Origin of the sequence: Paenibacillus sp. Soil750, from assembly GCF_001428045.1 — a bacterium.
In the GTDB taxonomy this organism is placed as follows: Bacteria; Bacillota; Bacilli; order Paenibacillales; family NBRC-103111; genus Paenibacillus_E; species Paenibacillus_E allorhizoplanae.
This window is the reverse complement of record NZ_LMSD01000043.1, coordinates 1-57,671: the sequence shown is the minus strand read 5'-3', so window position 1 is coordinate 57,671 and position 57,671 is coordinate 1. Positions and strand designations below refer to the sequence as shown.

The 57,671-nt window shown below is 43.6% G+C and carries 62 protein-coding genes and 1 pseudogene (1 of these 63 running past the window's edge); 6 read left to right on the top strand and 57 right to left on the bottom strand.

All coding sequences use genetic code 11. From position 1 onward, the window contains the following. The 22 genes from flgG to ASL11_RS33065 form a co-directional block, all read right to left on the bottom strand. Positions 1–591, bottom strand: partial view of a flagellar basal body rod protein FlgG gene (gene flgG, locus ASL11_RS33170; RefSeq protein WP_056624947.1) — the 5' portion only. Its footprint begins 231 nt before the window's first position; only the first 591 of its 822 coding nucleotides appear in the window; the start codon lies at positions 589–591; its stop codon lies off the left edge, out of view. Positions 592–686: 95 nt separating this feature from the next. Further along, positions 687–1,079 carry a TIGR02530 family flagellar biosynthesis protein gene (locus ASL11_RS33165; protein ID WP_056624944.1) on the bottom strand — a complete coding sequence of 131 codons (393 nt, stop codon included), beginning with the start codon at positions 1,077–1,079 and terminating at the stop codon, positions 687–689. Next, the gene (locus ASL11_RS33160; protein ID WP_056624941.1) at positions 1,076–1,519 is read right to left on the bottom strand and encodes a flagellar hook capping FlgD N-terminal domain-containing protein; all 444 of its coding nucleotides are present in this window, start codon (positions 1,517–1,519) and stop codon (positions 1,076–1,078) included. Before ASL11_RS33160 ends, ASL11_RS33165 begins: the two co-directional genes overlap by 4 nt. A gap of 33 nt (positions 1,520–1,552) precedes the next feature. Then, entirely contained in the window at positions 1,553–2,980 is a 1,428-nt protein-coding gene (locus tag ASL11_RS33155) for a flagellar hook-length control protein FliK (RefSeq protein WP_056624937.1), read from the bottom strand. Between the two features lie 33 nt (positions 2,981–3,013). After that, on the bottom strand, positions 3,014–3,931 hold the full coding sequence (locus ASL11_RS33150; RefSeq protein ID WP_056624935.1) for a MotE family protein: 918 nt from the start codon (positions 3,929–3,931) through the stop codon (positions 3,014–3,016). A gap of 23 nt (positions 3,932–3,954) precedes the next feature. Further along, positions 3,955–4,398: a flagellar export protein FliJ gene (fliJ, locus tag ASL11_RS33145; protein WP_056624932.1), complete on the bottom strand. Its 444-nt coding sequence runs from the start codon at positions 4,396–4,398 to the stop codon at positions 3,955–3,957. Positions 4,399–4,407: 9 nt separating this feature from the next. Beyond that, on the bottom strand, positions 4,408–5,736 hold the full coding sequence (fliI, locus tag ASL11_RS33140) for a flagellar protein export ATPase FliI (RefSeq protein WP_056624929.1): 1,329 nt from the start codon (positions 5,734–5,736) through the stop codon (positions 4,408–4,410). Beyond that, complete coding sequence (locus tag ASL11_RS33135; protein WP_235550651.1) at positions 5,736–6,569, bottom strand: FliH/SctL family protein; 834 nt, start codon at positions 6,567–6,569, stop codon at positions 5,736–5,738. Before ASL11_RS33135 ends, fliI begins: the two co-directional genes overlap by 1 nt. Then, a complete protein-coding gene (gene fliG / locus ASL11_RS33130; protein ID WP_056624923.1) occupies positions 6,553–7,569 on the bottom strand; it encodes a flagellar motor switch protein FliG in 1,017 nt (338 codons plus the stop codon). The genes ASL11_RS33135 and fliG overlap by 17 nt, the downstream gene beginning before the upstream one ends. Positions 7,570–7,581: 12 nt before the next feature. Next, a complete protein-coding gene (gene fliF, locus ASL11_RS33125) occupies positions 7,582–9,153 on the bottom strand; it encodes a flagellar basal-body MS-ring/collar protein FliF (RefSeq protein ID WP_056624920.1) in 1,572 nt (523 codons plus the stop codon). 41 nt (positions 9,154–9,194) lie between these two features. Continuing rightward, the gene (gene fliE / locus ASL11_RS33120; protein ID WP_056624917.1) at positions 9,195–9,503 is read right to left on the bottom strand and encodes a flagellar hook-basal body complex protein FliE; all 309 of its coding nucleotides are present in this window, start codon (positions 9,501–9,503) and stop codon (positions 9,195–9,197) included. Between the two features lie 11 nt (positions 9,504–9,514). Continuing rightward, a complete protein-coding gene (gene flgC, locus ASL11_RS33115) occupies positions 9,515–9,964 on the bottom strand; it encodes a flagellar basal body rod protein FlgC (RefSeq protein WP_056624912.1) in 450 nt (149 codons plus the stop codon). 6 nt (positions 9,965–9,970) lie between these two features. Continuing rightward, positions 9,971–10,378: a flagellar basal body rod protein FlgB gene (flgB, locus tag ASL11_RS33110; RefSeq protein ID WP_056624910.1), complete on the bottom strand. Its 408-nt coding sequence runs from the start codon at positions 10,376–10,378 to the stop codon at positions 9,971–9,973. 225 nt (positions 10,379–10,603) lie between these two features. Then, positions 10,604–11,389 (bottom strand): GTP-sensing pleiotropic transcriptional regulator CodY, encoded by a 786-nt coding sequence (gene codY, locus ASL11_RS33105; RefSeq protein ID WP_056624907.1) that lies wholly within the window; start codon positions 11,387–11,389, stop codon positions 10,604–10,606. 36 nt (positions 11,390–11,425) lie between these two features. Next, positions 11,426–12,823, bottom strand: coding sequence for an ATP-dependent protease ATPase subunit HslU (hslU, locus tag ASL11_RS33100; protein WP_056624904.1), 1,398 nt, complete (start codon positions 12,821–12,823; stop codon positions 11,426–11,428). A gap of 86 nt (positions 12,824–12,909) precedes the next feature. Next, positions 12,910–13,464, bottom strand: a complete 555-nt coding sequence (gene hslV, locus ASL11_RS33095) for an ATP-dependent protease subunit HslV (RefSeq protein ID WP_056624901.1) — start codon at positions 13,462–13,464, stop codon at positions 12,910–12,912. Between the two features lie 196 nt (positions 13,465–13,660). Further along, on the bottom strand, positions 13,661–14,977 hold the full coding sequence (gene trmFO / locus ASL11_RS33090) for an FADH(2)-oxidizing methylenetetrahydrofolate--tRNA-(uracil(54)-C(5))-methyltransferase TrmFO (protein ID WP_056624898.1): 1,317 nt from the start codon (positions 14,975–14,977) through the stop codon (positions 13,661–13,663). Between the two features lie 12 nt (positions 14,978–14,989). Next, entirely contained in the window at positions 14,990–17,098 is a 2,109-nt protein-coding gene (gene topA, locus ASL11_RS33085; RefSeq protein WP_056624895.1) for a type I DNA topoisomerase, read from the bottom strand. Between the two features lie 70 nt (positions 17,099–17,168). Next, positions 17,169–18,260: a DNA-processing protein DprA gene (gene dprA, locus ASL11_RS33080; protein WP_056624892.1), complete on the bottom strand. Its 1,092-nt coding sequence runs from the start codon at positions 18,258–18,260 to the stop codon at positions 17,169–17,171. A gap of 115 nt (positions 18,261–18,375) precedes the next feature. Next, positions 18,376–19,308: a succinate--CoA ligase subunit alpha gene (gene sucD / locus ASL11_RS33075; protein WP_056624890.1), complete on the bottom strand. Its 933-nt coding sequence runs from the start codon at positions 19,306–19,308 to the stop codon at positions 18,376–18,378. A gap of 50 nt (positions 19,309–19,358) precedes the next feature. Then, positions 19,359–20,519 carry an ADP-forming succinate--CoA ligase subunit beta gene (gene sucC / locus ASL11_RS33070; RefSeq protein WP_056624886.1) on the bottom strand — a complete coding sequence of 387 codons (1,161 nt, stop codon included), beginning with the start codon at positions 20,517–20,519 and terminating at the stop codon, positions 19,359–19,361. Between the two features lie 292 nt (positions 20,520–20,811). Further along, positions 20,812–21,069, bottom strand: a complete 258-nt coding sequence (locus ASL11_RS33065; RefSeq protein ID WP_056624884.1) for a hypothetical protein — start codon at positions 21,067–21,069, stop codon at positions 20,812–20,814. Positions 21,070–21,262: 193 nt separating this feature from the next. Between ASL11_RS33065 and ASL11_RS33060 the strand changes: the two genes are divergently transcribed. After that, a complete protein-coding gene (locus ASL11_RS33060) occupies positions 21,263–22,834 on the top strand; it encodes a YifB family Mg chelatase-like AAA ATPase (RefSeq protein WP_056624882.1) in 1,572 nt (523 codons plus the stop codon). A 67-nt stretch (positions 22,835–22,901) separates the two neighbouring features. Here the strand turns inward: ASL11_RS33060 and ASL11_RS33055 are convergent, their stop codons facing one another. From ASL11_RS33055 to ASL11_RS32930, 26 genes are all read right to left on the bottom strand, one after another. Further along, positions 22,902–23,279: a YraN family protein gene (locus tag ASL11_RS33055; protein ID WP_056624880.1), complete on the bottom strand. Its 378-nt coding sequence runs from the start codon at positions 23,277–23,279 to the stop codon at positions 22,902–22,904. Continuing rightward, complete coding sequence (locus ASL11_RS33050; protein ID WP_056624877.1) at positions 23,279–23,596, bottom strand: EscU/YscU/HrcU family type III secretion system export apparatus switch protein; 318 nt, start codon at positions 23,594–23,596, stop codon at positions 23,279–23,281. Before ASL11_RS33050 ends, ASL11_RS33055 begins: the two co-directional genes overlap by 1 nt. After that, positions 23,593–25,437: a hypothetical protein gene (locus tag ASL11_RS33045; protein WP_056624872.1), complete on the bottom strand. Its 1,845-nt coding sequence runs from the start codon at positions 25,435–25,437 to the stop codon at positions 23,593–23,595. Before ASL11_RS33045 ends, ASL11_RS33050 begins: the two co-directional genes overlap by 4 nt. Before the next feature lie 74 nt (positions 25,438–25,511). Next, positions 25,512–26,159: a ribonuclease HII gene (locus tag ASL11_RS33040; RefSeq protein WP_063795764.1), complete on the bottom strand. Its 648-nt coding sequence runs from the start codon at positions 26,157–26,159 to the stop codon at positions 25,512–25,514. A 137-nt stretch (positions 26,160–26,296) separates the two neighbouring features. Beyond that, the gene (gene ylqF / locus ASL11_RS33035; protein ID WP_056624869.1) at positions 26,297–27,160 is read right to left on the bottom strand and encodes a ribosome biogenesis GTPase YlqF; all 864 of its coding nucleotides are present in this window, start codon (positions 27,158–27,160) and stop codon (positions 26,297–26,299) included. An 11-nt stretch (positions 27,161–27,171) separates the two neighbouring features. After that, positions 27,172–27,783, bottom strand: coding sequence for a signal peptidase I (lepB, locus tag ASL11_RS33030; protein ID WP_056624856.1), 612 nt, complete (start codon positions 27,781–27,783; stop codon positions 27,172–27,174). A gap of 101 nt (positions 27,784–27,884) precedes the next feature. Then, positions 27,885–28,226 carry a 50S ribosomal protein L19 gene (gene rplS, locus ASL11_RS33025; RefSeq protein ID WP_028558249.1) on the bottom strand — a complete coding sequence of 114 codons (342 nt, stop codon included), beginning with the start codon at positions 28,224–28,226 and terminating at the stop codon, positions 27,885–27,887. A gap of 174 nt (positions 28,227–28,400) precedes the next feature. After that, complete coding sequence (trmD, locus tag ASL11_RS33020; RefSeq protein WP_056624853.1) at positions 28,401–29,153, bottom strand: tRNA (guanosine(37)-N1)-methyltransferase TrmD; 753 nt, start codon at positions 29,151–29,153, stop codon at positions 28,401–28,403. Continuing rightward, entirely contained in the window at positions 29,150–29,665 is a 516-nt protein-coding gene (rimM, locus tag ASL11_RS33015) for a ribosome maturation factor RimM (protein ID WP_056625528.1), read from the bottom strand. Before rimM ends, trmD begins: the two co-directional genes overlap by 4 nt. Before the next feature lie 82 nt (positions 29,666–29,747). Continuing rightward, positions 29,748–29,978, bottom strand: a complete 231-nt coding sequence (locus ASL11_RS33010) for a KH domain-containing protein (RefSeq protein WP_028558246.1) — start codon at positions 29,976–29,978, stop codon at positions 29,748–29,750. Positions 29,979–30,004: 26 nt separating this feature from the next. Continuing rightward, positions 30,005–30,277 (bottom strand): 30S ribosomal protein S16, encoded by a 273-nt coding sequence (rpsP, locus tag ASL11_RS33005; RefSeq protein ID WP_028558245.1) that lies wholly within the window; start codon positions 30,275–30,277, stop codon positions 30,005–30,007. Positions 30,278–30,314: 37 nt separating this feature from the next. Continuing rightward, positions 30,315–31,673, bottom strand: coding sequence for a signal recognition particle protein (gene ffh, locus ASL11_RS33000; protein ID WP_056624850.1), 1,359 nt, complete (start codon positions 31,671–31,673; stop codon positions 30,315–30,317). A 30-nt stretch (positions 31,674–31,703) separates the two neighbouring features. Next, positions 31,704–32,054, bottom strand: a complete 351-nt coding sequence (locus ASL11_RS32995; protein WP_056624847.1) for a putative DNA-binding protein — start codon at positions 32,052–32,054, stop codon at positions 31,704–31,706. A gap of 81 nt (positions 32,055–32,135) precedes the next feature. Beyond that, positions 32,136–33,125 carry a signal recognition particle-docking protein FtsY gene (ftsY, locus tag ASL11_RS32990; protein WP_056624845.1) on the bottom strand — a complete coding sequence of 330 codons (990 nt, stop codon included), beginning with the start codon at positions 33,123–33,125 and terminating at the stop codon, positions 32,136–32,138. A 33-nt stretch (positions 33,126–33,158) separates the two neighbouring features. Further along, positions 33,159–36,734: a chromosome segregation protein SMC gene (smc, locus tag ASL11_RS32985; protein WP_056624843.1), complete on the bottom strand. Its 3,576-nt coding sequence runs from the start codon at positions 36,732–36,734 to the stop codon at positions 33,159–33,161. 94 nt (positions 36,735–36,828) lie between these two features. Next, complete coding sequence (gene rnc, locus ASL11_RS32980; protein ID WP_056624838.1) at positions 36,829–37,530, bottom strand: ribonuclease III; 702 nt, start codon at positions 37,528–37,530, stop codon at positions 36,829–36,831. A 60-nt stretch (positions 37,531–37,590) separates the two neighbouring features. Beyond that, a complete protein-coding gene (gene fabF, locus ASL11_RS32975; RefSeq protein ID WP_056624832.1) occupies positions 37,591–38,826 on the bottom strand; it encodes a beta-ketoacyl-ACP synthase II in 1,236 nt (411 codons plus the stop codon). A gap of 91 nt (positions 38,827–38,917) precedes the next feature. Then, positions 38,918–39,151, bottom strand: coding sequence for an acyl carrier protein (acpP, locus tag ASL11_RS32970; RefSeq protein WP_028558238.1), 234 nt, complete (start codon positions 39,149–39,151; stop codon positions 38,918–38,920). Positions 39,152–39,236: 85 nt separating this feature from the next. After that, positions 39,237–39,977 (bottom strand): 3-oxoacyl-[acyl-carrier-protein] reductase, encoded by a 741-nt coding sequence (gene fabG, locus ASL11_RS32965; RefSeq protein ID WP_056625525.1) that lies wholly within the window; start codon positions 39,975–39,977, stop codon positions 39,237–39,239. After that, on the bottom strand, positions 39,964–40,914 hold the full coding sequence (gene fabD, locus ASL11_RS32960) for an ACP S-malonyltransferase (protein ID WP_056624829.1): 951 nt from the start codon (positions 40,912–40,914) through the stop codon (positions 39,964–39,966). The genes fabG and fabD overlap by 14 nt, the downstream gene beginning before the upstream one ends. Before the next feature lie 69 nt (positions 40,915–40,983). Continuing rightward, positions 40,984–41,970 carry a beta-ketoacyl-ACP synthase III gene (locus ASL11_RS32955; protein ID WP_056624827.1) on the bottom strand — a complete coding sequence of 329 codons (987 nt, stop codon included), beginning with the start codon at positions 41,968–41,970 and terminating at the stop codon, positions 40,984–40,986. Beyond that, positions 41,967–42,971 carry a phosphate acyltransferase PlsX gene (plsX, locus tag ASL11_RS32950; protein ID WP_056624826.1) on the bottom strand — a complete coding sequence of 335 codons (1,005 nt, stop codon included), beginning with the start codon at positions 42,969–42,971 and terminating at the stop codon, positions 41,967–41,969. Before plsX ends, ASL11_RS32955 begins: the two co-directional genes overlap by 4 nt. Continuing rightward, complete coding sequence (gene fapR / locus ASL11_RS32945) at positions 42,955–43,569, bottom strand: transcription factor FapR (protein WP_164483581.1); 615 nt, start codon at positions 43,567–43,569, stop codon at positions 42,955–42,957. Before fapR ends, plsX begins: the two co-directional genes overlap by 17 nt. Before the next feature lie 118 nt (positions 43,570–43,687). Next, on the bottom strand, positions 43,688–43,861 hold the full coding sequence (rpmF, locus tag ASL11_RS32940) for a 50S ribosomal protein L32 (protein ID WP_056624823.1): 174 nt from the start codon (positions 43,859–43,861) through the stop codon (positions 43,688–43,690). A 37-nt stretch (positions 43,862–43,898) separates the two neighbouring features. Continuing rightward, positions 43,899–44,408, bottom strand: coding sequence for a YceD family protein (locus ASL11_RS32935; RefSeq protein ID WP_056624821.1), 510 nt, complete (start codon positions 44,406–44,408; stop codon positions 43,899–43,901). Positions 44,409–44,495: 87 nt separating this feature from the next. After that, a complete protein-coding gene (locus tag ASL11_RS32930) occupies positions 44,496–45,617 on the bottom strand; it encodes a SepM family pheromone-processing serine protease (RefSeq protein WP_056624818.1) in 1,122 nt (373 codons plus the stop codon). Between the two features lie 122 nt (positions 45,618–45,739). Here ASL11_RS32930 and ASL11_RS32925 point away from each other — a divergent pair, with 122 nt between their 5' ends. Beyond that, complete coding sequence (locus ASL11_RS32925) at positions 45,740–47,011, top strand: nucleoside recognition domain-containing protein (protein ID WP_056624815.1); 1,272 nt, start codon at positions 45,740–45,742, stop codon at positions 47,009–47,011. Between the two features lie 36 nt (positions 47,012–47,047). Here ASL11_RS32925 and coaD read toward each other — a convergent pair whose 3' ends face one another. The 5 genes and pseudogenes from coaD to ASL11_RS36865 all read right to left on the bottom strand — a co-directional run bounded on the left by coaD (position 47,048) and on the right by ASL11_RS36865 (position 50,404). Continuing rightward, entirely contained in the window at positions 47,048–47,560 is a 513-nt protein-coding gene (gene coaD / locus ASL11_RS32920; RefSeq protein WP_414813329.1) for a pantetheine-phosphate adenylyltransferase, read from the bottom strand. Positions 47,561–47,565: 5 nt separating this feature from the next. Continuing rightward, a pseudogene (gene rsmD, locus ASL11_RS32915) lies at positions 47,566–48,147 on the bottom strand (16S rRNA (guanine(966)-N(2))-methyltransferase RsmD); the annotation flags it as partial. Positions 48,148–49,068: 921 nt separating this feature from the next. Then, complete coding sequence (locus tag ASL11_RS32910; RefSeq protein ID WP_056624805.1) at positions 49,069–49,260, bottom strand: hypothetical protein; 192 nt, start codon at positions 49,258–49,260, stop codon at positions 49,069–49,071. Between the two features lie 245 nt (positions 49,261–49,505). Then, positions 49,506–49,928 (bottom strand): hypothetical protein, encoded by a 423-nt coding sequence (locus ASL11_RS32905; protein WP_056624804.1) that lies wholly within the window; start codon positions 49,926–49,928, stop codon positions 49,506–49,508. 311 nt (positions 49,929–50,239) lie between these two features. Further along, on the bottom strand, positions 50,240–50,404 hold the full coding sequence (locus ASL11_RS36865; protein ID WP_157257144.1) for a hypothetical protein: 165 nt from the start codon (positions 50,402–50,404) through the stop codon (positions 50,240–50,242). A gap of 163 nt (positions 50,405–50,567) precedes the next feature. Here ASL11_RS36865 and ASL11_RS36860 point away from each other — a divergent pair, with 163 nt between their 5' ends. Continuing rightward, a complete protein-coding gene (locus ASL11_RS36860; RefSeq protein ID WP_157257143.1) occupies positions 50,568–50,741 on the top strand; it encodes a hypothetical protein in 174 nt (57 codons plus the stop codon). An 804-nt stretch (positions 50,742–51,545) separates the two neighbouring features. Here the strand turns inward: ASL11_RS36860 and ASL11_RS32900 are convergent. From ASL11_RS32900 to ASL11_RS32890, 3 genes are all read right to left on the bottom strand, one after another. Further along, positions 51,546–52,088, bottom strand: coding sequence for a hypothetical protein (locus ASL11_RS32900; protein WP_056624789.1), 543 nt, complete (start codon positions 52,086–52,088; stop codon positions 51,546–51,548). Positions 52,089–52,753: 665 nt separating this feature from the next. Then, the gene (locus ASL11_RS32895; RefSeq protein WP_056624784.1) at positions 52,754–54,235 is read right to left on the bottom strand and encodes a copper amine oxidase N-terminal domain-containing protein; all 1,482 of its coding nucleotides are present in this window, start codon (positions 54,233–54,235) and stop codon (positions 52,754–52,756) included. An 18-nt stretch (positions 54,236–54,253) separates the two neighbouring features. Next, entirely contained in the window at positions 54,254–55,003 is a 750-nt protein-coding gene (locus tag ASL11_RS32890) for a hypothetical protein (protein WP_056624781.1), read from the bottom strand. A 169-nt stretch (positions 55,004–55,172) separates the two neighbouring features. Between ASL11_RS32890 and ASL11_RS36855 the strand changes: the two genes are divergently transcribed. Continuing rightward, positions 55,173–55,343, top strand: a complete 171-nt coding sequence (locus tag ASL11_RS36855) for a hypothetical protein (protein ID WP_157257142.1) — start codon at positions 55,173–55,175, stop codon at positions 55,341–55,343. Between the two features lie 82 nt (positions 55,344–55,425). Here the strand turns inward: ASL11_RS36855 and ASL11_RS32885 are convergent, their stop codons facing one another. Continuing rightward, positions 55,426–55,710, bottom strand: coding sequence for a hypothetical protein (locus ASL11_RS32885; RefSeq protein ID WP_056624777.1), 285 nt, complete (start codon positions 55,708–55,710; stop codon positions 55,426–55,428). Positions 55,711–55,854: 144 nt separating this feature from the next. On the opposite strand from ASL11_RS32885, the gene ASL11_RS32880 reads away from it, so the two are divergent. Continuing rightward, a complete protein-coding gene (locus ASL11_RS32880) occupies positions 55,855–56,352 on the top strand; it encodes a GNAT family N-acetyltransferase (RefSeq protein ID WP_056624771.1) in 498 nt (165 codons plus the stop codon). A gap of 120 nt (positions 56,353–56,472) precedes the next feature. Beyond that, positions 56,473–57,540 carry a polysaccharide deacetylase family protein gene (locus ASL11_RS32875; RefSeq protein WP_056624768.1) on the top strand — a complete coding sequence of 356 codons (1,068 nt, stop codon included), beginning with the start codon at positions 56,473–56,475 and terminating at the stop codon, positions 57,538–57,540. Positions 57,541–57,671: the final 131 nt, after the last annotated feature.

The window sequence follows — 57,671 nt, the reverse complement described above, 5'->3', positions numbered from 1 at the left end:
CAGGTTACCACCGATTTTCTCAAGACCAGCTGGATTGATTACTTTCACAACGCCAACTCTTTGCCCTGTATTGATCGTTTCACCATCAGCATTTACGCCAATAATGTCTCCATTTTGAGCAATCGAGAATGATACGATCTCATCTGGAATGACAATGGGACCTGCATTTTCGGCGCCCATAACATGTAGCCCCTCAGAATTCACAAGGTTCCTATTCGGATCCACTGTGAAGTTACCAGCTCTTGTCAAAAAAGGAACATCTACTTGATCGGCAGTTCCAACTGCGAAGAAGCCATCACCATTCACACGTAAATCTGTTACAACATTTGTCGTCATTGCGCTACCAGCTGTATGTACAGTATCTATAGCAGCTATACTAACACCTAAACCAACTTGCTGTGCATTCACGCCACCTCTGTTCTCGTCTGGCGCACTTACGCCTGAAACAGTTTGGCTAAGAATATCTTTAAACATAACACGGCTACCTTTAAATCCGATGGTATTTACGTTAGCGATATTATTTCCAATAACGTCTAACTTCGTTTGAAAACCACGCATACCTGAAACGCCTGAGTACAAAGATCTTAACATGAATAGGCCTCCTAAATCGGATGTAAGTATTAAAAATTGAGTTGCTTCTTTCGATCCACAACCCCAGGCTTCCTAAACGGTCGAGCCCTGTAAACCTATGAAATTATCATGGCGCTATCGATCTGTGTAAACACATGATCATTCATAGCTTGGCCATCTAGAGCAGTCACGACAGTTCGATTGGGTACATTTACGATATAACCATTCCCTGCTAAGATCAGTAGTGCGTCTTTGGCACCTTTGGATGCAGCTTTATCAATCGCCTTGTTCATTTTCTCAATTTGCTCTGGTTTTAGCTGAATGCCGCGTTCTTTTAACCTGACCTCAGCATGATGACTAAACCTTACAAATTGATCTTGAAAAATTTTCTGAAAAGCAGGATTTCCGTTATTCCCAGTAGGTATTACTTGCTGCGATGGTGTTCTTCTCGTTGAAGTGGGAGAAATCGCGCTAGGATAAAGTTGACCTATGGATATTCGCTCTGTCATTCTGTTTCTCCAGCGTTTTCAATTTTCTTTAACTTATCAAGGGAAACTTCCACACCATTCACAGTGGCAAATTGATTCCCATCTTTAAAAGTTATCGAATCTACTACGCCAGACATCTCAGTTGTAACACCTGATGCATCTGTTCCAGTCCAAGAAATTGATTTACCAATTAATCCGGACACGAAGCCTAATGATTGTCTCATCAGTTTCATTTCACTAGCCATATTCGTTAATTGCTCAACAGAAGTAAATTGAGCCATTTGAGCGATAAATTCTTTGTCCTGTAAAGGCTGTGTAGGATCCTGATTCTGAAGTTGTGTAATTAAAATTTTCAGGAAATCATCCTTACCCAAGGTTGTACTATCCTTATCTTTGGTTTTCGTGTTAGTCCCTTTATTAATCAGGTCTGTAACATTGCCAACGATTGGATTTGTAGCCATACGTTCACCTCCAACAATACATTCTACTTCAGTTTAGGCAATGACATCGAAGGAATTACCGTTTGCATGATTGCGAAGCTGTGCAATTTGCTCCATATCTTCTTTAAACTCAATAGCATCTACTTCAATTTCACCCGAGCGATTTTTGGGTTGTCGTTGTGATTGATTAAAGGTTTGCGGTTGACGTTGTTCTTGGAACATGTTTGAAGACATGTTTTGACTTTGCGTAACTTCTAATTTCTCAACTTGTAAGCCCTGTGTAAGTAGCGCTTGACGTAATTGAGGCAACTGGCTTTCTAGCATTTGTTTCCCTGCCAAGGTATCAGCTGCAAACTGAGCAAATAGTTGTCCATCATGCATGGAAATTTTCACATCTACATGTCCTAAATTTTTAGGAAACAAAGATAGTTTAGCCTCAGAGAATCCTTCGGACATCGTAATTTTCATGTTTTTCAATACATGTGTAGTCATCTCTTCTGTGAAATTAGCTGCTGTTAACACCGGTACTGGCGTTTTATCAGCTACAATCGTCACTTGCTGAGATTTCTGTAAATCACCAATCGTAACGATTGAATTTGTTCCCGTAGATGTCTCAAGTGGCAGATCAACGAGTGGTAAAATTGTCGATTCCGATATGTCTTTTGACTGTTCAGCTACAACGAATGGAATATGCTTAATTGCAAATTTCTCTTGTTTTGGCTGAAGCGATTGAAGATTTACGGAAAGACTGTTATCTAGCGATTTGTTTATGTACTTGTTGGAAGCAATTCTACCATTCGATGAAGTGTGTTCCTTAGCTCCAGTGACAGGTAGATTAGACTCAATTGAACTAGAGGATACATCATTGCCAGTTATCTTCTGGGCATTTCCAACTCCTGCTAAAATCTCTGGAAGCAACGGTTGAATAGTACTCGCAAGTTCTGAATTTAAGAAGTTTAGAATCGGATTGTCTGGCTGCTGCTTGGATAAAGCTGACAGTGTTAACAATGTATTCTGCGCTTTCAGACTCATTGAATGTTTCGTTGGCTGTTGCAACATTGCAAGATTTCCAGATGCAAGTGGGTTTGTTGTGTTACTAAGCGCAGCTAACAAATCTTCTGCATCATCAAACCACTTTTTCACCTTAGGATCTTGCAATAATTTATCAGCAAGTTCAGGATTGCTATTCATTGCTTCTATAAGCAATTCTGGCAATGTGCCATCCGACGAAGTCAAATTTGATTCTTGAGCCACTTCAGTTTGAATCGGCATTACCAAACTTTGTAGCATTTGCAACATCATACTCATTGAAAGCTCAGTCTCTGTTGGTTGGCCTTCAACCGTTGGTACATTCTCTTGTGCGGTTTGGTCAGAAAGAAGCGCTGAAAAGCTATCTGTCGTTCCACTTCCTTTAGAACTCGCTTTTCCCGCAGTCGTTGCTCCTGGTTGAGCGACCGGTGCTGAAGTCATTTGTACGTCCATTTTTTTCACCTCCCTTCTTAATTCACCTGCAAGTTAGGGAACAAGCTTTGCTGCAATCGATGCTGCAATTTCCTTATTCGCATCTGAGAGGGCAGACATCACCTTAGAACGTGATGAATTATCCATCCCACTTAAAATGGATAAAACTTTTGCTGGATTTGATTTATTCATCTCTAGCAGAACGTTCGAAGCGCTTTTTGGTGTCATATTGGCAAAAGTTTGTCCAAGATCCGAAGTACTCACCGTGCTAGTTGCTGCCTTGGCATCCTTCGTGTTATTCGTGGCTAGTCTCTCTTGTAAAGCGGCTATCTCTTTGTCACGAACTGGCACGATATCTTTCAAGCCGATGGAAGCAGCTGCTGCTTTTGCAGCATCCATTTTCTCAAGAATCGCTCCTCGATTATCTGCTTTCATCATAGAGAATACCAGTACCATTTCACTTGGGGTCAATGCCTCAATGATAGGTGCAACTTTACTCGGCGTCATTTTGGCGTACATATTGGCAAGCTGTGTGATTTGATTCGTGTATTCTTCTTCCGATTGCGTTTTATCTTTTAACTTTTCCTCAAGTTCGGCAACCTTCGCAACTGCTGCTTTTAGGGATACGTCTTTATTCTCAGTCGTAGAATCCGCTTTTTGCAATGCTGCTGTCAATTCATTAACACGGGCATTCAGCTTCGCTATCTCATCTTCCTTTAGTTTAACACTTTGCTCAGATGATACTGCTTTACCTTCAACTGTCACTGGTGCAGTTTCTTTGGGTGCTGGGACTATTAATCCAACGACAGGCGTGTTGTGCAATGCTTTTTGAATACTACTTTTGATATCATAATCAAAAATTGAAAGCAGCACGAAGAGTAAAACCGCCGTAAACACAAAGGGGATGACAAACCATATCAGAAATCGCTCCAGTGCACTATAAGATGCACCCTCTACGCTTGTATCGGCCATCTCTTCGTCCCTCCTTATCTAGCTTAATACGATAACCGCCTAAAGCGATTTGTAGCCATTTCATCAAGAGCATCCTGCTCTTTTTTAGCGACCATGAATTGGAATTGGTTATGTGCTTTTTCTCTTGCTTTAGTCCATACTTTTTCATCAATCATTTTCACAGACAAATGTTCTTGCTTCTCAGTTACGATATGTTTAGCTTGTTTAACATCCTGATGCTTGCGAGCAATTTGTTTGTCCACATGATTCATATAGCTCTGCATGAGAAGCATGTTCGATATCGACACAGAATGGCTAGTTGCTTGAATCATTTCATTGTGCAAGTTTTCCTTCTGCTCGAACAATCCGTTTAAGCTCGTTTCTTCATTCCTTAACTGCCCCATTGCCTCAGATAAAATCCATTCTGCTTGCGTTCGTTCATTATTCTTCAAATCGACAATTTGCTGGAAAGAATAGCGAAAACTCATCTAGGATCCTCATCCCTTATAAAATTCTTGGATTAAACGTTCTTGAGCTTCTTCGTATGTTAACTTTTCACTTGTTCGTTGTTTCGTGAAATTCCAAATGGCTTCAATGTTATCCATCGCTATATCAATATTTGGATTAGAACCTTTCTGGTACGCCCCGATATTGATTAGATCTTCCGAATCTTTATATATAGAGAGAAGACGCTTAAGTTGATCTGCAGCTTCCATGTGTTCTGACGGTACAATTTCTTTCATAACTCGACTTACACTTGATAAGACATCGATCGCAGGATAGTGGCCCTTGTTTGCAATACTTCGGTTCAGGACGATATGACCATCCAAGATTCCTCGGACCGCATCTGCGATAGGTTCATTCATATCATCACCATCAACAAGCACCGTGTAAAATGCAGTAATGGAACCTTTCGCACCTGTACCTGACCGTTCTAGAAGCCTAGGTAGCATAGCGAATACGGATGGTGTGTATCCCCGAGTAGCTGGAGGTTCACCAACGGCTAGTCCCACCTCACGTTGCGCCATAGCAAATCGTGTTACGGAATCCATCATCATCATGACATTTAAGCCGCGATCTCTAAAATACTCAGCAATACTTGTCGCAATCATAGCGCCTTTAATCCGAATTAATGCGGGTTGGTCGGATGTCGCCACGATAACAACGGATCTCGCCAAACCTTCTGGACCCAGATCACGCTCAATGAAATCCAACACTTCTCTGCCACGCTCTCCAATGAGAGCAATAACATTGACATCGGCAGACGTATTGCGGGCTATCATTCCCATTAAAGTACTTTTCCCAACACCTGAGCCTGCAAAAATACCAACACGTTGACCTTTACCAATTGTCAATAATCCATCTATACAACGGACACCAACAGAAATTGGATTGAGTACACGTGGGCGCGTTAAGGGATTACTCGGTAAATTATTTGTCGAATACTGCGCCATCCTTGAAGGCAGATAGGAGCCATCTAAGGGTTGACCTAAACCGTCTAAAACTTTTCCCAAAAGCTCATGTCCAACCTGAACTGTTAATGGTTTACCTGTGCCAACAACATCACAACCAGGTCCAATGGAATCGAGATCACCAAGCGGCATTAGAATAACTTTGTTGCTTCGAAAACCGACCACTTCCGCTTTTAATGGTTTATTCGATTTATGCGGATAGATATAACATAGATCACCAATGCTGACATCAGGACCTTCAGATTCAACTGTAAGTCCAATAACTTGCGTCACTTTACCGTTTACCCTAATTGGATCAATCGTTTGTAAAACTTCTTTGTATTTATCCACCTTCGGGATCGATGTCTGTGTCATTATGATTCCTCACTTTGTAAGGCCAGTTGCTGGAGCGTTGACTTAATCTCTTTCAACTGAGTATCAATTCTCGCGTCTATGCTTCCGTACGATGAGCGAATTACGCAACCTTGATCTTGTACAGAAGAATCCGGTATAATTTCGAGTTCGGCTTGTGAATCAATCGATGTGATCAATTCTTCTCTAGCATCCTGGATATACGCGAACTGTGAAGGCGCTACACATAAAGTAATAATTCCCTTTTCGCGTCGGCGAGCGAGTATTTTCTGAATGAACTCAATTACCCAATCAGGCTCGAGCGAAAGTTGACGAACAATAATTTTTTCTGCGATGGATGTGCTTAATTCTATTAGAAAAGGTTCTGACTCTTGGATAATTTGTTGCTTCAGCTTATACGATAATTCAAGTATGGATCTCGCTTCAGCTAACATTTCATCGTATTCTTTTCGAAGAGCACTCTCCGCTTGAGCAGCACCTTGACGATAACCTTCATCAAATCCTACTTGCTTCGAAGCATTCGCTAGTTCTACATCTTCAGCTCGCTTACTTTCCCACCAACTCGCAATGTCGGATTCTGTTTCTTGGCGGATTAACGCACATTCTCGCTTTGCCTGTTCAATTTGGTCACTGGCAAAAGCTTCAGCATCATCCAAGATTTGCTTTTTTAATGAGGTTGCATCGTTAATCTCAATTTGCATTTCCGGTGACATGCTATTTTCAACAGCGGGAGTTTCTTGAACAGCCTCTGTTTGAGTGGCAAGCGATTCAAAAATCTTTTTACTTTCCATCGGATAATATGCGAATGATTTAATGACATTAGACAATAATATCATCTCCTCCACCACGTGCGATGATGATTTCACCCGACTCTTCTAAACGACGAATCGTAGCCACGATACGTGTTTGTGCTTCTTCCACATCACGCAATCGAACAGGCCCCATAAATTCCATTTCTTCTTTGAAAGTCTCCGCCATACGCTTGGACATGTTTTTGAATAACACATCACGAACCTCTTCACTCGCAACTTTAAGAGCAAGTTGCAAATCAGCATTTTCAATATCGCGGATAATACGTTGAATTGAACGATTGTCGATATTGACGATATCTTCGAATACGAACATCCGTTTTTTGATTTCTTCAGCAAGTTCTGGATCTTGAATTTCTAATGAGTCGAGAATCGTACGTTCCGTTCCACGATCAACACCATTCAAGATTTGAACGATAGATGCGATACCACCAGCATTTGTGTAATCTTGCGTAACCGTCGAGGACAGCTTCTGTTCTAACACGCGTTCCACCTGTGAAATAACTTCTGGTGATGTACTGTCCATGAGTGCAATCCGTTTAGCAACATCAGCTTGTTTCTCCTGTGGGAGTGAAGACAAAATGATCGATGCTTGTTCAGCTTGCAGATAAGATAATACGAGTGCAATTGTTTGCGAATTCTCATTCTGAATGAAGTTGAGAATTTGCGCTGGGTCTGCTTTCCGAGCAAAGTCAAAAGGTCTTACTTGAAGTGTAGCTGTCAGGCGATTGATGATATCAAGCGCTTTTTGAGAACCTAATGCCTTCTCCAAAATATCCTTGGCATAAGCGATTCCACCTTGAGAGATAAATTCTTGTGCCAAACAAATTTGGTGAAACTCGGAAAGAATTGAATCCTTTTCTAAGGTATCTACTTTACGAACATTCGCTATTTCAAGTGTTAATTGTTCAATTTCTTCTTCACGTAAATGTTTGAAAATTTGTGCTGAAACCTCAGGGCCTAAACTGATCAAAAGAATAGCTGCCTTTTGTCGTCCGGTCAACCCTTGTAAAGCGGCTCTGGCCATACAAGTGCACCTCTATTCGTCTACTAACCAAGTACGCAGCAAGTTAACAAATTCTTCTGGTCGCTTTCTTGCAAGCGTTTCGAGCTGCTTACGCACTTGATTGTCATTCGTTACATTTTCAATATCAATCGTTGGAAGCTCTGCCTTTTGAGAAGCAACATCCATTTCTTGATCAATCAGAAGTTGTTGTGCCGCTTTCTTGCGTCTTCTAATTGCAAACCCAATAAATGCTCCAATGGCTAGTGCCGCTAACGCTAATGCACCATAAGTCAAGTAAGTAGATGTCTTCGCTGCACTCGCATCGGAAGATCTTACAAATGAGTGAGCAAAAACCGTAACTTTTTTCTGCAATTCATCGTCTGTATAAGTAGTCTTATTATCAGCTAGTGCAGTTCTCACAATATTCACTAGCGCATTCTGAATGGCTGTTTTCGTTTCAGCAGTTAAAGAGTTCGGATCATCTCTTACTGGAGGCTCGATGCCAACATTAATACTTACATCCTTCACTACATACGGTGTAGAGATAATGTCATTTGTAATGCGATCCACTTCATAATTGACTGTTTTACTGTTTTTCTCTGATGTTGAGTTCCCATTATTTGCTGTCCCTGGATAACCAGGTACATCCGTTGCGCCGGTACCAGGAACACCACCTGTTTCCGTGCCTTTATTTTGATAAGACTCATTTGCTTCTTGGAGGGAGATTTCAATTCCTTTTTGATCAACTTGGTTCGGTGCCCTTACGAGTTGTTCTTTGGTTTTCTTCTGATCAAAATTCATCGTCGTAAATACACTGACACTCACTTTATCGCGTCCAAACATCGTACCCAACATCGAGTTGATGTTCTTCTGTAAATCATTTCGGAACTGGGTATTAATATCTGTATCTCTCGGCGTGCTATTAGCTTCACCACTAAACTTATACGAGAGTAAATTCTGATCCGAAATAGAAATATTCTCAATCGGTAAATTCTTAATACTATGTGATACTAGATTATAAATCGTATCGACTTTGGGTTGATCTAAGGTATAACCCTGCTTGATTTGTAAAACAACTGATGCTGTTGCTTTCTCCGCCTGTTGCTGTAGGAATGGACCTTCCTCTGGCAGAGATATATTTACTTTAGAGCTTGAAATGGCTTGATTCGCATTAATAAGTTGTTGAAGTTCACCTTGTATCGCGCTCAAGTATTTCACTTTGAATTCATTATCCGTGATACCGAATGAACTACTTCCGCTAAAAACTTCAAAGCCCAGGGAACCGTTCTTATTCAACCCTTGAGACTCAACTGCAAGTTTGACATTGGCTACTTCACTTGTCGGCACTTCTATGCTTTTTCCATCAGCACTCAGATGATAAGGTACTTTCGCTGTATCTAGATAAGATTTGATATTGGCTGCATCACTGGGTTGCAATTCTGTATATGCCAACGAATAATCTGTTTTCGACAAATTAACACTTATAATGGCAGCTGTTAGAATCAATAAGAACACAGTAGCTATAAAAATAATTTTCGTCGTCCGATTATAACGATTCCAGTATTGCTTCACCTTTTCCCAGTACTGGAGCAGGTTCTCGTTCACTCTGTCACCTCATTGACCCAAATTTAGCAGCATCTCTATAGTTACAGCTGCATTCTCATGATTTCTTGGTACGCCTCGAGCACTTTATTTCTGACCTGAACTGTAAGTTCGAGTCCTAATGAAGCTTTCTCCGAGGCAATTGTCAATTGATGTACATCTGAAAGTTCCCCTTTAATGAAGCTTTCGTTCAACTGATCGACTTGCTTTTGCTGTGCACTCAAATTGGTCATCGCCTCGTTCAAAAATGAGCCGAATTTCTTACCTAAATCATCTGCTCCCTCACCCGCGTTATCCTTCGGACTAATAGAACTCATTATATTTATCGGACTGTAACTAATTTTGTCAATCATCACGTATCCTCCTATCTACCAATTTCCAAAGCTTTGGTAATCATCGCTTTACTTGCATTTAATGCTGTTACATTGGCTTCATAAGATCTCGTTGCTGAAATCATATCCACCATCTCTTTGGTAATATCCACGTTCGGCATGTAGACGAATCCATTGGTATCTGCATCAGGATGCGAAGGATTGTACACTTGTTTTAATGGTGATTTGTCTTCAAATATCTTATTCACTCGAACTCCCTCACCAGTTCCATCGGCCATCGCTGAGTTCAGTGATTGGGCGAAACTAGGCTGAGATTTCGTCTCGAATGAAACTAACTTTCTCGTGTAAGGCATCCATTTTCCATCAACAAACCTTGCTCTTGTTGTATCCGCATTGGCGATGTTGGACGAAACAACATCCATACGCAAGCGTTGCGCAGTCAAAGCAGATGCACTAATGTCAAATCCGTTTGTAAGTCTCATCGTTTATTACCTGCCCCCAATGACCGTACGAAGTTTTTTGAAATCGCTATTCATCTGTTGAATCATCGTATTGTATTTAAGTTGATTTTTGGCCATCAATGACATTTCGTAATCCATGTCCACATTGTTTAAGTTGTTGTTTATTGCTGTCGAATTATCTGATTTAATTTCGGTATTTGGTAATGTCGTAGTTTTCCCGATTACAAAATGCCTTGGATCTGTACGAAAGCCATCTATTGAAGGTGTATTCGCATTCATTTGTCCTTGTAAGAGCTCTTCAAATGCAACATCGGAACGTTTAAAGTTAGGAGTATCCACATTGGCAATGTTATTCGCCGCCACTTTTTGCCTTAGCGTCGATGCATCCAGCGAACGCTCCATCATATTCCAACTAGGCTTGTCTAATAAAGACATAAACGATTCCCCTTCACTCTAAATAATATTCATTTACTATTTCAACATTGGCAGAATTGATTCCTTCTTATTTCGACATTATTCTCAATTCTTGATACAAAATAGTTCTATATGTAGAATTTTGTAAACCTTTGACTTATACTCTTTATCATCTAAGATATTACGATAAGTTACAATAAGAAAAAAGCCCTATCTTTTTACCAGATAGGGCTTTAACATTTATTATTATAATTTTGACTTCATCTGTTCAATGCTTTGCATCAGTTGTTCATTTAATATACGGATATAAGTGCCTTTCATTCCTAGTGATCGCGTTTCAATCACGCCAGCACTTTCCAGTTTACGCAGCGCATTTACAATAACAGAACGAGTTATACCCACTCGGTCTGCAATTTTACTCGCCACCAACAATCCTTCCTTGCCGTCCAGTTCCTCAAAAATATGTTCAACAGCTTCCATTTCACTGAAAGACAATGAGCCAATTGCAACTTGAACAACTGCTTTGCTGCGGGCTTCTTCTTCAATCTCTTCCGCGCGCTCTCGCAATATTTCCATTGCAATAACCGTTGAACCATATTCTGCGAGAACCAGATCATCATCAATAAAGTGACCTTCGCTTCGACTTAGAATCAAGGTGCCCAAACGATCGCCACCACCAATAATTGGCACTAAAGTTGTATGCGTCGCTGGAAACATATCCTTCATCTGGTCTGTATAATAAAAATACGGACTGTCTGGCTCCGATGTAGATGAGGTCTCTTCGATTTTTAGCAATAAATTGTTAGATTCAATTGGGAACCTGCGTTCGATTAGAATCGTTTGATTCATTTCAGGAGACACAGGATCATTCGTAACCGCATAGCCTAAAATTTTACCTTTACGGCTAACCACATAAATATTTGCGATGACGACATCTCTTAGTACTTCTGCCATATCCATAAAGCTAACCGCATTGCCCGCTTCTTTTTGGAGCAAACGATTCAGCCTTCTTGTTTTATTTAATAAACTCATGTAACTGCCTCCTACTAACTGCAACCTGCTTATTTCTTATAAGATATACTGACTTAAATCTCTATTTTGAACAATACTGCTTAGTTTCTCACGTACATAAGCTGGATTGATCACTAGTGACTCTAATGTGATTTCAGGTGCTTCAAAAGATAAATCTTCCAACAATTTTTCTAAAATTGTATGTAAACGACGAGCTCCAATATTTTCTGTTTGTTGATTTACTTCAACGGCAATACGAGCAATTTCATGAATAGCTTCCTCTGCAAATTCAATCGTTATACCTTCCGTTTGCAACAAAGCTGTATATTGTTTAGTCAAAGCATTCTTAGGCTCCGTTAAAATCGAAACGAAGTCTTCTAATGTTAAATCGCTTAGTTCGACTCGAATTGGGAATCTGCCCTGCAGTTCTGGAATGAGATCAGATGGCTTGGCAATATGAAAAGCTCCTGCCCCAATAAATAGCACATAATCTGTTTTAACAGAACCATACTTAGTTACAACCGTAGAACCCTCTACAATCGGTAAGATATCTCTTTGAACACCCTCACGCGAAATATCCGGTCCACTTCCACCGCGGCTGCTGCTTGCTATTTTATCAATTTCATCTATAAAAATAATTCCACTTTGCTCCGCGCGGTTGATCGATTCCTGGATCACATCGTCCATATCAATTAATTTCTGTGCTTCTTCTTGTGTTAGAACTTTTCTAGCTTCTTTCACAAGCAGTTTCCGTTTTTTCATCTTTTTGGGCAGCAGACTCCCGAACATTTCTTGCATATTCATCCCTGCTTGTTCATTACCTTGACCACCAAGCATATCAAGCATGGAAGGCGTTGCGTCTTCCACTTCAATTTCTACATGATCGTTTTCTAATTTACCATTGGATAATTGTTCGGCGACTTGAGCTCTTTTAGAAGCCAGATTTGAATCAGGCGGCGTCTCGTCTTGCTCATCTTTATTTTGCCCGCCAAACAACATCTCAAGCGGATTACGCTGTGTTTTGGCACGGGTAGGACTCGGAGCAAGTAAAGTAACTAATCTCTCATTAGCGAGCTTCTCAGCACGATCCTTGACCTTTTCCATACGTTCAGCTTTGACCATACGCACTGATGTCTCAACCAAGTCACGTACCATCGATTCTACATCACGGCCCACATAACCCACTTCAGTGAATTTCGTCGCTTCAACTTTAATAAAAGGCGCGCCAACCAGCTTCGCAAGTCTCCGCGCAATTTCTGTTTTCCCAACACCAGTAGGTCCAATCATGAGGATGTTTTTCGGTACAATTTCATCTCTCATGCTTTCGTCAACCAAATTTCTCCGATATCGATTTCGCAGTGCGATCGCAACGGATTTTTTCGCTTTTTTCTGCCCCACAATGTATCGATCCAGTTCTTGGACAATTTGTTTAGGGGTAAGAGAGCTGTTTGCCATATGTGATACCTCCTTAAATGTAGGCTAAAGTTAATCGATCAATTGAGAGCGTGTGCTAATTCCTCTTAAAAAACATACGTTCTAGTCTATTCAATCTCTTCAACAATAATATTATGGTTGGTAAACACACAAATTTCAGCTGCTGTCGTCAACGCCGCGTGGGCAATTTCTTTCGCACTAAGCTGAGGTGCATGTCGGTGCAGCGCTCTACCTGCCGCGAGTGCAAAGCTCCCGCCAGAACCAATAGCCAAAATGCCATCATCGGGTTCAATGACTTCTCCATTACCGGACAGCAGTAAAAGTCCTGAAGCATCCATGACGATCATCATAGCTTCCAGTCTCCGCAGCACACGATCTTGACGCCAATCCTTCGTTAGCTCAACTGCAGCACGTTGAAGATTTCCATGGTGTTCTTCCAGCTTGCCTTCAAACTTCTCAAAAAGCGTTATCGCATCAGCAACGGAACCGGCGAAACCAGCAATGACTTTCCCTCTATGTAAACGCCGTACTTTTTTGGCCGTGCTCTTCATGATCATACTATTGCCGAATGTCACTTGCCCGTCACCGGCTATAGCTCCCTTACCTTGATGACGAATTGCAAATATCGTTGTCGCATGAAACGTTGCTTGATTGGGTTCCATTTCGATTCACCCCTCTATAAGAATTAATTCCGTAAAGAGACCTCTCCATTGTCTATGGGTCGCAAAAATGAGAGAAACCTCTAGCGAGGTCTAAAGGTTGAGTAGACCGCATCTAGAGGTAAATGTATGATCAAACGAATGAAAAATGCAATAAAACATTAATTTATAGTAACACAGTGGATCATCACATGACAACTTATTCAGCGATTGTTTTCTCAAAATTCTGAATACTCTCTAATGCGCGGTTTGCCAGCTTTTCGTATTTTTCTTTTTTGTTCCGAATACGTTCTGGCAGTGCAGGAAGTAAACCAAAATTAGCATTCATCGGCTGGAAATGTTTGAAGTCTGCAGTTGTAATATACTGTGCCATGCTTCCTAATGTCGTTTCAGCTGGCAAGACAACACAGTCTTGTCCTTTCGCCATTCGACCTGCATTCAGTCCAGCAATCAAGCCAGAAGCAGCCGATTCCACATACCCCTCAACACCTGTCATTTGACCTGCAAAGAATAGATTCTCACGACGTTTGTATTGATAAGTTGGTTCTAGCAGCTTCGGTGAGTTAATGAACGTATTACGATGCATAACGCCATAACGGACGAACTCTGCTTGCTCTAGACCAGGGATAAGCTGAAGGACACGTTTCTGCTCTCCCCACTTCAAATGCGTTTGGAAACCTACCAAGTTATATAAGGTACCTGCTGCATTATCTTGACGAAGCTGCACAACTGCATGTGGCATTTTACCCGTGTGCGGATTGATTAGCCCAACAGGCTTCATAGGTCCGAACAACACAGTTTGTTTACCGCGTTTCGCCATTACTTCTAAAGGCATACAGCCTTCAAAATAAATTTCTTTCTCAAATTCCTTTAATTCTGCTACTTCAGCTGTAATTAGAGCCTCGTAGAACACATTGAACTCTTCTTCCGTCATCGGACAGTTCAAGTATGCCGCTTCCCCTTTATCATAACGAGAAGCCAAGTACACCTTATTCATATCGATTGAATCTTTCTCAACAATAGGTGCTGCAGCATCATAAAAGTATAAATACTCTTCCCCCATTAATGCTTTGAGTTCTGCAGCTAAATCTGGAGATGTCAGTGGCCCCGTGGCAACTACTGTTATTCCCTCAGGGAGTGTTTGAAGTTCTTCGTTACGAACCTCAATCAATGGGTGATTACGTAATGTGTTAGTTACTGCTTGAGAGAATCCATCGCGGTCAACCGCTAAAGCTCCTCCAGCAGGTACTGCATGCTCGTCAGCACAAGCAAGAATGAGAGAGTCCATTCGTCTCATCTCTTCTTTTAGAACACCTACTGCATTCGTTAGACCATTGGAGCGCAGAGAGTTGCTGCATACAAGTTCAGCGAACTGATCCGTTATATGAGCAGGAGTTTTCCTTACATTACGCATTTCATATAAAGTAACAGGCACGCCTTGACGGGCAATTTGCCATGCGGCTTCACTGCCTGCCAATCCTGCGCCGATGACTGTTACTCTTTGATTTTCTGGCAAAATCAGACACCTCTAATCTTTCATATCATCTGTGTGATCGGATTCGTCAACTGCTTCTTCCTTATGATCACATTGTGTACATTGAATCATAACCCCGTTCTTGCTTCGCTTCTCAATCATCATTGAGCTGCACGCTGGGCATGGCCGATTAACTGGTTTATCCCAGGAAACGAAATCACAAGTTGGATATTGGTCACAGCCGTAGAATACGCGACCTTTCTTGCTTCTGCGCTCAACTATTTTACCTGTGTGACAAGTTGGGCAAGTAACGCCGATATCCTTAATGATCGGCTTCGTATTCCGGCAGTCAGGGAAACCTGAACATGCTAGGAATTTACCGAAGCGTCCCATTTTATAAACAAGATGCTTTCCGCATTTCTCACATATTTCATCCGAAACTTCATCTTGAATCTCAATTTCTTTCATTTCTTCTTCTGCAAACTCTAAACGCTTTTCAAAGGAAGTATAGAAAGTATCAAGTACTCGAACCCAATCCTCTTTCCCTTCCTCGACAAAGTCCAACTCTTCTTCCATATGAGCAGTGAACTCAATATCTAGAATTTCCGGGAAAAACTCTTGCATTAATTGGATCACGAGCTCGCCTAGCTCCGTCGGTACGAATTTCTTCTCTTCGATCGCTACGTAGCCACGTTTCTGTATCGTTTCTAGTGTAGGTGCGTAAGTACTTGGTCGCCCGATCCCCATTTCCTCAAGAGCACGAACTAAACGTGCCTCTGTATACCTTGGAGGTGGTTGTGTAAAGTGCTGCTTCGGTTCTACACTTTGTTTCGGCAATGAATCGCCTTTTGATAGAGGAGGCAGCAATTTATCTTCTTCTGTCGTTCCGTCATCGTTGCTTTCTACGTATACTTTCATGAACCCAGCGAATTTCATTTTGGATCCGTTCGCTCTAAACACAGTCTCTCCTGCGTTTAAATCAATCGTCATTGTATCCAAGATTGCGGACGCCATTTGGCTTGCAACAAAGCGATCCCACACGAGCTTGTACAATCGGTACTGATCTTTACTCAAGAACGCTTTCATTTGCTCAGGTTCACGAAGTACAGAAGTTGGTCGAATCCCTTCATGCGCATCCTGTGCATTCGCATTTTTCTTCAAATACTGACGAGGCGTTTCAGGGTAAAAAGTTGGGCCATATTTCGTCATAATAAAGTCTTTGGCTTCTTCTTGGGCAATCGGAGAAATCCGCGTAGAATCCGTACGCATATAGGTAATTAAACCGACGGTACCTTCTTTGCCTAAATCGATACCTTCATATAATTGCTGCGCTACAGACATCGTCTTGGAAGCACGGAAATTCAATTTACGCGCCGCTTCTTGTTGCATAGAGCTTGTAATAAAAGGCGGAGAAGGGTTACGTTGACGTTCTTTCTCTTTCACTTCTTTCACAATAAACGCTTCATTACCCATAGCAGCAAGAATCAAATCGACATCTTCTTGTGAGTGCAGTTCTTTTTTCTCACCATTATGACTATGATACTTAGCCTCAAATACCGTTTTGCCTGCATCAAGAACTGCCGTAATCGACCAGTACTCTTCAGGCTCAAATGCTTTAATTTCATTCTCACGGTCTTGAATTAACTTAACCGCTACTGATTGCACCCGGCCAGCCGACAGCCCTTTCTTCACTTTTTTCCAAAGCAAAGGACTGATTTTGTAACCAACAAGTCGATCCAAAATCCGACGTGCTTGCTGAGCATTCACCAAATCTTGATTAATCTTGCGAGGCGTTTTAAACGCGTCCTTAACGGCTTCCTTCGTAATCTCATTAAACACAACACGACAAAGTTCATCTGGACCCACGTCGAGATAATGAGCTAAATGCCAAGCAATCGCTTCACCTTCGCGATCCGGATCCGCCGCTAGATATATTTTTTTCACTTTTTTGCTTGCGTCTTTGAGTTCTTTAAGGATAGAACCCTTTCCACGAATCGTTATGTATTTAGGCTCAAAGTTACGATCGACTTCTACGCCAATTTGGCTTTTCGGAAGGTCGCGAATATGACCCATCGATGCTTTCACGATGAACTTACTGCCTAAATATTTGCCGATGGTTTTGGCTTTTGCTGGTGACTCTACAATGACTAACGAATCTGCCATGGTTCGTCCTTCCTCCCCTCTTGGTTTCAAGGTAAGTTTACTTGGCGAGAAGCAAAACTTCGTGATTAGCCTATGCTCGAATGTATGTTGAACCCGGAAGCTGTTTAATCGCCTTTTTCAATACCAAAGATAACAGAACTCCATGCAAATGTCCAAACGTAAATTGCGTCTCTTCTAATAGAGTGTCAATTGAGACTGGATCATCTGACAGCTTTCGTACAATTTCGACCTCATCTTCAGTGAAAATGAAAGTCGCTTTTTGCTGTAAAGCAACATTTATTTCATCTACATTTATAATGTGTTTATACTCTTCGACAATCTCTTCCACGCAGGTGACTAATTTCGCGCCATCCTTCAAAAGCTTGTGAACTCCGCTGCTTTGTCGTGAGTTAATTGGACCCGGGACCGCGAAAATATCTCGTGAAGCATCTAATGCACATTCAACTGTGATCAATGATCCACTGTCTTCTGCTGCCTCTACAACCGTAACACCCAATGATAATCCAGCGATAATTCGATTCCTCTGCGGAAACATGCCTGGCCTCATCCCTGTTCCAATTGGGTATTCCGAAATAATCACACCTTCCTGCTCGATGTGGCGAAATAACAAAGCATTCTCTCGTGGATAGATCGCATTGATCGCACACCCAAGCACGGCCACCGTCTTCGCTTTCCCTTGCAGCGCACCAATATGCGCCTTACTGTCTATTCCTCTTGCTAACCCGCTTACAATCCCAAATCCTGCTCTCGAAAGTGAAGCTGCCCACTCTTCAGCAATTTTCTTCCCATACAGCGTAGGTGTTCGGGTACCCACAATACCAAGCAAGCGACCATGTAAGATCGAGGGATCGCCTTTCACATATAAGATCCATGGTGGTTGTGCAATTTCTTGCAGGATTGACGGATAATCCTCATCGAAACGTGTCATGATTCGAATGGCTTGACTTTTATATTGGTGTATCTTTTGTTCAACAAACGCAGGGGTTAATCGTGTCGCAATGGTTTCTGCTATCGTCCTCCGGATTCCACATGAAGCGATCTCACCTGCTGTCAGCCCGGTTAAAACACTTAGTTCAGGGAAACGGCTTAAGAGTTGGTGAATCGTTTTCCACCCTATCCCCTCAAGCTCGTGCAAGCCAATTAAACAGTTGCGATTATCCATTAGTATATACACTCCTTCCATGAATGACAAATCTATGCATCTTACTGAAAATAAAAAAACCTCCCAATTCCCAAATAAGGGAAAAGGAAGGTTGCTTACCTTCGTGAAACGAAGCTTATTTTTTTGTGATAACTTTATCAAGCATACCTTTTTCTTCAAGTACGCTAACAAGTGTTGAACCCATTTCGGATGGTGTAGCCGCTACGCGAATACCGCATCTTTCCATAGTTGCAACTTTCTCTGCCGCCGTACCTTTACCACCAGAAATGATGGCACCAGCATGGCCCATACGTTTTCCTGGAGGAGCTGTTTTACCGCCGATGAAACCAACGACAGGTTTTGTCATGTTTGCCGCAACCCACTCCGCTGCTTCTTCTTCAGCCGTTCCGCCGATTTCACCGATCATGATAACAGCGTACGTATCTGGATCTTCGTTAAAACGTTTAAGGATGTCGATAAACTCGGATCCTTTAACTGGATCTCCACCGATACCAACTGCGGAGGATTGTCCAATTCCACGAGTTGTTAATTGGTGAACAGCCTCGTAAGTCAATGTTCCGGAACGCGAAACAACACCTACGTGACCTGGTGTATGAATGTATCCTGGCATAATGCCGATTTTGCACTCGCCTGGTGTAATAACACCTGGGCAGTTTGGTCCGATAAGAACGGTATTTTTACCTTCTAAGTAACGCTTAACGCGTACCATGTCAAGTACAGGAATACCTTCTGTGATACAGATAACCAATTCAAGCTCAGCTTCAATCGCTTCAATGATGGATTCTGCTGCGAATGCTGGTGGTACATAAATAACGGATGCAGTTGCACCTGTTGCGTTTTTAGCTTCTACAACGGAGTTGAAAACTGGCAGCTTAACAAGCTCACCATTTTCCAAAGTAATATCTACTGTTGTGCCGCCTTTACCAGGAGTTACGCCACCCACCATTTGCGTGCCGTAGTCCAGACCGCCTTTGGTATGAAACAAACCCGTAGCGCCGGTAATCCCTTGAGTAATGACTTTAGTATCTTTATTGACCAAAATACTCATGATCGATTGTTCACATCCCTTATATATTTTCCAAACCGCTCAGGTTTGATTTATTTAACAAGTGCAACGATTTTTTGTGCGCCATCCGCCATGGAATCAGCAGCAACAATGTTCAAGCCGGATTCGTTAAGAAGCTTTTTACCAAGCTCCACGTTAGTTCCTTCAAGACGAACTACGAGTGGACGCGAAAGTCCTAGCTCTCTTGCAGCAGCTACAACACCTTCAGCGATAACGTCACAACGCATGATACCACCGAAAATGTTAACGAAAATCCCTTTCACTTGCTCATCGGAAAGAATGATTTTGAAAGCTTCAGTAACTTTCTCTTTCGTAGCACCGCCCCCTACGTCTAGGAAGTTAGCAGGGTCTCCGCCGTAGTGCTTGATAATGTCCATAGTGGCCATAGCTAGTCCTGCGCCGTTAACCATACAACCGATGTTTCCATCAAGAGCGATGTAGCTTAGGTCATATTTGGAAGCTTGGATTTCTTTCGCATCTTCTTCTTCAAGGTCACGAAGCTCAACGATGTCTTTGTGACGGAAAAGAGCGTTAGAATCAAAGTTTAATTTCGCATCAAGTGCCATAACGTCGCCAGAGCCAGTTACAACCAATGGGTTGATTTCAGCAATGGAAGCGTCTTTCTCAACGAATGCTTTGTAAAGAGCAAGCATGAACTTAACTGCTTTGTTTACAAGCTCATTTGGGATGTTGATTGCATAAGCAAGTCTACGTGCTTGGAAAGATTGAAGTCCGATTGCTGGGTCAACCACTTCTTTGAAAATTTTCTCAGGAGAGTGCTCAGCTACTTCTTCAATTTCTGTACCGCCTTCTTCGGAAGCCATCAAAACGACGCTGCCCGTTGCACGGTCAACAACAACACCTACGTAATATTCTTTCTTAATGTCACAGCCCTCTTCAATCAAAAGGCGTTTAACTTCTTTACCTTCTGGACCTGTTTGGTGAGTGACAAGTACTTTACCTAGAATTTCGCTAGCATATGTACGAACTTCATCGAGGCTTTTGGCTACCTTAACGCCGCCTGCTTTACCGCGACCACCGGCATGAATTTGTGCCTTAACAACGACAACGGATGTTCCAAGTTCTTTTGCTGCTTCAACTGCCTCATCAACAGTAAATGCAACCTTTCCGTTAGGAACGCTGACTCCGTACTGTCTCAGGACTTCTTTGCCTTGATACTCATGGATATTCATTTCCTAAATCCTCCTATCAGTATGGACTTTCTATACGTGCTATACAGGGAAAAGTGTAATTTCCAATTGACGTTGTGCACGAGAAACTATCTTGCTACCGGAATTAGTATCACACTTCTTCGCAAGCCCTAACCATTGTATCACATTATTTTCGACAGTTTCTTTATTTTTTTCGTGAATCCCTTCAAATTTTCCTTTCACACTGAAAAAATTTAACTATCACGTCACAATTAATTACAAATAAAAAAACGTATTTCTCATGTACTGAAAAATACGTCTTGCTTCAAGTTGATTAATAGAACGATGTTGGTGTTGTATTTACCCGAGGTTCTCGCTCTGCTTGCTTAATAAAACGCATCTCATTCGCTGAAAAGTTACAGATTAAGCATTGAATCGTTGGCTCGGGCTCTGGAATGACGCCAGGATCATGGAATTCAGTAATATTCCCGGAAAGTGCATCCTTTAGAAAAGACTGCGAATAGCTCGTGATTACATTAAATTTAATGCGATTCGAACGGCAGTTGGGACAAAAATATGGTTTTTCCTGCATATCATCACCTCATCTTCCAGTATGTGCATGTCGCACATTTTTAAAACGTGATCATCGATCGACAACATTTGCGTAATTTTACCAATTGCGATTATAATAAAAGAAATTAATCGGATCAATGAGGAAGCACCTTTTATCCAATTCGAAACTCAGTTCTTGCGACTGTGAATTTCATGGAGAAGAAGGTGTTTTTATGTATGGCAAAGTGATGAGTGCTTGTTTACAAGGAATTGAAGGGCGAACGATCGAAGTAGAAGTCGATATTTCGAGCGGCTTACCTCAGATCAACCTAGTTGGACTACCTGATTCAGCGATTCGTGAGTCCGTGGAACGCGTACGTTCATCGATTAAAAATTGTGGTTTCACCTTCCCTATGGACCGAATTACGGTAAATCTTGCTCCAGCTGACTTGCGCAAGGAAGGCTCGTCTTTCGATCTTGCGATTGCTGTTGGCATTCTCATTACGACAGGTCAAGTGCATGTTGAAGGCTTCGCTTCCACCTTATTTCTAGGAGAACTTGCACTAGATGGTTCTCTTCGTCCTGTTCCAGGTGTCCTATCTATGGTTCACGCAGCCAAAATGACAGGGATTAAGCGAGTTTGTCTATCAACTGCAAATGCACAAGAAGCTGCTTTAATCGAAGGTGTTGAGGTTTGTGTTATTACGAATCTATCCGATTTCAAGAAATGGAACACATGTTCTAACGCGGAATTTATTTACCAAACTGTTGAGAGTGAATCACATGTTCTTTCTAATTCCGTCAATAACCCGCTTGGTTATGTTGAAGATTATGCCGACGTTAATGGACAGCATCAAGTAAAGCGTGCCATGATGATTGCTGCCGCTGGCATGCACAATTTACTCCTTCTTGGTCCACCTGGTACTGGCAAAACGATGCTTATCAAACGTCTGCCTTCTATACTTCCGCCTTTAACCGACAGAGAGGCACTCGAAGTTACGAAGATCTACAGTGCTTCTGGCAAGCTGACAGACCGTTCCACACTGATGCGTGCAAGATCGTTCCGCGCCCCACACCACTCCATCTCAGCTGCTGGACTCGTCGGAGGTGGAACGATCCCCAAACCCGGTGAAGTGAGTCTATCTCATCGTGGTATTCTTTTCTTAGACGAGCTTCCGGAATTTACACGAAATGCACTTGAAGTACTCAGGCAGCCCCTTGAAGATCGCTACGTCATGATTGCCAGAGCAAGAGCTGTGTACACATTCCCCTCCCATTTTATATTAGCCGCAGCTATGAACCCATGCCCGTGTGGCTATTATGGTGCTGAAACAGAAGCTAATGCTTGCATCTGCAGTCCCGCTAAGATCGTCCAATATCGCTCCAAAATTTCAGGTCCGCTTCTCGATCGCATTGATCTCCATGTTGAAGTTCCAAAACCCAGCTATGCCCAACTTAAAGACAATGCTTCTAATTTGTCGTCTGGTGAAATGCGAGCTAAGGTCATGCAGGCCCATATGCGACAGCAGCAGCGTTATGCGGGAACAGATATTCAGCATAATAATGAGTTGAGCGGAAGATTAATGCGGGAAATTTGTCAATTAACACCTGAGTGCGATCAGCTACTTCGTACTTCTTTTGACGCATTGGGATTAAGTGCACGCGCGCATGATCGAATTTTACGGCTTGCGCTCACGATTTCAGATCTAGACGGCTGTGATTGCATACTCCCCGCTCATCTAGCAGAAGCGATCCAATATCGGAATTTAGATAAAAACCAACGCATCGATGAAATTGTGATCTAAGCCAAGGTGTACATAGAGATACGCCCAATAAGAAAGCCCTTCGACTTGTCATAAGGCTAACTGACTGTCAAAAGGCTTCTTGTATATGTATGATTTTCGAATCCGTGTTACTTTCGGACATTTCAATTGCGATAACATCGAATTGAATCGATTGCTCATATTTATGAAAGCGATGCATATAAAATTGTGCAATTTCACGAACCTTCGCCTGCTTGCGGTAGTCCACCGATTCTTTGGCTGTACCGAATCGGTTAGACGGACGTCTAGTTCGCACCTCAATAAAAATGAGCTTATTCAACTTCTCTGCAATGATATCGATCTCACCAGAACGACAGCGCCAATTCCTCTCAACAATCTGATACTCCTGCTCTACGAGATAATTGAACGCCAGTTCCTCACCTTGTTTTCCCAACTTTTTGCGATCATCTTTATAAAATTTGTTCATCAATCTAAGCCTCGCGATGGTTTCATACGCTGATCGGATCGATAAATAAAACTTAGCACTTCAGCTACTAATTGATAAAGCTCTGGTGGTATTTCTTGATCTAAATCAAGTTTGGATAGCACTTCAACTAACGATTTATCCTCTTGAATTGGAATGCCACTTTCCTTCGCCTTTTGCAAAATAGCTTCAGCCACATGCCCTTTCCCTTTAGCAATGAGGGTTGGGGCTTTCTGTGCCTCTGGTGAATAGCGCAGCGCTACTGCCTTCTTGATCGGGGTAAGCTGTGATTCCTCGGGCGTTTTATTCGGAGGACTCATGCGCGAACATCAACCCCTTTATACGTTCTCGGGCGATAAAGCTCACTCAAATCTACGCGACCATCCAAAGATCCTATTTTAGTCCCATCTTCCTTACCTTCTTGAATCTCAGGAGGCTTAGGGTATGGCGAACATTTTAACGAAATAAACTGATAACCTACACTATTCATCGCAGCAGCAATCTCATCTTTGGAAGACTCCATCAAACCAGCTAGAGCTGGATGATCATTGTGAATGTTTAACGACACAATTTTGTTCACGACTTGAACATCGAGTAACGTGTTCCCCATTACCTTCATCTGAAGATCAAACAAAAGACGACAATTGCTAGCATCTACTTCACCGCGACTTCCTTTGCGGGATTGAATATGAATAGCTGCAGTTTGCTGACCTGTGTTGTCCAGGAAGGGCACAAACATGGTCATTTGCGTAAACATGGCATTCTTATCATTCGTCAGCATAAGCTGCTGCCCCGTTATTTGACTGACCGCTTGCTGTGCCGCTTCTTTCAATGGCGCTGGCGTATCGTCAGATGCAGTAAGTTGAAGTAAAAGGCTTTTCAATGTTTCTGTGGCTGGCTTCGCGCTATCACCTTGTTGATCATCAGAAGATTTCGTGCTAATTAGCGAAAAGGAGTCATCCGTCGCTTGTTGGCGCACTGGCACAGCATTGCCGCGCTCGTCTAGCTTGGCGGCCACATGCGATTCATGCTCAACGCCAACGGCTTTAAGCATCTTGCTGATCCAGTTGGTCTCTGTATCAGCGTTGGGCGTCTCTTGAGGCGCACTAACTTGCGCCTCTCTAGGGGCAAGCCCGCCCTCCTGCTTCGCAGGCGGGGCTTGCACAGGCGCTGGCGAACCCGCTTGCAGCGGTTCGCCTTGCCGTACAGGCTCAGCGCTGCGCGCCTGAGCCACGTGCCCGTCGGCCGCCGGCTTCGCCGAGGCGGCCAATGTCGCCGCGCCAGCAGCTGCCGGCGCGGGAGGGGCTTCGCCCGCTGCTGTTGCGGCGGGCGGGGCTGCAATGGCAGCGGCCGCAGGCTCGCTGCCACGCGGCGCAGCCGCGGTAGTGCCACCAGCCTGCGTAGCAGCTGGTGGTGAACTGCCCGCCTGCGGAGGCGCAGCCGCAGGCTCGTCCGCAGCGGAGGCTGGCGCAGCTGGCTCCGCAGGCCTTACAGCTGCGGCGGTAGCACGCAGCTCCTTGAGCAGCGACACAACCTGCTTGGCGGTATCCGCCGCAGGGTGTGTCGGGTCTTGCTCAAGCAGCGCATTCGCCTGCTGCTCGAGCTTCTCTAACACCTGGCCCGCCGGAGGGCCGGTTGTCACTTGCTTTAAGGCATCTACTGTCGCAGTTGTTAGCGGCAGCCCCCTTTTCGAGGCTAATACAGCCGCTTGCAGCCACTCTTCCTTACCCACCCCCTGCGGCATCTCTCGCATCACATTCTCAAATGCCTTCACATTTTCCTTGGACACGGGAATGCCTTCTTGCTGAATCTGCTGCACCATTTGACGATTACCAGCCGAATCCTTTACCTCAAAAGCCTTCAAAAGTTCACCAAGTGAGTCATCCGCGATCTGCACGTCGGATGCAACAAGCGGCTTCAAAATAATTTGACCGCCCTTAGATTCCGGTTGAACCTGCAGCATGGTAACATCCCCCTGCTTAAGAGGAGTTTCCAGCTTTGCACGTACTTGCGTGCCACCTATATTCACCAGCGCTTCTTGATCACTCAGGAGTTGAAGCACTACACCTTTGACAATTTGCCCTACCTTTAATTCGAGCGTCTTCGGATCAGCTGCCGTTAAATCCCCGACCAAGTTACGTATTAATCCACTAATATTCACACAGCTCACCTCAAATCTGATTACACGTATGTATATTATCGGCGTTTGACACCTTTTTCGTTACATCATAATGTTTAAATAAGATCGAATAAGAGCTGTTCCATTTGAGGTTCATTTTCTTGCGCTTCTAGCTGAGCCATAATTTTACGAATAAATAATTTCCTATGTAGCGGCGTAGGCCCGTATCTCAAGAGCATCTCTCGATGGTGCTTTGTCGCATAACCTTTATGTACGGCGATTCCGTATGCTGGATACTGCTCGTCCCATTCCGCACACATACGATCTCTCGTCACTTTGGCGATAATGGAAGCAGCGGCGATGGATTGACTTAACGCATCCCCATGAATGATGGCCGATTGCGGTAAATCTATGTCCACATTTTCAGCATCAACTAGTAAATAATCTGGTATCTGATCCAGTTTCTCTACCGCTTGCTTCATGGCTAGTCTTGATGCTTGTTTGATATTTATTGCTTCTATTTCTTCAACATTAACAATGCCAACACCAACCGATATAGCCTCATTCATTATCTGATCAAATAACAGCTCACGCTTCTTCTCCGATAGCTTCTTGGAATCATTTACTCCTTCAAGTACATGTCCCATCGGAAGAATAACCGCAGCAGCCACAACATCCCCAAATAAGCACCCGCGGCCTACCTCATCAATACCTGCTATCGCTGTGAAACCTTGCTGCCATATGTCTTTTTCATTTTCTAGCACGTGGTATGCCCCTTTCCTATGCCTTCATTATATAGGATCGTCACTTCGTCAAGCCACACCCATTTTTTTCAACTTTGTCTCCACAATAAAAAGAAAAACCCAAGGCTCAGCCCCAGGTTCTTCCTGATTCTTCATCATTAAAATGGTCGTTCCAATGAAATACGGCCCATTTTCCCAGCTCTCAGATCACGAATAATAATGAGGGAAGCTTTGTCCAAATCTACTTTCCCCCCGCTTACTATAGCGCCGCGCTTACGCCCAATCGCTTCCATGACCTTCACCATTTCTTGAATGTTATCCATATCTTCCGGTAGTTCCTGAACTCCAAAGCGTTCCTGGATACCAGCACCATAATGCTGAACCATATATTTAATGGTAAACAAAGCTACGTCATCTAAATGCAGAAGCTCTTCCTTGATGGCCCCAGTTGCAGCCAAACGCATGCCAACCATCTGGTCTTCAAATTTAGGCCACAAAATCCCCGGTGTATCCAGCAGATCCATCTCGGTGCCAACCTTGATCCATTGCTGACCTTTGGTCACACCTGGCTTATCGCCGGTCGCAGCAATCTTCTTACCTGCCAACTGATTAATAAGTGTGGACTTACCGACGTTCGGAATCCCAACAATGAGCGCTCTAATCGCACGGGGATTAATCCCTTTACGCAGCATCGTTTCTATTTTATGAGCCCATAGCTGTTTGACGCGAGGCAAAATCTCCTTGACATGCGTTCCGTTCGCAGCGTCAATTGGCAAGGCGGGTAAGCCTTGATCTGCAAAATATTTCACCCATTCTGCCGTCACTTGCGGGTCAGCCAGATCGTTCTTGTTGAGCAATACGAGACGTGGCTTGCCTTTTAAAATCTCATCAACCATCGGGTTCCGGCTGGAAAGCGGGATTCGGGCATCCAAGAGCTCAATCACGACGTCAATTAGTTTAAGCTTTTCCTCGATCTGTCTGCGAGCCTTGGTCATGTGACCGGGAAACCATTGAATGGTCATTTCTCTTCACCTCAAAAATGTATGAAACTAATTTTCTTCACCGGCCAGAAAATCACTTCTGCACGGCCTACGATTTTATTGTAAGGCACAAAGCCAACACTTTTCGTACGACTATCTTTGGAATTCGGACGATTATCACCCATCGCAAAAATCTCGCCTTCCGGCACTTTCGTTTCCGGGAAATCCAGTAATGTATTGTAAGGATGGCCTTCTTTAACCGCTTGATCAATGGCAGCTTGAATAAAAGGTTGGGCCAGCTCTTCACCGTTAATGTACACCTTGTCCCCAACTACTTTCACGGTTTCTCCAGGTAGGGCGATGACACGCTTAATATAATCTTTGCCTTCAGGTGCATGGAAAACGATGACTTCGCCTCGCTTTGGATCACGAATATCGTACACAATTTTATTGACGATCAATCGCTCTCCCGTGAAGAAATTCGGATGCATTGAATCTCCATCAACAATAAATGGGGAGAAGAGGAACCAACGAATAATAATAACAAGCACACCTGCGATTACTAACGCTTTAATCCATTCCCACGTTTCACTTTTTGTTTGCACGGTCTTTGCTGGAGTAGCACTGATCGGCTGATTGGGTTGCATTTGATCGTTATGTTCCATCACTGACGGCCTCTCTTCCAGTTTTGGTATGATCTCTATTATGTCCTATTATGTACAGAAAAAATGAAAAGGAGACTTGACTGAACAAGCCCCCCATTTTACTATCGAATTTCTTTAATTCTTGCTGCTTTACCACGAAGACCACGCAGATAATAAAGTTTCGCACGACGAACTTTACCACGGCGAGCCACTTCAATCTTGTCAATCTTCGGAGAATGGAATGGGAAAGTTCTTTCCACACCCACACCGTAAGAAATTTTACGAACTGTAAACGTTTCGCTGATTCCACCGCCGTGGCGTTTAATAACAACACCTTCGAACAGCTGAATACGCTCACGTGTACCCTCGATAACTTTTACGTGTACTTTAAGTGTGTCTCCTGGACGGAAATTAGGAATATCCGTACGGAGTTGCTCTTTCGTAATCTCTTGAATAAGATTCATAGTTGACTCCCTCCTTCCACACAGGTGTTCATTCCGCTAATAGTTAGTAAAATCTAAGTTGTTATGCGTAGAGGACCACCAGACTCGAACTGTTGAAAAAATCACAACAGAATATATAATATCATAGTCCCACGATTAATTCAATAGAGAAGATTCCGAGGACTATATATTTTGTTATTGCTTTTGCTTCTTCCATTCCGCCACCCATAGTTTTTCCTCTTTGGTCAATACTCTGCCCTCAAGTAAATCAGGCCTGCGTTCTAAAGTCCGGATGAGTGACTCTTTGTTCCGCCATTTTTTCACATTGGCATGATGACCCGATAAAAGCATCTCAGGAACTTCCCAATCTCTGAACTTAGCGGGGCGAGTATAATGAGGATACTCCAGAAGTCCCGTTGAGAAAGAATCCGTCACTGCGGACATCTCATTGCCGAGAACCCCAGGTAGAAGTCTCACTACACTGTCTATAATGACCATAGCGGGTATTTCACCGCCGGTCAGTACATAATCACCAACAGACAGCTCGTCCGTCACCAGGTACTGCCTAATCCGTTCATCATACCCCTCATAGTGACCGCAAATAAACACAAGATGCTCTTCGCCAGCTAGCTCTTCCGCTTTCTTCTGAGTGAAGGTCTCCCCCTGTGGGCATAACAGGATGACCCGCGGCTTTATAGCTACTCCTTCAGCTGTTTGATGCGTTGGCAAATCCTCGACAGCACCAAAAATCGGTTCTGGCTTCAGCACCATGCCCCCACCACCGCCATAAGGGTAATCGTCAACTGTATTATGCTTGTTCGTGGAATAATCCCGAAAATTAACCGTGCTGAGCGAAACGATTCCTTTATCACGCGCTTTCCCTAAAATACTAGAAGAGAACACGCCTTCAAACATTTCTGGGAATAAGGTTAAGACATCAACTCTCATTCCAGCAACCCTTCCATCAGATGAATCCGGATTGTTTTGTTCGGAATATCAACCTTTAGAATGACATCATCTATAACGGGAAGTAACAGCTGCTTGCCTTTAGGTAAAGAAACAACCCAGACATCATTTGCACCTGGTGTTAGTATTTCAGAGATCAGTCCCAGCTCTTGCTCATCTTCTGTAACAACTTTGCAGCCGATGATTTCGTGATAATAATACTCTCCCTCTTCCAGCGGCTTTTGATCCTTAGCCTCAATCTTTAGCAGGGAGCCTTTAAATTTCTCAACATCATTAATATTCGAGAATTGACTGAACAAGACAATAAATACGTTTTTATGTAAGCGGGACGTTTTCACTGTCACCGGCGTTTGCTTATTTTGAGAGTCTACAATGATTAATGAATTTCCCACATCAAACCGTTCTGGAAAATCTGTTTCTGGCACGATTTTTAACTCCCCACGTATCCCGTGGCTATTTACGACTTTACCAACCGTCACTAATTTCTCCGTCATATGTGCTTGCCCAACCTCCACATTAAATTACCTTCTTTTCATATGCGAAAAAAGGCTAGGAATTGAATCCTAACCTCATTTCTTATGAAACGATTTCTACGGCTACCCGCTTCGTTTCTTTCACAGCTGCCGACGTGACAACTGTACGGAGCGATTTCGCAATCTTGCCTTGCTTGCCAATCACTTTACCGACATCGTCGGGATGAACAGAAAGCCTGTACTCGATCTTGTCCTCTTTCTCCACCACAGCGACACGTACCTCTTCCGGATGATCGACAAGAGCCTTAGCAATAACGGTGATAAGATCCTTCATGAACCCACCCTCCGAAAGATAACAGATTACTTCTGTAATTTCAGCTCGTGAAACTTAGTCATCAAACCTGCTTTTGAGAACAGGCTGCGAACTGTATCGGACGGTTGAGCGCCAGTTTGAAGCCATTTAAGCGCTTTTTCCTCATCAAGAACCACAGCTGCTGGTTCAGCAATTGGATTATAAGTACCGATTTCTTCGATAAAACGACCATCACGCGGGGAACGGGAATCCGAAACCACGACACGGTAGAAAGGAGCTTTATGAGCGCCTACACGTTTAAGACGAATACGTACTGCCATTGAAAAATCACCTCCTACTTAGAATAAACACCATTATTTAAAAGGGGAATTTGAATCCCTTGCCTAACTTCTTCATGCCTTTGGCACCTTTCGGTCCCATCATCCCCGAGAATTGCTTCATCATCTTACGCATATCATCGAACTGCTTGATGAAACGATTGACTTCCTGCACCGTATTCCCGCTCCCTGCTGCAATCCGCTTACGACGATTTGCATTCAGCAGCTCAGGCTTACGCTTCTCTTCGGTTGTCATCGACTTCACAATAGCTTCAACACGAGCCATTTGCTTCTCGTCAACCTTCATATCTTTCATGCCTTTAATCTTGTTCGCACCAGGCAGCATATCAAGAATTTGGTCAAGTGGCCCCATCTTCTTCACTTGCTCCATCTGCTCAATGAAGTCCTCGAAGGTAAATTCGGCGTTGCGCATTTTGCGCTCCATCTCTTTCGCCTTATCCATATCGATTCCAGCTTGCGCCTTCTCAATTAAGGAGAGCATATCGCCCATACCGAGAATTCTTGATGCCATACGGTCAGGATAAAATGGCTCTAATGCATCCATTTTCTCGCCGCTCGCGACGAACTTGATCGGACAACCAGTTACTGCCTTGACGGACAACGCAGCACCACCACGCGTATCTCCATCTAGTTTGGTTAACACAACACCGGATAATTCAAGCTGTTGATGGAAGCTTTCTGCAACATTGACCGCATCTTGTCCTGTCATCGCATCGACAACCAGCAAAATCTCATCTGGGCTCGTAGCTTCACGTACATTCTTAAGCTCGTCCATGAGGTTTTCATCAATGTGCAAGCGACCTGCTGTATCGATAATCACGTAGTCATTACCGTTATCCTTCGCGTGTTGAAGACCCGCTTTGGCAATCTCGACAGGGCTCACTTTATCACCTAGTGAGAAAACCGGAACCTTCAGTTGTTCACCCAGGACTTCCAACTGCTTAATCGCCGCGGGACGATAAATGTCACACGCAACAAGCAGCGGTCTGTGATTCTGTTTCATCAACATTTTAGCTAATTTACCTGAGGTCGTTGTTTTACCAGCCCCTTGCAAACCAGCCATCATAATAACCGTCGGTGGTCGATTCGAACGCGCTAGCTTACTTTGTGTACCACCCATAAGGGCTGTAAGCTCTTTGTTCACGATATCGATAACAACCATGCCTGGCGTAAAAGATTTCAGAACTTCTTGTCCGATCGCTTGCTCTTTCACCTTCGCGATAAAATCTTTCACAACTTTAAAGTTAACGTCCGCTTCAAGCAGTGCCAATCTTACCTCGCGAAGCGCTTCGCCTACATCTTCTTCCGTCAGCTTACCTTTGCTTCTCAGCTTGCCGAACACATTCTGCAATCGGTTTGCTAATCCTTCAAATGCCATGCGCTTCACCTCCTGCTTCTAACTAAGGTTTCAATCCATCCCTACTATTGTATCAAAAAGCTCTGTCACTTTCCTCTTTAGCTCCGGATCACAATCACTCAATCCAACATCTAAATCTTGACGCAGCTTCATGCGTTGTTCGTGCTTATGTAACAGCTTTAACTTACTCTCATATTCCTGCAGTGTCAATTCCGCACGTTTGATATGCTCATAGACCGCTTGGCGGCTGATCGTGAAGTTCTCAGCAATCTCCCCGAGGGAGTAATCATCATGGAAGTACAGTTCAAGAAATGTTCGCTGTTTATCGGTCAACAATGCTTCATAGAAATCAAACAGCAGGTTAATGCGATTCGTTTTCTCCAACATAGGATCGACGGTCATAATCTACCTCCGTAAAGGTTGCACACTTGACACCAGCACAACAGAACCTATCATACTGAATTCCAAGATGATTGTCAAGCATTATACCTTGTCAGTATTTCCACCTATCCATTTACCAAAAAGCGCATGCACAAACTGCTCGGAATCGAACGCTTGGAGGTCATCCATTTTCTCACCAAGCCCCACAAATTTAACCGGCAGCGAGAGTTCTTGACGTATCGCCACGACGATTCCCCCCTTCGCCGTTCCATCTAATTTGGACAAAACCAAGCCCGTCAGACCTGTTTTATCACCGAATAGCTTAGCTTGGCTAAGTGCATTTTGACCAGTCGTAGCATCCAGAACAAGAATAACTTCGTGGGGGGCATCCGGCACTTCACGTTGGATTACACGATAGATTTTGTTAAGCTCTTCCATCAAGTTCACTTTGTTTTGCAAACGGCCCGCTGTATCGCACAAAAGAATGTCTACACCACGTGTTTTGGCTGCTTGTACAGCATCATACATAACCGCGGCAGGATCTGCGCCAGATTGTTGCTTAATGACATCAACACCAACACGCTCTCCCCAAGTCTCAAGCTGCTCAATGGCGCCTGCACGGAATGTATCACCAGCGGCCATCAGAACTTTCTTCCCTTGAGATTTGAACATGTGAGCCATTTTGCCAATCGTCGTCGTCTTACCTACACCATTAACGCCAACGAACAGGATTACTGTTAAGCCATTGGGATTAATATTCAGCCCAGCATCCGCATCCCCTTTTAGCAACTCAATCAGTTTTTCCGAAAGGATCGGTTGAAGTTCCGCTGGATCTTCAATTTTACGTTTTTTAACTTCAGCACGAAGCTCATCAATCAACTTCAGAACCGTATTCACGCCAACATCCGCGCCAATTAGAATTTCTTCCAGTTCTTCATAGAAATCTTCATCAATCTTCTTACGTCGGCTAAATAGATCATCGACACGGTTCACGAACGCATCACGCGTTTTCGTTAAACCTTCCTTAAATTTATTGGTTACCGCCTCAGCCTTACCCGAAATACTTTCCTTCAATCGTTTAAAAAAACTCATAGTTCCTCCTAAATATATCCCCTATTTCTATTCTTATGACGCCGTCATCGTAGCTTCCTCGTCTTCTAGTCGAACCGATACAAGCTTAGAGACGCCGCCTTCTTGCATGGTGACGCCATATAACACATCTGCTTCTTCCATCGTTCCTTTACGGTGTGTAACAACGATAAATTGCGTCATTTCCGAAAACTCTCGTAAATACTCGGCAAAACGAGATACGTTCGCCTCGTCTAACGCGGCTTCTACCTCATCCAGTACGCAGAATGGCACTGGTTTTACACGAATAATGGAGAACAAGAGCGCAATAGCAGTCAATGCACGCTCGCCACCGGATAGCAATTGTAGGTTTTGCAGCTTTTTGCCTGGCGGCTGAGCCACAATCTCAATGCCCGTGTCAAGCATGTTCTCAGGCTCCGACAGAATCAAATCTGCGCGACCACCGCCGAATAGCTTCGCAAATACGACTCCAAAATGGGAACGAATCGCATCGAATGTCGTTTTAAAGCGTTTAGACATCTCTAGATCCATTTCACGAATGACTTGGTACAAGGTTGTTTTGGCTTCGATCAAATCATCCTTCTGCGAACTCAAGAACTCGAAGCGTTCAGATACACGCGCGTATTCTTCAATCGCACCGAGGTTCACATCGCCTAGTGACGCTATTTCTCGTTTCAACTCGCGCACTTTACTCTGTGTACCCTGAATATCCTCAGGTACGGGGTAACGCATTTTCGCCAGCTCGTAGCTAAGTTCGTATTCTTCAGCAAGCTTTTTGAGCAAGTTCTCAAGCTCCACATCAAGACGCGTTACGCGAACTTCGGTTTGATGGAGATTTTCTTCCACTTGCTTCAACTGGACACGCTGTGTACGCGTCTCATTTTCCCCATGCTCAAGCTTCTGTAACCAGTCCATACGCTCTGCACGCTTGAACTCGATACTTTCAGAACATTGCTGCTTCTTAAGCTTCAAATCATTTAAGAGCTCAATTTGTAGAACGGTTTCTTGTTCAAGTGTTGCCATATCGCTTTCTAACTGAGTTAATAGACCGCGATTGACTTCAATCTCACGTTCCACATCACTTAGATCCTGTTGCAAGCGCCTTTGTTGATCTTGAAGGGATTGCTTCTCTTGTGAAGTTGATGCCACTTTCACTTTCAAATCCGTCAATTGGCTTTGCAGCTCTTCTTTTTCTGATTCACTTGCTTTACGTGAGCTCTCGGCATCACGAATCGCTTGCCCCAGAGAAGCTTCCTCTTCTTGAAGCTGTGCGAGGGTCGCTTCGCTTTCGACTTTTTTACGGCCGAAATCAGTTCGTTCACCCATTAGCGCGTTTCTGTCTTGGCTATCCAGCGTCAGCTGCTCTTCAACTGTGCGGCTTTCAGATTCCAACGGATTCAATTCCGCTCGAATTTGCTGCTCCGTTATGCGCTGCTGTTCACCCAATTGTCGAAGCTGTTCGACCTTCAGCATTTCATCGGTAATTTCTCGCTTCAATGAGCTGGATTGACTTCGAAGACCACTAAGCTGCCCCTCCGATGTTGCGATCTCAGCATCCAGTTCTTCGATTTGACGTTGGCGCCCCAACAAATTCGTCGATTTCTTTTGCAAGCTTCCGCCTGTCATGGAACCACCTGGATTAACAACATCTCCTTCGAGCGTCACGACACGGTAGCGATATTGCGCTTTGGCAGCGATATGGTTGGCATCTTCTAGACTCTCAGCTACAACGACATTCCCTAATAAACTCGAGAATATATTCGTATACGTCGTATCGAAAGAAACGAGGTCAACCGCAATCCCGACAAAACCCTTCGACGCTTTCAACGTCTGACTCTCATGATCAGATATCGAGCGTCCACGAATGACATTCATCGGCAAGAAAGTAGCTCGTCCCATTTGACGACGCTTCAAGAAGGCAATTGCCTCACGACCATCTGCTTCTGTCTCTACGATAATATTTTGCAGCGCACCACCTAGTGCTGTTTCAATGGCAACTTCCACATTAGCAGGCACTTTGACAAGTTCAGCCACAGCACCTCGAATACCGCGCAAATCTTTGCGTGTTTTCGCTTTAAGTACTTCCTTAACACCTTGTTGGAAGCCATCATAATCATTGGCCATTTCTTTCATGGTGTCGCGGCGGGAAATTAACGCATCGAGCTTTTGCTCCCATTTCCGCACCATCGTCTGCGCTTCATCCAGCAACCCTTGCTTACTCTTTAACGCTTGGGTAAATTGGACGTAGTCCTGCCTTGCTTTCTCAATGTCCCCTACTGTTTCTTGTAGTTTAGCTGAAAGCTCCTGCTTGCGTCGCGTTATACTCTCACGCTGATCCGCCCACTTCTGACGTTCCTCATCAAGTCTGTCCAATCGGCGCCCAATGCTTTCAATTTGCTGCTCGGCATAGCGAATTTCATTGCGAGACTGTGCCATACGATTGAGCGTTTCTAACAATTCACCCTTCAACTGATCTTCAGGTGATGAACTGATGCCTCCGCTTACCCCTTGTAAGCGCTGTTCCTCAGCCGTCAGTTTGGCTTGGAATTCAAACAACTGCGCACCGATATGGATGATTTTATCACGCTGCTCGCTCAAATCTGCTTCTTTATCTAATTTGCGTTGCTCTTGCATCGCGATTGTCGTGCTTAGTTGCTGATGATTCGTCACATAGTTCTTCTTCCGTTCTTTGAGAACCTCACCGTGACCCTCACACTTCTCGAATTCTTCACTCAATCCTAACAGACTTTCTTGCAGCGTTTCTAATTCCTCTTCCAATCTACGCGTTTCCCAACGATGTTTTTCCAAATGCGCATCATGTTGGTTTACAATAGTAGACAGCTCTGTTTGCTCTTTCGTTAACTTCTCCAGCAGCTGCGTAGCATCATTCCAAGCTACATAGATCTGATCGATCTGATGGACATACATCGAGATCTCACTGCTCTTGAGCGTTTCCTTCAATTCTTTAAAACGAATCGCTTTCTCAGCCTGATCACGAAGTGGCTCAACTTGATCCTCGAGCTCGGAAACTAAATCGTGAATCCGCAGCAAATTCTGCTCGGTATCGTTTAATTTCTTCTCCGCTTCGCGCTTACGTGATTTATATTTAACAATCCCCGAAGCTTCTTCAAAGATGCCTCGACGATCTTCGGATTTCGTACTCAAAATTTCTTCAATTCGCCCTTGTCCAATAATGGAATACGCTTCTTTCCCGATACCAGTGTCCATGAACAACTCCGTGATATCCTTCAAGCGACAAGGTTGTTTATTGATCAAATATTCACTATCGCCATTGCGATGTACCCTACGCGTCACCGTCACTTCGTTAAAGTCCAGCGGAAGCGATTGCGAAGAATTATCCAGTGTGAGCGAGACTTCCCCATAATTCACTGCACGACGTGCATCACTGCCAGCGAAAATGACATCTTCCATTTTACCGCCACGCAAAGATTTCGCGCTCTGTTCCCCTAAAACCCAACGGATCCCGTCCGAGATATTACTCTTCCCACTCCCGTTAGGACCTACAACCGCGGTTATGCCTCGTACAAATTCGAGTTCCGTCCGATCCGCGAATGATTTAAATCCGGATAATTCGATCCGTTTCAAAAACATGGTCTCACCTCAAAAAGTATTGTAACATATCGCCTATCAAAATAAGAGAAAAAAACAAAAAAGGCAGCAGCTGCCGCCTCTTCTGGATATTCCACTATCGTAGTACGGTTACGTTTAATTTGGACAGTGCACCAGCAGCAGCCTGCTGTTCCGCCTCTTTCTTAGAACGACCTGCACCGGTTCCCAGAAGCTCGCCATCCATGTGCACTTCTGCAACGAACTCTCGCTCATGTGCAGGCCCACGTTCATTCACAATCCGGTATTCCAAGGAACCCATATTATGATGTTGGGTATGCTCTTGCAATTGCGTCTTATAGTCAATCACAAGCAGTTTGCCCTCACTTGAGATTTTGGCGAAAACATGCTTCTGTAGAAACACCTTAACCGTATCCAATCCTTGGTCTAGATATAAAGCGCCAACAAAGGATTCAAACACATCAGCCAACAAGGCTGGCCGAGAGCGTCCTCCCGTCAACTCTTCCCCTTTGCCTAGTAAGACAAAAGATCCAAAATCCAAATCTTCGGCAAATGTCACGAGCGATGGCTCGCAGACTATGGATGCCCTCAGCTTCGTTAATTCACCTTCTGAACGCCCAGGATAAGATTCATATAAAAATTCCGAAACTGTTAATTCTAGTACGGCATCTCCAAGAAACTCAAGCCGTTCGTTATCTTTATGTCCAGCAATCCGGTGCTCATTCACATAGGAAGAGTGTGTGAAAGCTTGCTTCAACAGCTCCATTTTGCGAAAAGAAACACCTAACTGCTTCTGTAAATCTTTAATTTCACGGTTCACGTCGTACTTCACCACCCGGAGAGAATGATATTCCGTTATCTTTCGTCGCAGGCATGGTAATTATGCTTGAAATTTTTTCATGATGATCGTTGCATTATGACCACCGAAACCAAAGGAGTTCGACATCGCAATAGCTACGTCCGCTTCACGCGCTTTATTAGGCACATAATCCAGATCACATTCTGGATCTTGGTTGTCTAAGTTGATTGTTGGAGCAATAAGGCTATTCGCAATTGTTAATCCACAAATAACAGCTTCCACACCACCAGCAGCGCCAAGTAAATGACCTGTCATGGACTTCGTCGAGCTAACTGCAACCTTGTAGGCATGCTCGCCTAGTGCTTTCTTGATGGCAATCGTCTCTGACTTATCTCCTACAGGTGTTGATGTTCCGTGTGCGTTGATGTAAGAAATCGCATCAGGTGTAATCCCTGCGTCCTTAATTGCTTTCACCATACAACGTGCAGCGCCATCTGGATCTGGATCTGTCATATGATAAGCGTCGCCGCTCATGCCGTAGCCGATAACTTCTGCATAGATGCGTGCGCCACGCTTCTGAGCATGCTCGAGTGACTCCAGAATGAGTACACCAGCGCCTTCACCCATAACAAAGCCATCGCGACCTGTATCAAAAGGACGACTTGCCAAATGCGGCTCTTCATTGCGCGTTGACATTGCACGCAGTGCGCAGAAACCTGCTACACCAATCGGCGTAATCGTCGCTTCAGCACCACCACAAATCATCACGTCTGCATCGCCACGTTGTATCATTTTGAAAGAGTCACCAATGGAGTGCGTGCCGGTTGCACAAGCCGTTACAGCTGTGGAGTTCGGCCCTTTCGCACCCGTGACCATCGATACATGACCAGATGCCATGTTCGCAATCATCATCGGGATAAAGAAAGGAGAAACACGTTTAGGACCCTTTTCTAACAAAATCCGATGCTGCTCTTCCCATGTATTCAAACCGCCAATGCCTGATCCTACTGAAACACCTACGCGCTCCGGATCCGTATCTTCCTTCACATTCAAATTCGCATCCTTGAGTGCATTTAAAGCACCTGCAACTGCGAATTGAACGAAACGGTCCATCCGGCGAGATTCCTTGCGATCCACATAGTTCTCAATATTGAAATCTTTGATCTCAGCGGCTATCTGTGTTGGGTATTCGCTTACATCAAAATTTTCAATCAAACCTACTCCAGATTTACCTGATGAGAGGTTTCCCCAGAAAGTTTCTAGATCTTGACCAAGGGCAGTAACTACGCCCATACCTGTAATTACAACTCTGTTCATTTGTACCACCTTCTATGTAGTCATTCATATTTTTTATTAGTGAGAATGGAGAGAAGTCCCGTCTTTATTAGAAACGGGACTCTGTAGACTATTACGTATGAGATTTTATGTAATTCGTAACTTCTCCTACTGTCGTAATCTTCTCAGCATCTTCATCTGAAATTTCTAAATCGAACTCATCTTCTAATTCCATTACTAATTCAACTACATCGAGAGAATCAGCACCTAGGTCTTCTTTGAAAGATGCTTCGAGGGTGACTTCAGCTTCATCAACCCCTAGACGATCGACTACAATTCGTTTAACACGATCCAATACGTCGGACATCCGGTTCACCTCCTCATTTGGTATTATACGAGAATCTTTGACAGATTGCCAGTAGACAATTTTGAGATTCTCATTTTACAGAAACTTACATGTACATTCCGCCATCTACATGGAGCGTTTGCCCTGTCATGTAAGAGGCATCGTCAGAAGCTAAGAAGCGAACTACCTTCGCAATTTCCTCAGGTTGGCCTAGGCGTTCCAGCGGAATTTGCTTCAGCATGTGTTCACGCATCTCAGCAGACAATTTGTCTGTCATATCGGTTTCAATAAAGCCTGGCGCAACGGCGTTCACGGTAATGCCACGCGAGGATAGCTCTCTCGCTGTAGCTTTCGTGAGTCCGATTACACCTGCTTTTGCTGCTACATAGTTGGCTTGACCGGGGTTACCGAGCACACCAACTACAGAAGATATATTGATAATTCGACCGAAACGCTGCTTCATCATCGGACGTGTAACAGCTTTGACACAGTTGAACACGCCTTTGAGATTAGTAGCGATCACTTGATCGAATTCTTCTTCTTTCATTCGCATGATTAAATTGTCTCTTGTTATACCCGCATTATTCACGAGAATATCAATCTTACCAAAAACTTCTAACGTTTGCTTCACAAGATCGTCAGATTCTTGATAGCTGCTCACGTCTGCGCGCAATTTAATTGCTTTGCGACCCATCGCTTCAATCGCAGCTACAACCTCACCAGCAGCGGCTTCACTACCTGCGTAGTTGACCACAACATCAGCCCCATGCTCGGCCAAATGCAAAGCAATTGCCCGCCCAATGCCACGTGAAGCTCCTGTGACTAGCGCCACTTTACCCGTTAACATGATTGAGCACCTCCTGCTTGTACTTGTCCAGCGCTTCCAGGCTGCCGATTGACACGGTTTTCACCGTTTTGTCGACTTTCTTGATTAAGCCGGCAAGCACCGTTCCCGAGCCTAACTCGATGAACGTATCTACACCTTGGCTGATCAAGTACGTGATCGTGTCTTCCCAAAGTACAGGGGAATACACCTGCTCCACCAGCAAGCCGCGAATATCGCTCGGCTGGGTCACAGGACGAGCCGTTACGTTGGCCACAACGGGCACCGCTGCATCCTTCATCTCGATGGACGCGAGCACCTCTGCGAGGCGCTCCGAGGCTGGCTTCATGAGGGACGAGTGAAACGGCCCGCTCACTTCAAGCGGGATGGCACGCTTCGCGCCAGCTTCCTTGCAGCGCTCAACAACCGCTGCAACGCCTTCCTTACTGCCCGAGACGACAATCTGTCCCGGGCAGTTCACATTGGCGAGCTCCACGACGGAGCCGCCGTTTGTGATTGCCGTGCAAAGCTCCGTTAGCGCTCCGCGCTCGGCTCCCAGCACGGCTGCCATGGCACCCAGGCCGCCAGGGACGGCCTGCTCCATGAACTCGCCGCGGGCACGCACCGTGCGGACCGCGTCTTCGAACGCGAGCACGCCGGCTGCGACGAGCCCGCTGTACTCACCCAGACTATGTCCTGCGACATAGTCGGGGGTGATGCCAGCAGCCTTGAACGCCTCCAGACAAGCGATGCTTGTCGTGAGCAGCGCGGGCTGCGTGTGGTACGTGATCTTCAGCTGGTCCTCTGGACCTTGGAAGATCAGATCAGACAAAGAAAAACCTAGCGCTTCATTCGCGCGGTCGAAATAGTCCTTGGCTGCTGGCAACGCGCCATATAGGTCAGCTCCCATACCAACGGATTGTGAGCCTTGGCCCGGAAATACAAATGCTATTTTACCCATACGAGAAAAGGATCCCCTTCCACGATATATTCAGTCATTTTTTCACATTAAAATAAGTCATCTAGCTACTTACCATACTAAAGCTGTCGCACCCCAAGTAAGTCCGCCGCCAAATCCAACTAAGATAAGTCGATCACCTTCGTTTAATCTACCTTGTTCGGAAGCTTCTGCCAATGCAACTGGAATGGAAGCAGCTGACATATTACCGTACTTGTCCAAGTTAATCATACATTTGTCTTCGGACAATTCCAAGCGATTCAGTGAGGATTGAATAATTCTCATATTGGCTTGGTGAGGTACAAGCAGATCAATATCGGTTTTCTCCCAGCCCGCTTTGCGAAGAGCTTCATCCGCAGCATTCCCCATAATGCGAACAGCAAACTTGAATACCTCAGCGCCTGCCATGTAGATGTAATGCAAACGTTGGTCAAGAGAGTTCTGTGAAGCCGGATTCCGGGAACCGCCGCCCTCAATTTTCAGAAGAGGACCTCCGGTACCGTCAGCGCCTAATTCGAAGGATTTGAAGCCTCTTTCTTCCGGCACTTCGCCAATTACAACTGCCCCCGCTCCATCTCCAAATAAAATGCAGGTATTGCGGTCCGTGTAATCGGTAATTTTGGACAAACAATCTGCGCCAATGACAAGCGCGTATTTATATGTACCTGTCGCGATGAAATTAGTGGCATTCGCTAGTCCATAGACGAAACCTGAACAAGCTGCGGATAAGTCAAACGCCGCTGCTTTCTTCGCTCCCAGTTTCTCTTGAAGAATACATGCTGTTGATGGGAATGACATATCCGGTGTAATCGTTGCTACAATGATCAAATCCAGTTGATCTGCTGTAATCCCTGCATTCGACAGCGCTACTTTGGAAGCTTCAAAGCAGAGATCAGACGTAGCTTGTCCTTCTGCAGCGATTCTTCTTTCACGGATGCCTGTTCGGGACACGATCCACTCATCATTCGTTTCCACCATGGTCTCTAGTTCTTGATTTGTTAAAATACGTTCTGGTACATATTTACCCGTTCCGAGTACCCCAACTGGTATTAAGTTCATGTTGTTATATCTCGCTTCCCGCGGCTAATTTCGGCAGATATGGTGCCAACCAAATCATTTTGTAATGCGATTCTTGCTTGACGTACAGCATTCTTAATGGCATTTGCATCGGATGAACCATGACTTTTGAGGACTAGTCCATCAATACCTAGAAAAGGTGCAGCTCCATGTTCATTATAATCCAACTTCTTACGGAATTGCGTCAACCCAGGCTTCAACACGGCTGCTGCAAGCTTGGTGAAGATGGATTTCGTAAATTCCTGCTTTAAAGCTGAGAAAATGGTGGACGCAGCGCCCTCCAATGTTTTCAGCATAATATTTCCAGCAAATCCATCGCAAACAATGACGTCACATTGCGCGCGCAGTACCTGCGAAGACTCGACATTACCTACAAAATAAATCGGAGCTTGTTCCAATAAAGGATATGCTGCTTTGGTTAATTCATTCCCTTTGGTCGATTCCGTCCCTACATTCAACAATCCTACGCGTGGTTTGTCAACACCATGTACTTTGGAACGATAAATGCTGCCCATAATCGCATATTGGATTAATTGTTCTGGGGTTGCATCCATATTCGCTCCTAAATCCAAGGCAAGCACGCCATGACCGTCCATCGTCGGGATCATTGGTGCTAATGCTGGTCGTTCAATACCAGGAATTCTTCCTACAACAAGCAATCCAGTTGTCATTAATGCCCCAGTATTGCCTGCAGAAATCATAGCTTCTGCTTCTTTCTCTCGAACTAGTCTTCCTGCCACAACCATGGAAGCGTCTTTCTTCCGACGAACCGCTTTAACCGGCTCATCTTCGGCTTCAATAACTTCTTCCGCGTGACGAATCGTTAGGTTATCCGGCCTCTCTGTGAGGTGAGCTTCTATCGCTGCGCTGTTACCGACTAGAATGATATGTACGTCCTTCCACTCTTTCGCCGCTGCGAGAGCACCCTCAACTACGATCTTAGGCGCATGATCTCCGCCCATTGCATCAATCGCGATCCGCATGGAGCTTGTCCTCCCTATCTAGATGTTGCTCTTTCTTCGAATGAAAGATGACAAAGTTGCCTCGAAACACCGTTTCTTCGCCCACATAAGTGAACACCTCCACACGTGCTTTCCCTTTGGAAACAGATCGCACATAGGCTTTGGCGACACACTTCTCTCCCAGCTTTACTGACCGAACAAATCGAATATCAGCCGAAGCTGTTAATGCGATCGGATCGTCGATGACAGCAACAGCCAATGAGTTGGCTTGTGAGAAAATGTGATGTCCTCTGGCAATTTTGGTTCTGGAAAAAATATGGTCTTCTTTAATTTCAAAAATCGAAATACCGCTCTGATCCAACTGTAAGTCAATGACTTCTCCAATAACTTCATCAATTGGAAGTGAACGTACAGGATCATACGTCTTGACTGCCATATGTTTCATACGTTCCCGTAATTCAGGAATACCGAGCTCTAATCGATCCAAGCGGACAGTTTGGATACTAACCCCAAACGTTCGCATCAATTCCTCATCCGTCATAAATGGGTTCGCTTCAATGGCCTGCAACAGTTGCTGCTGCCTTTGTCGTTTAGGAAGGCGTTCGATGGTAAGCACCACCTTATCTCGTGAGATCTCATCTTATTACCAGATACTAAACTGTAGTATATTAAATTTACAACCAAAAAGAAAGCAAAAAAAATAGCACCTCACCTAGGATGAAGTACTATGTCCAATCTTATGCTTTTACGATCTCTCTGCTTTTGTACGTTCCGCAAGACTTACACACGTGGTGTGCTAGCTTCAGTTCTGCACATTGTTCACATTTCACCATGCCTGGAACTTCCAATTTAAAGTGAGTACGGCGCTTGTCGCGACGAGTTTTGGACGTTCTTCTTTGAGGTACTGCCATCTTCAAAACACCTCCTTCTACGAATTTCGGCGTTGCCTTATTCTTTGTTAAAAAAGTCCGCGAGACCTGCAAGTCTAGGATCAATCTTGTCCTGCTTACAGCCGCAATCACGTTCATTGCGATTTTCTCCGCACACGGGACACAGACCTTTGCACGCTTCGTCACAAAGTGGTATGTACGGTAAACCGACCACTACATTCTCTACAACGTAAGGCTCCAAATCTACTTTATCCCCAACCACCAGATGAATATCCTCGTCTAGCTCTGGATCTTCTTCTTCCGGCTTTTGCATGAAAACTTCCTTGAATGGAAGCTTAATAGTTTGGTTAGTGTGCGTTAAGCATCGGGAACAGCTTAACTCCAAGTCTAGCGTTAACGAACCGTTAACTTTAACTACTCCATCTTCATACTTTGCATGAAGATTCGCATGAACAGGCCCATGGTTAAGTATGTCTTGACGACCTTCGAAAGGCTCCGTCAAATTCATAATTTCGCTCATAGGTACCGATTGCCCTTGCAGAGATAGCTCTCTAAAACGAATTTGCATGATATCACCCCAAACAAACAAAGATTATTATATCCATTATGCATACCTTTTGTCAATTTAAATAATATTATTTAAGCTAGTTATGACTTATTTCGGAGGCAACGCTGCTAGATATTTCAAGGCATCTTCCATCGTGCCAATCTCGACGATTTTCATCTTCGTATTGATTTGCTTTGCTCTTTTGACCGCATCGGCATAATTCTCGATCTTGGTCCCGTCTTTATAGGTCATATTTTTGGGTGCAAAGAAAATTTCCGCCTTTTCCCGATCCGCAGCAATAATCTTATGTTGAATTCCGCCTATCGGTCCTACGGTGCCATCTGCTTCAATTGTTCCCGTTCCTGCAATACGATACCCCTTCGTAATATCTTCAGGTACAAGCTGATTGAATATCTCTAATGAAAACATAAGGCCAGCTGACGGTCCTCCAATATCACCAGCCTTAATCGTCACCTGCTGGTCTTCCAGATCGGCTTTTACCGATTGCATCCCCGCTGGAACGACACCAATCCCTGCCCGCGGTGCCGTTTCTCCCTCTTGAAGAGGCAGCGCCCCCAATGTCAGTGTCGTCTGCATTTCTGTTTTCTTCCTAGCATACGTAATGGAGATGGTGTCGCCTGCTTTTTTGCCTGCGAGAGAGTCTAGAAGATCCTGCGCTACTTTCACCTCTTTGTCCCCAGCCTTCAAAAGCACATCACCTGGTTTCAGTACCTTCTCACCAGATAAACCTGGGACTGTTTGAAGAACCATCACACCCTCATGTTCAATATGAAAAGGGATCTTAGCCTCCGTATATGCTGCTTGAATCGCACTGGCTTGTGAGGTTAACATGACGTATTCCTGACGCTGTGAATACTCTTGCTCGGACTCTCCTTGCTTGAGTACAGCCGTTTTGGGCTGGATTTCTTCATACGGATGAACGAGTCCTACCAAATAGTTCACCACATTAGCATCAGCTACGCGCACGGTCGTTAGCATGAGCTTCCCTTTTTCTGGACCAGTGCTCTTGGTTATCGACACCATCGGCTTGATGTCTTCTGCAGTCCCAGGCATAAAAACAAAAAAAGGCAACCGCACAAAAAATAACAAATATACAATGATAATCCCTACGAGCGCAGAAACTAGGTAACGTCTCGTCGCCGAGCTTCTCGGATATCGATATGAATCATTCGACCACGTACGAATCGTGCTTTCTTCTTCCTTATCCATACAGGTTCCCCTTTCCTGTTGCTTTCACTTGTTGTTTGGCCTACCTATTCTCGATGAAAGCTTGGTCTAATCGCCTATCTACTTGCGTACAATGAAGCATGTTCGATGGACGAGGTGATGCTATGCCTAATGTAAGATTCCATGCCAAATTCACCACTTTGGTATTGGGAGCCCTGGCTGGACTGGTCGTTATATCTGTCATTCTATTTCCCGACAAAGCTTTTCAGTCTTCTCTCGAAGGGCTGACTATTTGGTGGAAGCTCGTCTTTCCCGCCTTGATGCCTTTCCTTATTATGACCGAGCTGTTGATTGGTTTCGGTGTCATTCAAGGTACAGGCGTGCTCCTAGAACCGCTAATGCGCGTCTTTTTCCGCCTTCCCGGCGTTAGTGGCTGGGCTTTGGCATCAGGCTTTGTTGTAGGATTTCCTGCGGGAGCTAGAATTACTGCATCGCTGCGCGAAAAAAAACTTCTCACACGTACGGAAACAGAGCGGTTAACGGCCCTCTCGCATTTGTGCAGTCCATTATTCCTAATCATGGTTATCGGGATTGGATTCCTTCATAACGCCAAGCTAGGGATCCTACTTGCCATTATTCATTATATTTCTGCTTTCGCAACCGGATTCTTGATGCGGCATAGCAAGCAAGCCATCGCCCCACTTGAAGCCAAAACATTAGAAACGAAACCGAAAGAAACAATTTCTATCGGGAAATCTGCCCTTATAACCATGCGTCAAGCTTATTGGGAAGATGGGCGTACTTTCGGTAAGCTTCTCGGAGATGCAGTAACCTCCGCTGTACAAACGTTAATGTTGATTGGCGGATACATGATGATATTTTCCGTGCTCATCAACGTTATCTCGATCACTCATTTTGCCGATGCTCTTCGCCCCATCACGCAATTCCTTCTTAGCTTCATGGGTATTTTCACGGACACAACACCGCAATGGATCAAAGGATTAATGGAGATTCATCTTGGTGCCTATGCTTTTAGTCAATCAAAGGAACTCTCACTTCTGCCACAAATGGCGCTGCTCAGTGCATTCCTCGGTTGGGGAGGTTTGTCCGCCCACGCACAGGTTGCTGGCTTCCATCAGAAAACTGACGCTAGATATGCGTTTTTCTTACAGTCCCGTGCGCTGCATGCTGTACTCGCCCTATTCACTACAATCCTGCTCTGGAAACCATTGCAATTGCTCTTCTTAGACTCAGAGCCCAGCTTTCTTCGATTAGACTTAGCGAGCAATTCAGCCGCCGCGGTACCGTTCCCCTTGAACGGCGAAACGGCATGGGGCCTATGGGGACCAATGCTGATGCAATTCCTTTTTATTTTCACCCTTATGCTGCTCGTTTCGATTGGTCTACGCTTGTTTCAGCGGAAAGTGGTAAATTAACCAAATCGCAACTTGAAATTCCTTTCGATCTAGCTTCTAGGTCTGAGGGAATTTTTTGCGTAGTTCCTCTTCCACTTCTGCTGGTACCAAATCCTCGACAGGTCCATGGAATTTGGCGATCTCTTTCACGATGCTTGAACTCAAGTACGAAAACTGTGGTTTTGACGTCATAAAGAACGTTTCCACATCTGGGTTCAGCTTGTGATTGGTCGATGCCATTTGCAATTCATATTCAAAATCAGATACGGCGCGGAGTCCACGAACGATAAGTCTTACATTACGAGCTTTCATATAATTAACCATCAAATCCCGAAAACCATCGATCTCCACATTGGGAAGATCCGCGGTTACTTTGCGAAGCAGTTCCATGCGCTCTTCCAGTGTGAATAACGCATTTTTGGATGTATTGTTCAGCACCGCCACAATTAGTTTATCAAATACTTTTGCTGCTCTATGTATGATATCAAGATGACCGTAGGTAACCGGGTCAAAGCTACCTGGATATACCGCTACTGTAATGCCGTGTTCTTGCCTCATCATGCTGTTCATCTCCTTCAATTACTGAGTCCTATGGACGCGTTGTCGCGTTTAAATATGGTAACCGCCGTATCTCCATAGTCTGCTCTACGTAGCTGCTTGAAGCCACCTATCGTATCTAGCAGTACATCCTTAGCATCGTGCTCGACTACGATCGTGGCGTCTGATTCCACAATGGCTTGTTCCTCCATCGTCGTCATCAGCTCCGCGATCCCTTTCATCCGGTAAGGTGGATCGAGAAAAACAAGTTGGAACTTCTCCGCCCGCTTCGCCAGCACCTTCAACGCTCTCGCCGCATCCGTACGGTAAATCTCCACCTGATCCTTCACTTTGGCGACTTCAACATTGTGCCCAATGGTGTCGATGCTTTTCTTCTCGATATCAATAAAAACCGCCTTATCCATCCCACGGCTCAGTGCCTCAATCCCTAGCCCGCCCGTTCCGGCGAACAAATCGAGCACCTGCCCTCCATCGAAATAAGGTCCGATCATACTGAAGATCGCTTCTTTCACTTTATCAGTTGTTGGTCGTGTACTAGTACCTGGTACAGCCTTTAACGACCTGCCTTTGGCCGTGCCTGAAATCACTCTCATCTGTGCGTTTCCCTTCCATGCTGGTTCATTCTTTTGCTATCGTACCACAAGCACTAATCTGACACAAAAAATTTATCCCTGTGATGTATAAATTTACCGTAAAGCGGTCATCCTTGAACTATCGACATCAGAGAATGTCGTAGACAACCGCGGAGAAGGCTTACGTTTCCCCATAAGCTCTTCATCCGGTTTCTCCTCTCCCATGAGACGGTCGTGCAAACGACCGTCGTTATTATTTTATAGGACAGTTTTCAGAAACCCTTATTCTATAAGGGTTTATTTGGACTATAACAGAGGCGAAATTGCATATAGTACAGATAGTACAATATTATCTTGGGGACGTTTTGGGGACGAAAATTTTCAAAGTAAAAAACACTGCAACAAATGTATTCCTAACATAGCCTACTATATTCGGTTAATAAACTGTACTAAAAAAATCCTGCAAATAAACAGGACCTCTTTATTCAGTTAGTATAGATGAGTAAATACTTCTCCTTGAATCCCCTCTTTCAATAAATTTCTTTAGTCGAATCTGTTCAAAATCCTCTAAGTTCATCCCTTTGTTTTCTTCGATCGCATAAATTACTTCTATATATATCAGCTAATTCTTCAACATCATCATTCGATGATTATTCTCTTCTAACTCTTCTTGAAGCCCTTGTGCTTTCAATAACTCTTTCAATCAATCCACTTATCTCACTCTAACTTTTCTCTGGTTTTATTTTGGTGAATGAAATACCCAGTTTAAGGCCTTTTGGTACGTCAACAAAAAAAGGACTCCCGAAAATTCAGGAATCCTAAAAAATGGTTCTGATATTCAATACTGTTGATTTCACCCAATAAAATTCAAATTTGGATCTTATGAGAAACTAACGGAATCCCAGTCACTCTCATCAATGATTGAACCGACACTTTTACTCATTTGCTTCATCTACTTCTCATGAGCTTGATTAATCTATCCCATTCCGACCGATCAATTTTTAAATCACGAACTGCCACCCTGAATCCATACTTATAAGCATATTCAACGAATATCTGATCTTCATTCAATATTTCATAGCCAATAATTCCGAATGGTTGTTTTGTCCAAGCTTCTTTTAATAGAACTTTATCCGCCACTCATATCACCAATTAACCCCTCAACGTTAACAAAAATTTTTTCAAACTTTTATATCTGAACCGCATTAATAAATATTTCAAATATGTTTGGGTTACATTGGGTTTAAGAGCGACAAATAAATAAGCTCCAATGTGAGTGCTTCTATTTTTCGTCTTTTACAATCTCAATCGGCCGTTTTACAGATTCAATGAACTTTTCAACAAAGTCCGGATCTTCGGGGTTGAGGTTATCCATATAGGTCTCGTCAAATCCCCCAACCTCTTGCTCTTGATGTTTCGAAGTCTTCGCCATATAACCACCCCAATTCTTCAATAACGGCTAACATTACGGCATGCGAAAAGTAAGCCTTTTGTTCTGATACCGACATTGTAGCATACTTAGATGAAGATTTTAACTGTCCGTTTATCTTTACTGGCATTGTTGACTTCTCCCGCTGGTACGTAGCTCGCCGCTCTATCCCCCGTTTATTCCCGGGCCAGCGCCCACTCTCCAACCATTCGATCGTCCAGTCACAATCTGCAATCATTTCATTAATAATCCGCTGATCTGCTTGCAGTATTGAGAGCTCATCATGTTTACCAAGAATACTATCCAAACATTTATCATTTTCTTGCTGCTCAATTTCTTTTATCTTACATGTTTTATCTTCAGCCAGCTTTCTCAACATGGCCGCCGTTTGTTTGTATCCATCAGATAAATCGTTGTTCCCATTCCCTCACACCCCCGCAGTTTGTTAAGATAGGTGTCGGGAACATACGTTCGATCCCCCGAGGTCTTGCTAGGAGCGGGGGGATCTTTCTATTTCTATATAGCGAATTTTAGATTTCAACTCGTTGTAAGTTTCATTTAGTTCTGGTTTACCACGTTCAAACAAATCATCTTCATCCGAAGCGCCATACAAATGGCACAATAGGATGATCGCCTCTTCTGCTTGCTGCAATGTGGGTCTAATAATTTGAATGAGTTCGAAATAACGATTTAACGATGCAAATATCGCAATTTTCTCCGCAGAAGAGGTAAGTCCTCATCTTCATCCTCATAAAACTGATCGACCGGAACACCCGGAGGCCTTTCTTCCTCAACTCTCAGTGCCACACCTTGCTCGTTTCGTTTAACCCACAAAAGCTCTTGTCTCCATTTCAAACGATTCCTCCTAATTTAAGCGGCTTCGTTCTCCTCGTCTTCTATTTCATCGTATTCGTCCAATACAATGAGTCCAGCATAAATTTAGTCAGCCGATGCCCATACCCTCAATGAATGCTTTGCATAAAATATTTTGCAAGTACTAGTTCAGGGATGTGGTCCTTTGCAGCTATACTATTTAGTATCTAAGCAAGACGTTATTGAACTCATCCGCGAATTCATTGATCAGGAAAACTATAGTGCTGCCATTTATTTACTCGAGATTATTCAGCAAATGGAAGAGGAAAATCGAACCTCAGTACTCATTACTGTTGAAAAACATGACAACTCGAAGTGAGGTGATTCTCTCCCAAGCTCCTCAATATTCATTATGTTGTATGGCCATAATCCATCTCGAAGAATCCTTTATTGACGATGATCCGTTTGTTTGCCGTCCAACACCTCCAAAGGGTCGATACCCACATAACATGCCATGTGTCATCCTGTCTTCTTGCAGCTAATCCCTCTACGGACTTTCTTCAGAGTAGCGATGTAGCGCTCATTACAAACACCTCGTCAAGCACTTTCTAACCCTCGAGGATTACGTAACGATTCTTCAATTCAAAATGCGGATCTCGCATATTTACACACTCCTTCAAACTAGGCCCATCGACGGTTGTCATTGCGCTGCGTTGGGTACCTCTTCGGAACTCTTCTAATATTTTATAGGACAGTTTTCTAAACCCTCATGTTACAAGGGGAACTAATTATCCTATAGTACAATTACTACTATTAATGATCACGGTACCAGTAGTGTACCAATTGAAATACAATCGTTCTAAATCTACATTGAATAAACAATAAAAGCCCAAAAGGGGATCTCTTTTGGGCTTTTATTACTTCTATCTATAACACAGAAAAGTCTGAGGATTTCTCCCTTGCTCACATCAAATCTCTTGAAAATTATTTTTGTTACCCGTAACTCGAACTCCCTAGTTTTTCCTTTTTCAGCATCTTGGCTAGAGCCATAAACATAAATGCTGAAAGAGTTTTCCCAAGTCTAAAGAAGCTCTTAAATTGAATCTCAACAAGATTTTATTGAATTAACTGCCTTAAGATAAAGCTGTTAATTAAACTATCGTTTTGAGTTAGTTATCTCTCTTCAAATCTCTATGTTATTTATATTATTCATTATTTTCCCAACCCAACTGACGTTCAGAAAATTTTTATTACGTGCAAATAGTTCATCTATAAATGCTCGTGTTTTATCTATGACCTCTTTTAAAAAAACATTTACTTCGACAGACTGTTTGACCCAGCGACCATCAATACAGTCATTTAATGGTTTAAGCAATATTGCACCGTGTCCTACTTTCTTTTCTGATATTATATGACTAATAAATACTTGTTCACCACTTCTTTGAATTTCTATCCATGAATTAAAAGATTCAATATCATTAATTATTACAAAATCAGAAGTTTTCGAAATAATCATTGCTGCTTCAGATATTTGCTCGAACCATCTTGATAGCAAATCCAAACCTTGTAAATCAGCGGGGATTGGTAAATATGGTATACATCCATAACTATATTCTTCATTACAAACTAACTCAAAGTAACCTGAAACACTTCCACCATTTTCAAGTTCATCTAAAGTTGCAACTGATTCTTCAGAGTCCAATGTAATTAAATAGTTGATTTTCATAGTGAAAATTTACACCTCTTAATTTTTTATATAATTTAAAAGATCAACTCTCATCCTGCCTTTTTAGAAAAAAACAAACTCCGGATCCCCGGGTTTGAGATCATCCATAAATGCCTCGTCAAATCCCCCCAATCTCTTGCACTTGATGTTTCGAAGTCTTCGCCATATAACCACCCATTCCTTCAATAACGGCTAACCTTGCATAAGATAATACACTGTAAAAAATGCATCTTCGTTGATAGCGAATTCCCTTGTGTCAACGTTATATTTCATACCAAAAATTTCGATGGTATCACCTTTTATTAATGTTGACAAAGTTACCTTCGTTTCCTTGTAATTAAGAATTCTACAGATAGAAATCATTAAACTCTCGCATCAGAATAAAACGATGAAAATACATTTCTAATGACTGCAACAGGTGGTATGGTTGGTTTTGGTGAAGGTGCTAGAATGGTTTTGGTTTATCATTTTCTGTAGTGCTTTTTGAAATCGATGCTTTAATGTTCTTGACTGGAAAATGATTAACTTGAACATTAATTTTTATCAACCATTTGTTCTAATGAAATATCGCCTTGAGTATATAATTTTGCATCGCAAAAAAAAACCGCCATCACTGTGGCAGTTTTAAATTTGCTTATTGTTCATCCCCACCCACACGATTCAGCCTATTGCGTATAAACATTAATCCTTCTCAATAGGTGGTACGCTCCATCATACATCACTACATTCCCGTGTTGATTAACTGCAAAAACGTTAAATGATAGCATCCCTCCAAACGAAAACCCCATATTAGCAAAAGCACTTGCGTCGTACGTATTGCTTTTCGGAAGATAGAGTCCAGTGTTATAAGCAGCAATATCTTTCAAACCAACATAAGGCTGGGTTTCACCAGTTGTCTTTACTTCCCAAATCTGTCGTTGCCCTTCGACATAGAAAGTTCCGTTATCCTCGTATACCCTCAGTATCTCTTCCTTTATGTCTATGGGAGCTACGAACCTCAGATTTCCGGATTCCTGTAGTTCAAAAATCGATTGCTTGGATACATCTAGGACAAACATTTTGCCATCATACTCAACAGCTGCCAGCTTCACATTTTCTTTATCAGGAGTGAAAGACATGAATACATTTGCTTGCTGACCCAACTCACCTGTATAGATATTATTATGAAGAATATCGCTGAAGTAAAAGCGTTGGCCGTCAGGAGTCCCCATAAAGTTGCCTGGATGATAAGTCGTTTTCCCGATTGTATATGTCATCATTCGAACATTGGGTGCAATCTCATATATGACGGTAGATACGCTCGTATCAGAAGAAAAACTACTGGTAGCCATTAAATAAAGCTTATCCAATTTAGCATCATATACAAGTTTGCGCGGCGAGAGCACACTGGCGTTAAAATGCTGCTCTCCAAACTTCGGAACCATATAATCAAAATTAAAGCTCTGATCGAAACCGCTGTACATCACTTTCATTTCACCTGTTACTTCATTATAAACACGAAGGATAAAACTCATCTCGGAAGCTGCATTTCGCTCTAAAATGTAGATCAGATCGTGATGATCGGAAGCCATACTGATCACATTCACATTGGGCCGTTCGACAAAAAAATTATTCGTAAAACCCATACTCGAAGCCGTAAGTAAGTTGTCGATATGAATCTCCGCCGCTCTCGGATGAGGCGTTGTAATAATAATGGATTTCGTTGCATCGTTGAAAGCAACTGTCTGATTCAAGTTTTCTGCAATAAAACGCAATGGCACTAGCGTCGTATTATTCATTATGACTGCTGGCTGTTCTAACGTCTTACTTTGATTATCTATACGAACAATTCTGTTATCAATGGACAGTTTTATCGAATGACCCGCATACTTGAGAGTGATTGACTGGTCTTCCGTATTCCAAGTTAAATCTGCTTTCAAGGCATCTGCAATAAAACGAAGAGGAACCATTGTCGTATTATTTAACAGCACAGGCGGTGTTGAAAGCGTCGTTTTCTGCCCATTTACTGCAGCTGTAACATCGTTTATGGTCAATTGAATCTTTACTCCGACCGAGTTTTTCTCATCATTGGCATAACTCGTTAGGGTATAACTATTAAGCAACATAGCCGCAAATAACACGAATATCACGCATACCCGATACAACACATTTCTTCCCCCTATAGTCTAGGTACTTGTATTAGAAGATTTAACTTGTAAGAGTTCGTTATTCTTACGTTGCAGTTCATGAATGATGGCATTCGTGTTGTTCAAGTTTTTTTGTGCCGAACGCGTAGCGTTTAGCAGGCTAATCCCAAATTGTTTCTCAAATTCGGGCATGCTGTTTCCAGTAAGTTTAAACACGAGCAAACTCTTCGTTTGTTGAACATTGTTATATGCATCGCTCTCACTCTTAATGATGGATTTAAGATCATCTGAATTACTTACTGTTTGGATAAGCTTTAGCGCCATTTGGCTGGATTCATTGTATTGTTTCATTAATTCTTCAAAATCCATATTTAATTGATTCACAAATTCATTACCATTCGTTAAATTGGCATACTGCTGAAGTTGGTGTGAGAAAGTTAGTAAGGCGGTATCCGTATCCTTTAGCCATTGATAGACATTTATCAAGTTTTCTAACTCTTGTTTGGCAGGATTTATTGGGTTGGCTGAGGCTAATTGAGGCATTGTCACGTTTACACTGTACGTAGTAGGATTCCACGTCACGAGAACCCCAAGTTGTCGTAACATGGACAAGGGTACAACGGTGTGATCTTTATATATCATTGCGGGTAGTTCATCGACCTTTAAACTTTGTCCAGCGGATGTTACTTGTACGATAGGATTTCCTTCGAAATCTCCATTTAAAGTGGCAGCTCCCGCTACGCCAACTGGGAGAGATAGTACTAGTAAAGATAGTATAAACCTTTTCATTGTGCACCTCGTTAGGAATTTGTTTGACTGCTACTTACATTCCACATTTACAACACGCTCTCCTTCTGCTAGGATTGATTCTCCCTTCCATTTTATGCTATAATCAAAAACAAGAACATACATTCTCTATATTTCACATTCATCCTACAGTCAGAAAAGAAGGGCAGCCATGAAAGATCAACCTGTATTTGAGAATCTACGTGACAAGTATGCCGATGAAGACCGCGCCAAGCTTGTGATGTTGCAGTTACGAACATTAATGGGACAGAAGCAGAAGAAGAAATGGTATCAGAAATGGAAAACGCCGACAAAGACGAAGCCAACGAATTGGAACGACTAGAACGCCCCTGCCAGCGTATAGATTGGGACAATAAAATAGAGACTCTCCTCCGTAGCTAGCTACGTGGAGAGCCTCTTCACTTTTATCGGTTTCTTTTGCGTGAATAATATAAGACTCCTAAGTAATGAGCCCCTGTGAAGAGGGTAAGTATACCGAAGAACAATAAGAATCCACCGTTACGATCACGGAAAAACAATTGCACAACGAACAACGCAAGGGAGATTTCGCTCCAGAGAAGTGTTCTTTTCTTAAGTTGTGTCAAATCGGCTGTGGATTTGCTTATTTTGCGAAGATTCATGTAAGTCAGGCCAGCGAGTACGATAACACCAATAACGATCACGAGAATATAACTTGAATTGCCTGACATGTGACTCCCCCTAATTCTAGTAGATATTATATCTAAGATACATGGATTAGGACGGAATGTCTATTTGAAAATGTCATTTCAATGAACGAGATTAGCTTCTCCAGTTGAACAAACGTCTACTAAACTCAGCGAGGTGCCCATATCATGTCTACTTTAACATTCAAGCCATTAGAGACGTCCGACGTTCCTTTTCTGATGGATATTTACAATCATTTTGTTATTCATTCTACTTACTCTTTTCATACAGAGCCTGTTGCATTACCCGAGTTCACAGAAAGTGTCGTTCACACTAATCCCCGTTATCAAACGTATGTCATTCTGCAAAATGAGAAGCTGCAAGGTTATGTTCAAGTTATGCCCCATAAGAAAAAACAAGCCTATGATACAACTTGCGAAGTGACTATCTATCTTCATCCAACATGCGTCGGCAAAGGGATCGGATCTGCCTCTATTCAATATGTAGAAGAGATCGCGAAGGAGCGCGGCTTTCATTCCTTAATTGCAACTGTTTGTGCAGATAATTCAGCTAGCATCCATATGTTCACCCGAAATGGCTACAAACAATGCGCACACTACCGTGAGGTTGGCTTCAAATGGGGTCAATTTTTAGATATTGTTACGTTTCAAAAAATTATTTCTTAGTCCGTCCCACCTGTTATACGACTTATCTCTAGAACAATCTATTTCCGTTATTTGCACGGGATAATTTCGCCTCCCCTTACAAAACCTAGAGTATAGTCATATTGCTCGGAGGGGATTGCCATGACCAAACGGCTTTGGTCCTTTAGCATCGTTTGTCTGCTTGTAACTAGCTGCGGTGCGCCTTTAACGAAGCCTTTTCAAGATCAGAGCTCAACCCAACATTCCACTCCAAATGTCACTCAGACATCCCTGGAGGCTAGTAAGGACTTCGCGGAGTCCCCGTTCGTTACAGACGCTTCCGATTCCAAGCGATTGAGCATGTTGCCACCCGCGAGCACGCCCTCTGCTTCTGCTTGGCCAACAGCACCTACACGAGCTCCAAGCCCTACATTTGCGCCAAGTCCTACGTCGACGCCCAGCTTGAAGCCTAAGATCAACTCGAAAAGGTCAGTATCACAATCTGAGGCCTCTAAGCGACCTTCTTTGCCCGTTCAAAAAAATCAAGGCCAAGTAAGAATTTCTCAGAAAAAACTTACACTCTCACAGCTCGTTGTTAAATACCCGGACACGTTCAAGCTCCGCGGCTCCAGTCAGGAGAAGAAAGTCGCCTTAACCTTTGACGATGGACCCGATACACGGTTTACACCAAAAGTACTTGATGCCTTAAAGGCAAATCAAGTGAAAGCAACATTTTTCGTACTTGGTGCTATGGCTAACACGCATCCCGACGTCATCAAGCGAATCGCGAATGAAGGGCATGTCATCGGCAACCACTCCTACAGCCATGAGAATCTACCGAAGCTCTCTGTGGAAAAATTTCAAAACCAGATTGAGAGTACAGAAACCATTTTGCAGAACCTCATTGGCTACGCCCCTAGGTTAATCCGTCCCCCTTATGGCGCAATTAATGAAGAGCAGGTCAAATGGATTGCAAATCATCACTATTTAATTGTGAACTGGAATGTGGATTCCCTCGACTGGAAATCACTGAATTCCGATCAAGTTCTTCACAATATCATGCAGCAAACAAAGCCAGGGTCCATTATTCTTCAGCATTCTGGAGGCGCGGACAGTCAGGACCTATCAGGCACCGTCCAAGCAATTGGACCGTTAATTGCTAAGCTGAAAGCAGCAGGCTATACGTTCGTCACAGTTCCTGAACTGCTGCACGTTACCAAAAGCAAATAATGCAAAAAGCAGCCTTGCCCGGGCTCTTGAACTGTGACCCTAATTGTGGACGTTTTAAAAGAAAGACCCCATGGCCTAATTAGGCCGCTAAAAGGTGACTTCTGAATTCATCAGGAGTCATCTTTTTTAAT

Bases quoted from the DNA above. Each gene is read 5' to 3' on its own strand.
- ASL11_RS33165 (WP_056624944.1), bottom strand. From the start codon at position 1,079: ATGACAGAGCGAATATCCATAGGTCAACTTTATCCTAGCGCGATTTCT.
- ASL11_RS33160 (WP_056624941.1), bottom strand. From the start codon at position 1,519: ATGGCTACAAATCCAATCGTTGGCAATGTTACAGACCTGATTAATAAA.
- ASL11_RS33155 (WP_056624937.1), bottom strand. From the start codon at position 2,980: ATGGACGTACAAATGACTTCAGCACCGGTCGCTCAACCAGGAGCAACG.
- ASL11_RS33150 (WP_056624935.1), bottom strand. From the start codon at position 3,931: ATGGCCGATACAAGCGTAGAGGGTGCATCTTATAGTGCACTGGAGCGA.
- fliJ (WP_056624932.1), bottom strand. From the start codon at position 4,398: ATGAGTTTTCGCTATTCTTTCCAGCAAATTGTCGATTTGAAGAATAAT.
- fliI (WP_056624929.1), bottom strand. From the start codon at position 5,736: ATGACACAGACATCGATCCCGAAGGTGGATAAATACAAAGAAGTTTTA.
- ASL11_RS33135 (WP_235550651.1), bottom strand. From the start codon at position 6,569: ATGATATTATTGTCTAATGTCATTAAATCATTCGCATATTATCCGATG.
- fliG (WP_056624923.1), bottom strand. From the start codon at position 7,569: ATGGCCAGAGCCGCTTTACAAGGGTTGACCGGACGACAAAAGGCAGCT.
- fliE (WP_056624917.1), bottom strand. From the start codon at position 9,503: ATGATTGACAAAATTAGTTACAGTCCGATAAATATAATGAGTTCTATT.
- flgC (WP_056624912.1), bottom strand. From the start codon at position 9,964: ATGAGACTTACAAACGGATTTGACATTAGTGCATCTGCTTTGACTGCG.
- flgB (WP_056624910.1), bottom strand. From the start codon at position 10,378: ATGTCTTTATTAGACAAGCCTAGTTGGAATATGATGGAGCGTTCGCTG.
- codY (WP_056624907.1), bottom strand. From the start codon at position 11,389: ATGAGTTTATTAAATAAAACAAGAAGGCTGAATCGTTTGCTCCAAAAA.
- hslU (WP_056624904.1), bottom strand. From the start codon at position 12,823: ATGGCAAACAGCTCTCTTACCCCTAAACAAATTGTCCAAGAACTGGAT.
- hslV (WP_056624901.1), bottom strand. From the start codon at position 13,464: ATGGAACCCAATCAAGCAACGTTTCATGCGACAACGATATTTGCAATT.
- topA (WP_056624895.1), bottom strand. From the start codon at position 17,098: ATGGCAGATTCGTTAGTCATTGTAGAGTCACCAGCAAAAGCCAAAACC.
- dprA (WP_056624892.1), bottom strand. From the start codon at position 18,260: ATGGATAATCGCAACTGTTTAATTGGCTTGCACGAGCTTGAGGGGATA.
- sucD (WP_056624890.1), bottom strand. From the start codon at position 19,308: ATGAGTATTTTGGTCAATAAAGATACTAAAGTCATTACTCAAGGGATT.
- sucC (WP_056624886.1), bottom strand. From the start codon at position 20,519: ATGAATATCCATGAGTATCAAGGCAAAGAAGTCCTGAGACAGTACGGA.
- ASL11_RS33065 (WP_056624884.1), bottom strand. From the start codon at position 21,069: ATGCAGGAAAAACCATATTTTTGTCCCAACTGCCGTTCGAATCGCATT.
- ASL11_RS33060 (WP_056624882.1), top strand. From the start codon at position 21,263: ATGTATGGCAAAGTGATGAGTGCTTGTTTACAAGGAATTGAAGGGCGA.
- ASL11_RS33055 (WP_056624880.1), bottom strand. From the start codon at position 23,279: ATGAACAAATTTTATAAAGATGATCGCAAAAAGTTGGGAAAACAAGGT.
- ASL11_RS33050 (WP_056624877.1), bottom strand. From the start codon at position 23,596: ATGAGTCCTCCGAATAAAACGCCCGAGGAATCACAGCTTACCCCGATC.
- ylqF (WP_056624869.1), bottom strand. From the start codon at position 27,160: ATGACCATTCAATGGTTTCCCGGTCACATGACCAAGGCTCGCAGACAG.
- lepB (WP_056624856.1), bottom strand. From the start codon at position 27,783: ATGGAACATAACGATCAAATGCAACCCAATCAGCCGATCAGTGCTACT.
- rplS (WP_028558249.1), bottom strand. From the start codon at position 28,226: ATGAATCTTATTCAAGAGATTACGAAAGAGCAACTCCGTACGGATATT.
- trmD (WP_056624853.1), bottom strand. From the start codon at position 29,153: ATGAGAGTTGATGTCTTAACCTTATTCCCAGAAATGTTTGAAGGCGTG.
- rimM (WP_056625528.1), bottom strand. From the start codon at position 29,665: ATGACGGAGAAATTAGTGACGGTTGGTAAAGTCGTAAATAGCCACGGG.
- ASL11_RS33010 (WP_028558246.1), bottom strand. From the start codon at position 29,978: ATGAAGGATCTTATCACCGTTATTGCTAAGGCTCTTGTCGATCATCCG.
- rpsP (WP_028558245.1), bottom strand. From the start codon at position 30,277: ATGGCAGTACGTATTCGTCTTAAACGTGTAGGCGCTCATAAAGCTCCT.
- ffh (WP_056624850.1), bottom strand. From the start codon at position 31,673: ATGGCATTTGAAGGATTAGCAAACCGATTGCAGAATGTGTTCGGCAAG.
- ASL11_RS32995 (WP_056624847.1), bottom strand. From the start codon at position 32,054: ATGACCGTCGATCCTATGTTGGAGAAAACGAATCGCATTAACCTGCTG.
- ftsY (WP_056624845.1), bottom strand. From the start codon at position 33,125: ATGAGTTTTTTTAAACGATTGAAGGAAAGTATTTCGGGTAAGGCTGAG.
- smc (WP_056624843.1), bottom strand. From the start codon at position 36,734: ATGTTTTTGAAACGGATCGAATTATCCGGATTTAAATCATTCGCGGAT.
- fabF (WP_056624832.1), bottom strand. From the start codon at position 38,826: ATGAACAGAGTTGTAATTACAGGTATGGGCGTAGTTACTGCCCTTGGT.
- acpP (WP_028558238.1), bottom strand. From the start codon at position 39,151: ATGTCCGACGTATTGGATCGTGTTAAACGAATTGTAGTCGATCGTCTA.
- fabG (WP_056625525.1), bottom strand. From the start codon at position 39,977: ATGTTAACGGGTAAAGTGGCGCTAGTCACAGGAGCTTCACGTGGCATT.
- fabD (WP_056624829.1), bottom strand. From the start codon at position 40,914: ATGGGTAAAATAGCATTTGTATTTCCGGGCCAAGGCTCACAATCCGTT.
- ASL11_RS32955 (WP_056624827.1), bottom strand. From the start codon at position 41,970: ATGAACTTAATACCAGTTGGGGTACTCGGAACGGGTAAATATGTACCA.
- plsX (WP_056624826.1), bottom strand. From the start codon at position 42,971: ATGCGGATCGCGATTGATGCAATGGGCGGAGATCATGCGCCTAAGATC.
- rpmF (WP_056624823.1), bottom strand. From the start codon at position 43,861: ATGGCAGTACCTCAAAGAAGAACGTCCAAAACTCGTCGCGACAAGCGC.
- ASL11_RS32935 (WP_056624821.1), bottom strand. From the start codon at position 44,408: ATGCAAATTCGTTTTAGAGAGCTATCTCTGCAAGGGCAATCGGTACCT.
- ASL11_RS32930 (WP_056624818.1), bottom strand. From the start codon at position 45,617: ATGGATAAGGAAGAAGAAAGCACGATTCGTACGTGGTCGAATGATTCA.
- ASL11_RS32925 (WP_056624815.1), top strand. From the start codon at position 45,740: ATGCCTAATGTAAGATTCCATGCCAAATTCACCACTTTGGTATTGGGA.
- coaD (WP_414813329.1), bottom strand. From the start codon at position 47,560: ATGAACAGCATGATGAGGCAAGAACACGGCATTACAGTAGCGGTATAT.
- ASL11_RS32905 (WP_056624804.1), bottom strand. From the start codon at position 49,928: ATGTTGAGAAAGCTGGCTGAAGATAAAACATGTAAGATAAAAGAAATT.
- ASL11_RS32900 (WP_056624789.1), bottom strand. From the start codon at position 52,088: ATGAAAATCAACTATTTAATTACATTGGACTCTGAAGAATCAGTTGCA.
- ASL11_RS32890 (WP_056624781.1), bottom strand. From the start codon at position 55,003: ATGAAAAGGTTTATACTATCTTTACTAGTACTATCTCTCCCAGTTGGC.
- ASL11_RS36855 (WP_157257142.1), top strand. From the start codon at position 55,173: ATGAAAGATCAACCTGTATTTGAGAATCTACGTGACAAGTATGCCGAT.
- ASL11_RS32885 (WP_056624777.1), bottom strand. From the start codon at position 55,710: ATGTCAGGCAATTCAAGTTATATTCTCGTGATCGTTATTGGTGTTATC.
- ASL11_RS32880 (WP_056624771.1), top strand. From the start codon at position 55,855: ATGTCTACTTTAACATTCAAGCCATTAGAGACGTCCGACGTTCCTTTT.
- ASL11_RS32875 (WP_056624768.1), top strand. From the start codon at position 56,473: ATGACCAAACGGCTTTGGTCCTTTAGCATCGTTTGTCTGCTTGTAACT.